Source organism: Streptomyces sp. NPDC126497, from assembly GCF_040302425.1.
Lineage (GTDB): Bacteria > Actinomycetota > Actinomycetes > Streptomycetales > Streptomycetaceae > Streptomyces.
This window is the reverse complement of record NZ_JBEORT010000008.1, coordinates 1-55,755: the sequence shown is the minus strand read 5'-3', so window position 1 is coordinate 55,755 and position 55,755 is coordinate 1. Positions and strand designations below refer to the sequence as shown.

Genomic DNA, 55,755 nt, shown 5'->3' with positions numbered 1-55,755 from the left:
GGGAAGAGGGCGGAGAGCCGGTCGACCGGCGCGGGCGCGTGATGCGCGTAGTCGAGCAGTTGGGCAAGCGCGGCCCTTACATGGGTTCGCTCGACGCGGCTCTTGGCCTCGATCAGTTCGCGGCCATCGGGACCATCGAGGTACAGATCGCAGATTCCGGCGGCCGTAGCGAAACGCTTGGCCCGCGCTTCTGTCAGCGAGGCACAGTAGGCGTGCACCAATTCCGCTTCGATTCGGTCGAACAGGAGTCGGCGTGCGGACTGCTCCACCGTGACGGTGCGCGTGTGCTGCTGTTCCACCTGCATCATGCGCACCTTGCCGGGCGGGATTGCACCGGCCTGTTCGAGTGCGGTACGCGTGGTGATGAGCAGTCCGTCGATGCCGGCTGCAGCCTGTTCGCCCGATAGCACCAGCTGACCGGGATATTTGAAGGCGGGCTTGTAACCGAGCAACGCGTTCAGCACGGCGTAAGGCAGTTCAGTCGTCTGGAACTCGCGCAGGCTGTACACCGTGTGCCAGCTCTCGCCACCTTGACCGGGTGGCCACAGCACGTCCGCGAATTCGCGGTTGCGGAAGATCGCTCCGACCTCGCCGATGGCCCGGACATGGTTCTTGCCGGTAAAGAGCACCACGTCCCCGGTGGTGACGGCCGCCATCTTGCTGTCGTGCCCTGGTCTGGCACCCCAGAAGCGGGAGCGTCCTTCCGGGTGGAGGATCAGGAGCTGCCTGCGCTGATCCTCGGTCAAGTAACGGTTGTACCGCTCGTCGGCGAAGGGAACAGTCCGGTCGAGCGTGTCCCTCCAGTGCTGCCGGGACTCCGCACTTCCGTAGGACGGTGATATCAGCAGACGGGGCTCAGACGGCTCCGTCCGTGCGCGGCGTTCGGGCTCGAACTCGTAGCCCGGGGAGGGCGACTCCACGTCGCCGGGGTCGTCGTGTGCCGGCATCGCCTGATGGGCGTTCTCACGAGTGACATCAGCAAGCCCCATTACCTGATCATATGATCACTCTTCGAGTCACGGAAAGGCAGCCGGATCACTCGCCGGAAACCCCTACGAGCGGGCGGCCGATGTTCCGAACATCCCGACGGCCCTCGTGTCGACAGTTGCGAGTGCGCCTTGCCGCCGGCGACCTGGCCGAGTCAGGGCCGGGGAACGACCGTTCCGAGGAACTGATCCCACGCCGTGAGCTCGAACGTCAGCATCACTCCGTCTTTCTCCTTGGAGTCACGTACGTGCACGGCTCCGGGGACGTGCGCAACCTCCACGCAACTGTCACCCTCGGACCCGCTGTAGCTACTCTTGAACCAGTCCAGCTCACTGACGGTGCTCATAGCGCTCCTCGCATCCTCTGCAACAACTCCACCGAGTCCGCCGGGGACAGGGCCTGCGAGCGCATCTTGGCATAGCGCATCTGCATCACACTCACAGCTTCTCGGTCGGAGACGAGCTGCCCGGTCTTCTGCCCTTCCGCGTACCCGAGCCACTGCCGCTCCGGGGTCTCCAGAAGCTGCATCGGCCCGTCCGTGCCCGCATGGTGAGGCTGCCGTAGCGGCATGACCTGCAGCTCCACGTTCCACGGCTCCGTGCAGGTGAGGAGATGACCGAGCAGGTCATGGGTGACCTGCTCGCCGCCCGTGTGCCGCAGCAACACCGACTCCTCGACGATGAAGCTGAACGCGATCGGCGGCTCTCGGCACAGCAGGTCCTGCCGCGCCCGCCGCGCCGCGATCCGCTGCTCCAACTGCTCCTGGGTGGGCGGAGGCGGCACATTGAGCATCACCGCCCGCGTGTACGCCTCGGTCTGGAGCAGCCCGGGCACCACCCGGCACTCGTACGTACACAGGCTGACCGCCACCTCCTCCAACTGCGCCCACTCCCGGAACCAGACCGCCAGGCCACGCTGCCGCCCGACGTGCCGGGCCATGGCCCGCAGCACCCCGAACGCCTCCAGCTCGTCCTCCACCCGCTCGACGAAAGCGACGGTCGGCATCCGCCGCCCCTGCTCGACCGAGGCGACCGAGGCGTGCGAGTAGTTGAGCCGCTCGGCGAGCTGCTCCTGGGTGAGCAGGGCGCGTTCCCGGAACGTTTTCAGGGCCGCGCCGAACGCTCTGAGACTGTCGGACGGCTCGAGTGCGCTGCTGTTCGCCATGGACGACGACCCCCTTGTCACGCTGGTGGCACACCTTGCAGCCGTACAACGACCGGGCGACCGGGCGGGGTCACGGGCAAGGCCCGGCCACGGCCCGTACAGGCCGGCGTGTACGGGCCGCGGAGCCCACCGGACGCGCCCGCCTGGGGCAGTCTGCACGGGACCGGTTCTGGTGGTGGCCGCGCCTCACACGCTGAACAATTACGTCGTCCAGAAGTCCAGCGGGCAGCCCGAACAATGGCTTGAGACGCTGGACGCCAAGGCGTGGGCCACACCGCTGGCCTGTCTGGCCGTCGCCATGGTCGTCGACGCACGCCAGTTGCACCGCGGCAAACGCACCATGCCGGATGTGCTCCTGCCCTCCGAACGGGTCGACGGCGACAGCGTGGGCGCGCTGCTGCGCTACGCCGCCTGGAGGGTCCCGTGGAGTCTGCTCATCACCCTGCGCTATCTGCGGCTGCGCCGCTCCCTGATGTACACCACCGCTGTGACACCCTCGGACGACGCCACAGTGCGACTACGCGAGGCAGCGGTCGGCATCACCTCCCGAATGGGTGCCTCCGACCCCCTGAAGCCCGGCAGAGGGACACACTTCGCGCCTGGTTGAAGCAGGCCCGTCCGTGCGACGCCCGTCGCATATGGCTGTTCCTCACACCCTTCGTCCTCAGTCTGCCGGCGTTGCTGTTCCTCGGTGTCGGCTCCTTCGCCGCGACATCCGGTCTCCAGGAGTTCTTCAGCACCGGCGCGGGACCGAAGATCCTGATGGGCTTCGGTGTCGCCGCCCTCCTCTGGATCGCCTGGCAGTCGTCCGTCCTGCTACCCGCTCGGCGGGCAGTCCCGGCCCAGTCTCCGGGCGAGCCGCTCACCGTCCACCGCTTCCGGCTCGCCACCGCGCTCGGGTCGGGCACAACGGGCGTCTTCTTCCTCCATCGCGGGCTCGGCAGCACGGGTCACGTCCCGCGTCGTGGTGCAGGGGATCAAGAGCTGCACGTTCCGGTACGACGTCCTTGGTGATCTCCGCGGACGCGGCAGTCCACGGGGTGCCGTGCCGAGGCGAGTCGAACGCCCGGGTCCGGCAGGACTCTCGTCCCGACCTGCGGATTCCGGCCCCGTGATCGGCTGCACCACCTGGCGGGACGCCATCCATGGAGGTCTTCGCGTCCTTGGCCGCTCACGCTGTCGCGGTGGACACTTCCTTGTCCGCTTCAGAATTCGAGGCCCTGCCCCTCAGCGCCGTGGCCGACGCGGCGACCGGCAGGCAGGACTTCGAACTACTCGCCGGGCTCCCGGACACGTTCGCCGACGACCGCGACGACGTCGCGGTCAAGGTTTTCCGCTTGTACGTCCATAAGGGCGGCCGGACCAGTCTCCAGCTCTTTCGGTTGGGCACCGAAGTGCGCCACACGCCGACCGCCCTCGCCGCCCGCGAGTCGGTGCCCTCCCCCACGTTCGGAGACATCTTCGGCCGGGCGGACGAGGCCCACCCGCCTCTGTGAGCACACCGGCTCCGATGGCCGCCGGCGACACAGCCTGACGGATGACCTACCACGCAGACTGCCGCCGACAGCCAGCGTGATCACAGCAGCCGGCCGAATGCCTGGTCGGCGTCGGCCACCGCTTCGGGGTGGACGTCGTGGGCGGTGCGGCCGTCGGCGATCTTCCGCCAGTTGGTCCGGGCGAGCACCCGTTGGACCGCGAGTACCTGGGCGGCCAGCAGGCGTGCCCGGATGCCTTCGCCCAGGGCCTCCGCCAGTGCCTCCTCGTCCTCGAGCTGGTACCGCGTGAGCCGTCCTGCCAGGCTTGGTGTGGTGAACACCAGCCGATGGAACGCCACCACCTCGGGATGATCGTTGAGTCCGGTGACGGGGTCGTACCGATCGAGGCCGGCCCGGAAGTGCCGGTGCAGCGCCGTCACCGGCTCGATGCCGGACTTACGGTCGCGTACGACCCGCGCCGCCTCGCCCTGGTGGTCCGCGAACCGGTACAGCACCAGGTCTTCCTTGGTGGGGAAGTACCGGAAGAGAGTCGGCTTGGAGACCTCGGCCGCCGCGGCGATGTCGTTGACCGAGACGCGGTCGAAGCCGCGCTCCAGGAACAGCGAGACGGCCGCGTCACCGATGGCGTCGCGCGTCCGCTCCTTCTTACGGGCCCGCAGTCCCGTCGACTCGCTCATCCGACCACCGTAACATTCGTTACCGAGTTGCTTTTTTAACCAAGTAACGTTTCCATGGATGGCATGGCTCAGACAGACATTCCTCCCGTGCTCGTCACCGGGGCGACGGGCCGGGTCGGCCGCGTCGTCATCGACCAGCTCCTCGACGCGGGCGTACCGGTCCGTGCCCTCACCCGTCGCTCCGAGGCGGCGGCGGCCCTGCCGGCGAAGGTCGAGGTCTTCACCGGCGACCTCGCTGTGCCCGAGTCGCTCGACCCGGCGTTGAGGGGCGCCGGTGCGGTCTTCCTCGTCTGGACCGCCCCGCCTCAGACCGCGGAGGCAGTCGTCGAGCGGCTGGCAGCCCACGTGCGGCGGGTCGTCTTCCTCTCCTCCCCTCATCGGACGCCGCACCCCTTCTTCCAGCAGCCCAATCCCATGGCGGTGCTGCACGCCGACATCGAGCGGCTCATCGCGGCCACCGGACTCGAGTCGACGATCATCCGGCCGGGGATGTTCGCGTCGAACTCGCTGGCCTGGTGGGCGCCCGCGATCCGGGCCGGTGAAGTCGTCCGGTGGCCTTACGGTGCTGCCGAGTCGGCACCGGTCGACGACCGCGACATCGCAGCCGTCGCGGCGCAGACGCTCTATCAGGGCGGATACGTCGGAAGCGACTACGTCCTCACGGGTCCCGAATCGCTGACCCAAGCCGCGCAGGTGGACGTCATCGGTGACGCCCTGGGGCGCCGGATCGCATTCGAGGAGGTGACTCCGGACGAGTTCCGAAGTCTGTGGGAGGGTACGGTGCCCAGCTCGGCCGTCGACATGCTGCTCGCCGCGTGGAGTGCGGCGGCCGGACAGCCCGCGTACGTCACCACCACGGTGGCCGACGTCCTCGGGAGGGCGCCGCGAACGTTCTATCAGTGGGCCGTTGACCACGCCATTGCGTTCACAGAGGGTTCCTGACGTGTTCCCCGGTCTGAGGGGTCCAGGGATTCCGGCCCGGGTCTCCGCATCCGTGTCGAGCCGGTGACCGAGAAGGTCGCCCAGGAGGCCGTCGGCCTCCTCGAGGAAGCCGGCCTCCACGGCCACCAGTGCGCCGTCGACGCGTCACCGCCCGCCGCGGGACGGCCCGGCCGGTCGGACGGGCCGCCGTTTCCGCGGGAGCCCTGTGATCCGGCCGGGCGCGTCGCCCGTTCCCCGTCCCTCAGTGCGGGGCGGGGACCTGCGCGGTGCGCCGTACGCCGACGGCGGCGAGCACGGCGCCCACCACGCACAGCACGCCGGTGACGAGCACGGCACCGTGGACCCCGTTCATGAAGGCCTGGCCGCTGCCCTCGACGACCGCGGCCCTCAGATCGGCGGGCATGTCACCGGAGACCGGGGAGACGCCCATCGCCACCGCGTCCTTGGCCTCCGCCAGGCCCTGCGCCACGGGGGCGGGCACTCCACCGGCGGTCAGTTCGCCCTCAAGCGTCGAGCCGACACGGCTGCTGATCAGCGAGACGAGGACGGAGGTGCCGAGCGCGCCGCCGATCTGCAGCGAGGTGGCCTGCAGACCGCCGGCGACACCGGCGTCCTTGACGGGGGCGTTGCCGACGATGGCGTCGGAGGAGGCCGCCATCACCATGCCGACGCCCAGGCCGAGGGCGATGAACGGCGGCCACAGCGCGCCGTAGGAGGAGTGCGCGTCCCAGGTGAGCATCCAGAAGGACGCGGCGGCCTGGAGGACCATGCCCAGCGGCATCGACAGCCGCGCGCCGAAGCGTTCGGTGAGCGCGGCGCCGATCGGCGAGGCGACGACGGAGGCGAGGCTGAGCGGCAGGGTGCGCACGCCGGCCTCCACGGGGGTGAAGCCGCGGACGTTCTGCAGGTACAGCATCACGAAGAAGATCACGCCGAGCAGGACGAAGAAGTTGACGGCGGTGATGATCGTGCCGATCGTCAGCGCGGGGCTGCGGAACATGCGCATGGGGAGCAGCGGGTGCTCGACGCGCGTCTCGTACCAGCCGAAGGCCAGCAGGATCACGAGGCCCGCGGCGACGGTGCCCAGGGTGCCGGCGGAGGTCCAGCCCCAGGCCTCGCCCTTGACCACGCCGAAGACGACCGCGAGCAGTCCGAGCGCCAGCAGGACGACACCGGGGATGTCGAAGCGGTGGTGACCGGTGGGGTTCTTGCTCTGCGGCAGGACGAGCGCGCTGAACACGAGCGCGACGACGCCGATGGGGGCGTTGATGTAGAAGACCGACTCCCAGTCGACGTGTTCGACGAGCAGGCCGCCGACGATGGGGCCGAGCGCGGTCGACACGGAGGACACCATCGCCCAGATGCCCACGGCCATGCCGAACTTCTTCGGCGGGAAGACCGCCCGCAGCATTCCCAGGGTGTTGGGCATGAGCAGGGCTCCGAAGAAGCCCTGCAGGGCGCGGAAGGCGATGACGCCCTCGATCGAGCCGGCCAGGCCGATCGCCACGGAGGCCGCCGTGAATCCGGCGACACCGATCAGGTAGTACGTGCGCCGGCCGAAGCGGTCGCCCAGCTTGCCGCCGAGGATCAACGCGGCGGCCAGGGCGAGGAGGTAGGAGTTGGTGACCCACTGCAGATCGGCGGTGGACGCGTCGAGGTCACGTCCGATCTCGGGGTTGGCGATGGACACGACGCTGCCGTCGAGCCCGACCATGAACAGGCCGAAGGCGACGGCGATCAGGGTCAGCCACGGATTGCTCCGGCGACCGCGCCGGTCGCCCTCGGGGGCGTCGGCGGACAGGGGTGAGTGATCCACGGCGGTGGAGGACATGAAGGTGATTCCCGGGTGTTGAGAACAGGGGGCGGCGCCCGCCGGGCCGAATCGGCCGGGCGGGTTCCGCGGCGTTGCCGTCAGTGGGCGGGGTGGAGACGCCGCGCGAGGTTGCTCAGAGCGGAGAGGGCCGATCCGATGGCGTCGAGATCCCCGTCGGTGAGGGTGTGCAGCGCCTCGGTGACGTAACCGTGCCTGAGGTCGTCCACCCGGGCCAGGTCCTGCCGCGCCCGTACCGTGAGGTGCAGGTGCGCCACCCGCTTGTCGTGGGCGTCCTGCCGGCGTTCCAGCAGTCCCTGCCGGGTCATCTGGGAGACCAGGGCGCTGACGTTGTTCGGCTTCATCAGCATCACGTCGGCGGCCTCGCGCACGGCGATGCCGTCCCGCTCCGCGACGAGCCGCAGCAGCGCCAGCTGCCCCTCGGGGGGCTTGGGCATCGCGACGTCCTGGGCGAGGCGTCGGTCCACCGCCCGGTTCAGCGTCGGCAGGATCGCCGTCAGCTCACGGGCCACGCGGCTGAGGTCCTGGTCGGACGGGTGGGAACCGGGCATCCCCCCACCTTACTATGTCTCCATACCTATGAACACATGTCTTTCTGCCGGGTGGTCCTAACCGACCCGCTGCATCGCCTTCCGGTGCCGCTCCGTCATCGTGGCCCCGGACTCGCGGCGGGCCATCCTGCGCAGGACGGACGGGGCGAGGAGCAGCCCGGCGACCGCCCAGGCGCCCAGCACGCCCACCGTCTCCAGGTACCGCCAGGACTCACCGACCTCGGCGGCGACCGCCCCGGCCGGCAGCAGCGCGGCCCGCAGACCGAGGCCGAGCCAGTACACGGGGAAGACCTGCCCCACGATCTGCAGCCACCCGGGCAGCTCCGACAGCGGGGAGTAGATCCCGGAGATCACGATCAGCCCCATCACCGGGAGCATCAGCAGCCCGACGGTGCGCGGGTTGTCGACGAGCGAGCCGATGACGGCGCCCACGGGCAGGGTCGCCAGGAGGCCCAGCGGCACCACCCACACCAGGGTCAGCAGCGCTCCGCCGCCCTGCCGGGCCACCCCGTCCACCAGGAACACGCCGACGACGAGGGGGAGCGCCATGGAGACGAGGACCGTGCCCGACACCATGACGACCTTGCCGACCAGGTGGCCGACCATGCCGTGCGGCACGGCCTTGGCCCGCAGCAGCGTGCCGTCCTCGCGCTCGGCCGCGAGGAGCTGCGCCGTGGTCATCACCCCGGTGAACGCGAGCGTCATGCCCACCATGCTCGGCAGCATGAACGCGCCGGCCGAGATGCCCGCGCCCTCCAGCCGCTCGTCCCCCGCCAGGAACAGCGGCACCATGAGCAGGACCGTCCAGAGCACGTACCCGAACACGTCCTGGCCGGAGGTGAAGGTCTGCCGCAGTTCCGTCCGGCCGCGTCGCACCCCCACCGCCGCCGCGTGCCACACCGGACTCATCGCAGTCCCTCCCCGAAGGCGTGTGCCGCCCGCTCGCCGGGGGCGCTCCCCGCCTCCAGCTCCCGCACCATCGTCAGATAGGTGTCCTCCAGGCTCGCCCGGCGCACCTCGAGATCGCCGATCGCCTCGCCGTGCTCCTCGAACAGCAGGCGGACGAACCGGGTGGGTTCGGCCGTCGACTGCTCGAAGGGCCGCCCGTCCCGGGTCCAGCGCACGGTGGCCTCGGCCGACGCCCGCCGGGACAGCTCCTCGGCCGGGCCGTCGGCCACGATCCGGCCGCCGGCCAGGATGAGGATCCGGTCGGCGAGCTTCTCCGCCTCGGCGAGGTCGTGCGTGGTCAGCAGGACGGTGGTGTTCTCGTCCGCGAGCCCGCGCACCAGGCCGTGGAACTCGTTCCTGGCCTCCGGGTCCAGACCGGCCGTCGGCTCGTCCAGGAACAACAGTTCGGGCCTGCCCACGATGCCGACGGCCACGTCGAGACGCCTGCGCTGCCCGCCCGACAGGGTTCCGACCCTCTTGTCCGCCTGTCCGGTCAGTCCCACCGCGGCGATGAGCTCGTCGACGTCCCAGGGCCGCCGGGCCAGGGCGGTGGAGTACGGGACGTAGTACGCGCCGAGGTGGGACAGCAGCTCCCGCACCCGCCACTTGCCGTGGTCGCGCCAGGACTGCAGGACGACGCCCAGGCGTGCGCGCCACCGCTCGTCCCCGCGTGCCGGATCGGCGCCGAGGACGGTCACGTCGCCGGCCGACCGCATCCGGAAGCCCTCCAGGACCTCGATCGTGGTCGTCTTGCCCGCCCCGTTCGGGCCGAGCAGCACCAGGACCTCGCCCCGCCGGGCCGTGAAGTCCACGCCCCGCAGCACCTCTTGGCTGCGGTAGCGCATCCGCAGACCCCGTACGTCGATGACCGTGTCGCTCTCCGGCGGCGGGCCGTCCCCCGCGCCGGACACGACGTGCGCAGGCGCCACCGGTGTCCCCCGTCCCTCTCGTGGTCCGTCCTCCGGGATCCGGGGTCGAAGCGCGCCGGCAACAGCCCTTCGAGCCCTCCCGGACGAACACATTACCGAACGGTTCGGCCGGCACGGCCGGGCGCCGACCCTCGGGGAGGGGGCCCGGGTGCGGCCGCCGCGCTCCGGCCGGCGTCCCCGCGGGCGGCCCGGGAAGCGTCCGCGTGGCGGTCCCGCACGCGGTGCGCGCCGGGTGCGCGTGCGGCAGCCGCCCTCCGGCTCCCCTTCCCGGCGGGCGGCCCACCGGTCCTTCACGCGCCGCGGGGGCGGGCCGGAGGGACTTCACCGCTTCCGGTCCCCCAGGGCCGCGGCGACGGTCAGCGCGGTGCCGGCGAGGAGCGGCAGCAGCATCGCGGCGAACAGCCACCCGGGCACGTCCGGGTCGGGCGCGGAACGCCACAGGATGCCGCAGCCCATGAGCAGGGAGACGCCGATGCACGTGTTGAGCAGCAGCAGGGCCCGAGCGGTCCGGCGTGCCGAGGCACGGCTGCCGGGCCTGTTGAGCACGGACGGGGCCGGCCCGGCGGCGAACGACGGCCGGTCCGTGCCCGGCAGTTCGTCGCGCGGCGTCATGCGCAGGGCCAGCTCGGCGCTGCCGGTCATCAGCACCGTCAGGCCCGCGTACACGAAGACCAGGACGAACGCGCTGCCGATCGACCGGTCCGTCCAGGCGTCCACTCCGTCGACACCGATGTGCTTCGGTATCCGCTCCGGCAGGTGGGAGTAGCGGAGCGCGCCCCAGACGCCCATGGCGGCGAGGAGGGCGACGTTGGGGAGCAACCAGAGCCGGACGGCGGGGGAAAGCACCATGCCGTCGATCATCCGACGGAACGCGGGCGCATCGGAAGCGTTCGCACGCATCCGCGTCGCGCGGACCCGCCGCCCGTGGACGGCCCCGCCTCGCGCCCGGCCGGGCAGCGGCCTGACCTCTCGTCAGTGCCCTGTGGGAGCGCTCCCGGATCCGAAGACCCCGCCCGGAGTCATCCGTGCGGCAGGGGGCACACGTCATGCCGGAACCGGAGGCCCTCTCGCCGGACCGTGCGGGAGACGACGGGGCACGCCGGGAACCGGCCCGGCAGATCTCGAAGCCGCGGTGTTTGAAAGCGGGCCGACGGTAAAGACGATGCACTAACAGAAACTTTATACGACGAGGTAGGAGACCTGTCATGGGAATCATCGCTTGGATCCTCATCGGCCTGCTCGCGGGCTTCATCGCCAAGGCCCTGATGCCGGGCAAGGACCCCGGCGGCGTCGTCATCACCATGCTCATCGGCATCGCGGGCGGCCTCCTCGGCGGCTGGCTCGGCAAGGTGATCTTCGGTGTCGACTCCATCGACGGCTTCTTCGACCTGTCCACCTGGATCGCCGCCATCGTCGGCTCCGTCATCCTGCTCGCCCTCTACCGCATGGTCACCGGCAACCGCCACTCCCACCGCCACGCCTGATCCGGCGTCCGCACCGCACGGAACGGCCCCTCGTCGCACGCGACGAGGGGCCGTTCCCCTTCCGCGGCGCCCGCCCCACCGAACCGGCCGGTCCGGCGTCGTCTCGCCCGTCCCTTCGGACGTCCGGGCCGCGGCGGTGAGCCGTCCTCGGCCAAGTCCTCCCCCGGTCGTCGCCCGCACCGTCGAACCGGTCGGCGGCCGTGCGCGGGGCCCTCCCCCGCGGACGCGCGGCCGAAGCGGAACTGACAGGGTGAACGCATGCACCTGTACGAAGAACGTCTCGGTGTGCCGAGGACGTGGTACGGGCTTGCCGTCCTGCCGGGTGTGATGGCCGCCCTGGTCCTGCTGCCCTTCGGGCCCGTGGTCGCCGTCGGCGCGCTCGCCACGGTGGTGGTCCCGACCGCGCTGGGGCTGTACGCCTACGGCGCCTCCCGCATCACGGTGACGGACGGTCACCTCACGGCGGGCTCGAGGCGCCTCCCCCTCGCCTCGCTCGGCCTGGCGGAGATCCTGGACGCCGAGGAGGCGTTCCTCTGGCGCACCCGACGGGCCGACGTGCGGGCCGTGATGCTGCTGCGCAGCTACGTCCCGACGGCTCCGCGCATCGAGACCGACCACCCGGACTGCCCGGCGCCCTGCCTCTGCCTCTCCACCCGCCGGCCGACCACCCTCCTGGCGGTGCCGGCCTTCGCCCGCCGCTGACCGACGCCGACCGCCGGGCGGCCGCTCCCGTCCGGACGAGGGCGGCCGCCGGCCCCACCGGCCCCGTGCCCGGCCCCGAGCCGGTCGTCGGGAACGAGGACCGGTACGGCCGGGACCCGAGGGGACGGAGCGGCCCGGGGTACCCGTCCGTCGACACGAACCGGAGTGACCGGTCCTTCACCGGTCTGCCCGGCGCGGTCCTGCCCGGCGCCGGGTCACGTCCGACCGGGTGCGCAGGCGCGGGGCCGGCCCGACGGCGGCCGGCCCGGCCCGGCCGAGGAGCGGATCACCGGCTGCGGCCTGTCCGCCCGCGCCCACCGGTGCTGTCAGGCCGCCCGCCGTGTCCGTTGCCCGTGGCCGCGGATGATCTCCGCGTACCGGTGGCCGGAGCCCTTGACGGTGCGGGCCTGGGTGGCGTAGTCGACGTGGACGAGGCCGAAGCGCTTGTCGTAGCCGTAGGCCCACTCGAAGTTGTCCAGCAGGGACCAGGCGAAGTAGCCGGCCAGCGGGGCGCCCTTGCGGGCCGCGGACGCGCAGGCGGCCAGGTGCCGGGTGAGGTAGTCCTGGCGCTCCGGGTCGTCGATGGTGCCGTCGGGGCGGACGACGTCCGGGAAGGCGGAGCCGTTCTCGGTGACGTAGAGCCTGCGGGCGCCGTACTCGTTCGTCAGGCGCAGCAGCAGGGTCTCGATGCCGCTCGCGTCGATCTCCCAGTCCATGCCGGTGCGCGGCACGCCGTCCCGGCGCACGAACGCGGCGCGGGGCGCCGGGCCGCCGGGGTCGTCGGCCACCACCTGCGGGAAGTAGTAGTTCAGGCCGAGCCAGTCGAGCGGGGCCGCGATGGTCTCCAGGTCGCCCTGCTTCTCCGGGAGTTCGACGCCGTAGACCTCGCGCATGTCCTCCGGGAAGCCGCGGCCGTGCACCGGGTCGAGCCACCAGCGGTTGGTGTGGCCGTCCATGCGGACGGCGGCGGCCCGGTCCTCGGGGCGGTCGCTCGCGGCGTGGACGGTGGAGAGGTTGTTGACGATGCCGACCTGGGCGTCGGGGGCCGCGGCGCGGATCGCGCGGGCGGCCAGGCCGTGGCCGAGCAGGAGGTGGTAGGAGGCGCGGACCGCTGCCGTCAGGTCCGTCCAGCCCGGGGCCATCGTGCCCTCCAGGTGGCCGATCCAGGCCGAGCAGAGGGGCTCGTTGAGGGTCGCCCAGTGGGTGACGCGGTCGCCGAGGCGTTCGGCGACGGCGGAGGCGTACGCGGCGAGGTGCTCGGCGGTGTCGCGCTCGGGCCAGCCGCCGCGGTCCTGGAGGGTCTGCGGCAGGTCCCAGTGGTAGAGGGTGACCGACGGGGTGATGCCGGCCTCGAGCAGGCCGTCGACCAGTCGGTCGTAGAAGGCCAGGCCCTCGGCGTTCACCGGGCCGTCGCCGCCCGGCACCACGCGCGGCCAGGCGACGGACAGCCGGTAGGCGTTGGTGCCGAGGCGGCGCATCAGGCCGATGTCCTCGCGCCAGCGGTGGTAGTGGTCGCAGGCGACGTCACCGTGGTCGCCGCCCGCGATCGTGCCGGGGGTGTGCGAGAAGGTGTCCCAGATCGACGGGGAACGGCCGTCCTCCGCCACGGCCCCCTCGATCTGGTACGCCGAGGTGGCCGTGCCCCACAGGAAGTCGTCGGGGAGGGCGGCGTAGTCGATGGTCACGGAAGTCCTTTCGGGATCGGGGAAGCCGACGGTCACTTGACGGCTCCCGCCGTCAGGCCGGCGACGAGGTAGCGCTGCAGCAGCAGGAAGCCGGCGACCACGGGCACGCTCACCACGAGCGAGGCGGCCATGATCTGGTTCCAGTACACGTCGTTGAGGGTGGAGTAGCCCTGGAGGCCGACGGCGAGGGTGCGGGTGGTGTCGTTGGTCATCACGGACGCGAAGAGGACCTCGCCCCAGGCGGTCATGAAGGCGTAGACGGCGACCGCGACGATGCCGGGGACGGCCGCCGGGACGACGACCCGGAACAGCGCGCCGAGCGGGCCGCAGCCGTCCACCGTCGCCGCCTCGTCCAGGTCGCGCGGGACCGAGTCGAAGTAGCCGATCAGCATCCAGATGGAGAAGGGCAGGGAGAAGGTCAGGTACGTGAGGATCAGGCCGCCGCGCGAGCCGAACAGGGCGATGCCGGTGGCGTTGCCGATGTTGACGTAGATGAGGAACAGCGGGAGGAGGAAGAGGATGCCGGGGAACATCTGCGTCGACAGCACGGTCACCGTGAAGACGCGCTTGCCGCGGAAGGAGTAGCGGCTGACGGCGTACGCGGAGAACACCGCGATCACCACCGAGCAGACGGTCGCCGCGCCCGCCACGATCAGCGAGTTCACGAAGTAGCGGCCGAGCGGGACCGTGGACCAGATGTCGATGTACGGGCGGATCGTCAGCTCGGTCGGCAGCCAGCGGAACTCGCCGGTGACGTCGGCCAGCGGCTTCAGCGAGCTGGAGACCATCACGTGGACCGGGAGCAGCACGAAGCCGGTGAGCAGGGTCAGGAAGACCCGCCGGGACCAGAGGAACGAGCGGGGCGGGGCCATCGGGGACCGGGGCAGGCTCATGGGGCGGTCCTCCGTCCGCGTGAGGTGAGGGCGAGGTGGACGCCCGTGACGGCGAGCAGGAAGAGCAGGAGCAGGACCGACATCGCGGCGCCTGTGCCGAAGTTCCAGGTGACGAAGGACGCCTGGTAGATGTGGACGGAGATGAGGTCCGCGGCCTCGGGAGCGGTCTTGCCGAACATGACGTACGGGGTGTTGAAGTCGTTGAACGTCCACAGGAACAGGACCAGGACCAGGACCTGGTTGACGGGGCGGAGCGACGGCAGGGTGATGCGGCGGATCTGCTGGAGCATGCCGGCGCCGTCGAGGGCGGCGGCCTCGTACAGCTCGCGCGGGATGTTCTGCAGGCCGGCCATCACGATGAGGAAGGCGAACGGCCAGCCCTTCCACACCGAGACGATCAGCAGCGCGACGAAGCTGTTGTCGCCGATCAGCCAGAACGACGGCTCGTCGGTGAGGCCGAGCTGGTCGTGCAGGACGTGGTTCACCAGGCCGTTGTCGTGCTGGAACATGAACACCCAGGTGATGACGGCCGCGTAGACCGGCAGGGCGTACGGCACCAGGAACAGGGCGCGCAGCAGGCCTCGGCCGCGGAAGGCGTCCTGCATGAAGACCGCGGCGGCCGTGCCGATCAGCCAGCACAGGCCGACGGACAGCAGGGTGAAGGCGACGGTGACGAGGAACGAGTGGAGCAGGGCCTTGCCGACGGGGGCGTCGAAGTCCACCGACACCGCGTAGTTGTCGAGGCCGGCCCAGGGGGCGGCGCCCCAGTCGCGGAGGGAGAACTGGGTGAGTTCCTTGAGGCTCATCACGGTGCCGATGACCATCGGCACCAGGTGGACGAGGAGTTCGAGGAGCAGCGCGGGCAGCAGGAGCAGGTAGGGCAGTCCGATGCGGCGGATCCGCCCGGTGCGGCGGCGGGGGCCGCGCGCCGCACCGGGGGAGCCCTTGCGCACGGCGGCCTCGGCCGCGGGAGCGGTGGCGGTCATGGCGGTGTCGGGTCTCACTTCTCGGGCATCTGCTGCTGCGCCTTGGCGAGCGCGGCCTTCACCGAGCCGGTGGTCACCTCGCGTCCGGCGGCGGCGTCGGCGAACAGTTCCTTGACGGCCGTGCCGACGGCGGTCTCGAACTGCGACTCGTCGGGCACCTGCGGCAGGGCGACGGCGCTCTTGGCGAGGGTGTCCTTCAGTACGGCGTTGGCGGGGGTGCTGAAGGCGGGGTCCTCCTGGGCGGCCTTGACCGGCGGGATGGAGCTGTACGCCGTGTTGAGGATCTTCTGCTCGGCGTCGCTGGTCATGAACTTCACGAACTCCACGGCGCCGTCGAGGTTGTCGGTGTTCCTGAAGACGGCGAGGTTGATGCCGGCGACCATGGAGTTGACCTGCTTGCCGGATCCGGGTGTGCCGGACCGCACCGGTACGGGGGCGATGCCGTAGGCGTCCTCGCTCATGCCCTGGGACGTGAGGTTGGCGGAGGCGGACTGCCACAGCAGCATGCCGGTCTTTCCCTTGGCGAAGTCGCTGACCGACTGGTTCTGGGCGTACTCGGCGTTGCCCGGGGCGATGATCCCGTCCTTCGCCATGAGGTCGACGTACTGCTTGACCGCGGCGACCGCTCCGTCATTGGTGAAATCGGCCCTGCCGTCGGCGGTGAAGAAGTCGGCGCCGTGCTGCTGGGCGAAGACGAAGGCGTGGTGGACGTTCTCGGAGGGGTTCGAGCCCTCCACTCCCATCCCCCAGGTGCCGTCCCCGGACAGCTTCTTGCCGGCGTCGACCAGCTCGTCCCAGGTGGCGGGTGGGGCGTCGATGCCGGCGTCGGCGAACATCCGCTTGTTGTAGTAGAGGGCGTAGGCCATGGAGTACAGGGGGACGGCGGCCGGGTCCTGGCCCTCGGCGCCGGTGGAGCCGAGCGCGGAGTCGACGAAGCGGTCCTTGCCGCCGATCCTGTCGAACTGCTCGTCGTCCCACGGCAGGAGGCCGCCGGTCGCCTGGAGCGAGGCGGACCAGGTGTTGCCGATGTTGAGCACGTCCGGGCCCTGGCCGGAGGTGGTGGCGGTCAGGATCCGGTTGAGCAGGTCGGACCAGGGCACCACCTCCAGCTTCACCTTGATGCCGGTCTCCCTCTCGAACTTGTCGAGCTCGGGCTGGAGGACCTTCTTGTCGGCCTCGATGCCGGCGCCCTGGTTGGAGGCCCAGTAGGTGAGCTCCTTCGGCGAGTCGTCGGACCCGCCGCCGGTGCCCGATCCGCCTCCGCAGGCCGAGGCGGCGAGCGCGAGAGACAGGATGACGGCGCCGGTGGCCGCGGCTCGGATTCTGCGCATGGCTCCTGATGTCCCTTTCCGGGTGCGTGGGGCGGTGCCTCGGTGCGGAGAAAGCGCCTCACGGCTTAATTTAGGACGTGAGTTAAACCGCCGCGAGGCGGGACGTCAAGGGTTCGGACGGACTCACCCGACTCTTGCCGCACCCCTTGACTCATCCGTTCCGTGGATGAACCATTCAGCGGCGAGAGAGCGCTCCCAGCACCCCACGCCGTTCACTTCCCGAACCAGGAGAGCCGCCCCATGACGTCCGACTCCCCGTCGTCCACCCGGCCACCGGCCATCGGTCGCCGCACCGTGCTCGGCGCCGCGGCCGCCGCACCGGCCCTGGCCGCACTGCCCTCGGCGGCCTCCGCCGCGCCGGCCGCGAAGCGCGGGAAACCGCACCGGCTGAAGGGCGGGGGCGATCTCGGCCCCAACGTGATCGTCTTCGACCCGTCCACGCCGGGCATCCAGGCCAGGCTCGACGAGGTGTTCGCCCGGCAGGAGTCGGCCCAGTTCGGCACCGGCCGCTACCAACTGCTGTTCAAGCCGGGCACGTACCACGGGCTCAACGCGCAGATCGGCTTCTACACCTCCGTCTCCGGGCTCGGCCTCTCCCCCGACGACACCACCATCAACGGTGACGTGACGGTCGACGCCGGCTGGTTCGACGGCAACGCCACGCAGAACTTCTGGCGTTCGGCGGAGAACCTGGCGCTCGTCCCGGTCAGCGGCACCAACCGGTGGGCGGTCGCACAGGCGGCGCCGTTCCGCCGGATGCACGTGCGCGGCGGGCTCGACCTCGCCCCGTCCGGCTACGGCTGGGCGAGCGGCGGCTACATCGCCGACAGCCGTGTCGACGGCACGGTCGGACCGTACTCGCAGCAGCAGTGGTACACCCGGGACAGCTCGGTCGGCGGCTGGACCAACGCCGTCTGGAACATGGTGTTCTCCGGTGTCGAGGGCGCCCCCGCGCAGAGCTTCCCGGACCCGCCGTACACCACGCTCGCCACGACGCCGCTCTCCCGCGAGAAGCCCTTCCTGTACCTCGACGGCGACCGCTACCGCGTCTTCCTGCCGGCCCTGCGGAGGAACGCGCGGGGCGTCACCTGGGGCAGCGGCACCCCGCGCGGCACCTCCCTGCCGCTGGAGCGCTTCTACGTCGCCAGGCCGGGCGACTCGGCGGCCACCCTCAACCGGGCGCTCGACCAGGGCCTCCACCTGCTGCTCACACCGGGCGTCTACCACGTCGACCAGCCGGTCCGGGTGAACCGCGCGGGCACGGTCGTCCTCGGCCTCGGCTACGCCACCCTGATCCCCGACAACGGCGTCACCGCCCTGAAGGTCGCCGACGTCGACGGCGTACGCCTCGCGGGCTTCCTGATCGACGCCGGTCCGGTCAACTCCCCCACCCTGCTGGAGGTCGGCCCGGACCGGGCGCGCCGGGACCACTCCGCGGACCCCATCACCGTGCAGGACGTCTTCATCCGCATCGGCGGTGCGGGGCCCGGCAGGGCGACCACCAGCATGGTGATCAACGCCCGGAACACCATCGTCGACCACACCTGGGTGTGGCGCGCCGACCACGGCGAGGGCGTCGGCTGGGAGACCAACCGCTGCGACTACGGCGTCGTCGTCAACGGCCACGACGTGCTCGCCACCGGCCTGTTCGTCGAGCACTTCAACAAGTACGACGTGCAGTGGAACGGCGAGCGCGGCCGCACGGTCTTCTTCCAGAACGAGAAGGCGTACGACGCCCCCGACCAGGCCGCGATCCAGAACGGCCCGATCAAGGGCTACGCGGCCTACAAGGTCGGCGACCGGGTCACCACCCACGAGGGCTGGGGCATGGGCAGCTACTGCTACTACAACGTGAACCCGGACATCGTCCAGCACCACGGCTTCGCCGCCCCGGTCCGTCCCGGCGTGCGCTTCCACAACCTGCTGGTGGTGTCGCTGAGCGGGCACGGCCAGTACGAGTGCGTCATCAACGACACCGGGGCCCCGACCTCGGGCAGCGACACCGTGCCGTCCAAGGTGGTGTCCTACCCCTGACCCTCCGCACGGGCGCGCCCCTGACCGACGCCGGCGGTCGGGGGCGTGCCCGTACGGCGGCGGTGGCGGCCCCTTCCCGGCTCCGGCCGTGGAAGGGGCCGCCGTTCACGCCCCACCGCTCACCGGGCGGGCGCGGCGGCCGGTGCGGGGGCGTAGCCGGTGGGCCGGGTGGTGAAGGTGCCGCGGCCCTGGGTGCGGCTGCGCAACCGCGTGGCATAGCCGAACAGTTCGGCCAGCGGCACGGTGGCGGTGACGACCGTCGCGCCGGCCCGGGCGACCGAGCCGGTCACCCGGCCGCGCCGCGCGGCCAGATCGCCGAGCACCCCGCCCACCGCGTCCTCGGGCACGGTGACCGTGACCTCGACGACCGGCTCCAGCAGGACCATCGTGCAGGCCCGCAGGGCGCCGCGCAGCCCGAACCGGCCGGCGGTGCGGAAGGCGGTGTCCGAGGAGTCCTTCACATGGGTCGACCCGTCGGTGAGCGTGACCCGCAGCCCGGTCACCGGGTGAGCGCCCAACGGCCCCTCGGCCAGGGCGTCCCGGCAGCCGGCCTCGACCGCGCGGACGTACTCCTGCGGCACGCGCCCGCCGACGACCGCCGAGCGGAACTCGAAGCCGGACTCCGGGGAGTCCAGCGGTTCGACGTCGAGGACGACGTGGGCGAACTGGCCCGCCCCGCCGTCCTGTTTGACGTGCCGGTACACGAACCCGGACACCCCGCGCCCGACGGTCTCCCGGTGACCGACCCGGGGACGCCCCACGGTGACGCCCAGCCCGTGCTCCCGCCGGATCTTCTCCACCGCGACCTCCAGGTGCAGTTCGCCCCTGCCGGAGAGCACCGTCTGGCCGGTCTCCGGGTCGGTGCGCACGACCAGCGAGGGGTCCTCCTCGGCGAGCCGCGCCAGTGCCGACGCCAGACGTCCGGTGTCCGTGCCCTTCAGCGCCTCGACGGCCACGGAGACGACGGGCTCGGCGACCCCCGGGGGCTCCAGGACGAGCGGGGCGTCCGGCGCGCACAGCGTGGAGCCGGCGCGGGCGGACTTGAGCCCGGCCACGGCGACGATGTCCCCGGCGACGGCCCGCTCCAGCGGGATGTGCCGGTCGGCCCGCACGCGCAGGATGCGGCCGATGCGCTCGGAACGGCGCGCGGTGGCGTCCCACACCGTGTCTCCCTTCTCGATCGCTCCCGCGTACAGGCGCAGGTAGGTCAGCCGCCCGGTGGCGGTGGCGTTCACCTTGAACGCGAGGGCGGCCAGCGGTGCCGCCGGATCGGCGGGCCGCCGCTGTTCGGTGCCGTCGCCCTCGCGCGCACCGCGCACCGGCGGCACGTCGAGGGGCGACGGAAGGTAGGCGAGCACGGCGTCCAGCAGGGGCTCGACGCCGCGGTTGCGGTAGGCGGAGCCGCACAGCACGACGACGGCGTCGCCGCTCCGGGTCAGGTCCCGCAGGGCGGCGGCGAGCGTGCCGGTGCCGAGCGCGCCGGTGGCGCAGAACTCCTCCAGCGCGCCCGGGTGCAGTTCGGCGACGGCCTCCTCCAGCAACCGGCGCCGTCGGCGCGCCTCCTCCCGCAGGCCGTCCGGCACCGGCGCCGGCGCGCGGGCCTCGCCCTCGTCGGTCCAGGTCAGGGCCCGCATGCGCAGCAGGTCGACGACACCGGTGAAGGCGTCCTCCGCGCCGATCGGAAGCTGCACCGCCAGGGGCGCGGGGTGCAGCCGCTCCCGGACGGAGGCGACGGCGGCGTCCAGGTCGGCGCCGGCCCGGTCCATCTTGTTGACGAACGCGAGGCGCGGCACACCGTGCCGGTCCGCCTGCCGCCACACCGACTCGCTCTGCGGTTCCACGCCGGCGACCGCGTCGAACACGGCGACCGCCCCGTCGAGGACGCGCAGCGCGCGCTCCACCTCGTCGGCGAAGTCGACGTGGCCCGGGGTGTCGATGAGGTTGATCCGGTGACCGTCCCAGGTACAGCTGACGGCGGCGGCGAAGATGGTGATGCCCCGGTCGCGTTCCTGCGGGTCGAAGTCGGTGACGGTGGTGCCGTCGTGCACCTCGCCGCGCTTGTGCGTGGTGCCGGTGGCGAACAGGATCCGCTCGGTGACGGTGGTCTTGCCCGCGTCGACGTGGGCGAGGACGCCCAGGTTGCGGACGGTGGCGAGGGGGTTGGCCTTCATCGGGTCGCGCATGGCCGGTGGCCTTTCGGGTGTTCCGGGAAAGGGCGGCGCGATTCCCCCGACGCACGGCGTCGGACGCCCCGGTGCGCGGAGCGTCGGCGTTCGGACGGTCAGACGTGCGTCAGGGGCATCCGGTACCGGCCGCGCAGCGGGTACCGGAGGGGCCGGGACACCAGGATCACCACGGACCGGCGGGACCGGGAACGGGGAGCGGCGGCAGCGGCGCGATCACACACGGCCCGTCTCCCCCCACTGGTCATGGATGCGCGGCCCGGCGGCGGGCGGCGTCTGTGCGATGAGTGTAGGGAGGGAGGGGAGGGCCGGGCCACGGAATATCCGCGTCTCACATTCCGGTACGCCATTTCTGGCCAGTGAGATGTCTGAGATCGTTGCATGACCCACACGGTTCGCGCGGCCTCCCGCGAGGGAGGACGCGTGGCGCCGTGCGGGCCACCGGCGTACGCCGCCGGTGACCGTTCCTCCCCGGAAAGACCGTGAAATGCCCGCACCCACCACCAGTCCGGCCCCGGCTCCCGTCAACTCTCGGTCCCGGGTCCTCATCGCGAGCCTCATCGGCACGACGATCGAGTTCTACGACTTCTACATCTACGCGACCGCCGCCGTCCTGGTCTTCCCCAAGCTCTTCTTCCCGAGCAGCGACCCGACGACGGCGCTGCTGTCGTCCTTCGCGGTGTTCGGCGCCGCGATGGTCGCCCGCCCGATCGGCGCCGTGGTCTTCGGACACCTCGGCGACCGGCTCGGCCGCAAGGGCACGCTGGTGGCGTCGCTCCTCACCATGGGCGTCGCCACCTTCCTCATCGGCGTGCTGCCCACCTACGCGCAGGCCGGCTGGATCGCCACCGCGCTGCTGGTGCTGATGCGGCTCGCGCAGGGCTTCGCGCTCGGCGGCGAGTGGAGCGGCGCGGCCCTGGTCGCCACCGAGAACGCCCCGAAGGGCAAGCGCGCCCTCTACGGCACGTTCCCGCAGCTGGGCGCCCCGCTCGGCTTCATCATCGGCAACGGGCTCTTCCTGATCATCGGCGCGCTGCTGCCGTCCGCGGCGGGCGCCGACCCGTCCCAGCCCTCGGACGCCTTCCTGAGCTGGGGCTGGCGCATCCCGTTCCTGTTCTCCGCGGTGATGGTCGCGATCGGCCTGTGGGTGCGCATGCGCCTGGTGGAGGCGCCGGTCTTCTCCCGGACCCGCGAGGCCGGGCTGGTGCGCAAGCTGCCGCTGGCCACCGTCCTGCGCGGTCACTGGAAGCAGCTGGTCCTCGGCACCTTCTTCATGCTGGCGACGTACGTGCTCTTCTACCTGATGACCACGTTCTCGCTGAGCTACGGCCGGACGCCCGAGGACGACGCCGTGCCGGGCCTGGGGTACGGCTACACCACCTTCGTCCTGATGATGATCTTCGGGGTGCTGTTCTTCGCCGTGTTCACCCTGGTCTCGGGACCGCTCGCGGACCGGTACGGCCGGCGCGCCACGCTGATCGCGGTCACCACCGGGATCCTGGTCTTCGGACTGGTGTGGGTGCCGCTGATCGGCATGGGCACGCTGGGCGTGGTGCTGTGGCTGGTGCTCGGCTTCACGCTGATGGGCATGACGTTCGGCCCGATGGGCGCGCTGCTGCCGGAGCTCTTCCCGACGAGCGTGCGCTACACGGGCTCCGGGATCTCCTACAACGTCAGCTCGATCCTCGGCGCGGCCGTCGCCCCGTTCATAGCGGTCGCCCTGTGGGAGGCCGGCGACGGCTCGCCGTGGCTGGTCGGCGTCTACCTCTCCGCGATGGCGCTGCTGACCCTGGTCGCGCTGCTGCTCGGCAAGGAGACGAAGGACGTCGGCCTCGACGAGGGCGAGACCCCCGACGCCGCCGGCCTCGACGAGGCGCCCGTCGCCACCACGGCCCCCTGAGCCGTCCGGCGGGCCCGCCATGGCCCTCCGAGTCCGGTCCCCGGGCACGGAGGGCCGCGGTGCGTCCGGGCCCGGCCGGCAGCCCTCTCCCGAAGGCCGGGCCGGGCACTCCTGGCGAGGAATGGCCGTGTGGACGTCGCCGCGGCCTGCTAACGTCCGGGGCATGAAGCGCGCTGCTGTGACGACGACGCCGGAGAGTGTCCCGGCGCGCTGACAGATGTCTCAGTCCGAAGCCCCGGGGCGAGTGCCCCGGGGCTTCGCCCTGCGGTCGCTCACCCCACGTCCGTGAGGAGACCGCCATGAACGACCACCGCAGGCTCGGCCGTGAACTGGGCCTGTTCGACACCGATCCGCTGCTCGGCGCCGGCCTGCCGTACTGGCTGCCCGACGGCGCGGCCGTGAGGCACGCCCTGGAGGAGTACATCCGCGCCGCCGAACGGCGGGCGGGCTACCAGCACGTGTACTCACCGGTCCTCGGCAAGCGGGAGCTGTACGAGATCTCGGGGCACTGGGCGCACTACGGCGACGACATGTTCCCCCCGATGGACCTCGGCGGGGAGCAGGTCGTCCTGCGGCCGAGCCTGTGTCCCCATCACGCGGTGATCTACCGCTCCCGCTCCCACAGCTACCGCGAACTGCCGCTGCGCATGGCCGAGCTCGGCGGCATGTACCGCTCCGAGCTGTCGGGCGTGCTCGGCGGACTGACCCGGGTGCGGGCCATCCAGCTCAACGACGCGCACATCTTCTGCACCCTGGACCAGGTCGCCGGGGAGGCGCGGGCGGCGCTGGAGATGATCCGCCGGGCGTACGGGGCGCTCGGCATCACCCCGGCCCGCTACCGGCTCTCCCTCCCCGGCCCCGGCGGCAAGTACGTCGCCGCACCGGAGAAGTGGCGGCGGTCCACCGCCCTGCTGACCGACGCCCTCGACCGCTCCGGCCTGCCCTACGAGGCGGCCGAGGGGGAGGCCGCGTTCTACGGCCCCAAGATCGACGTCCAGGTCACCGACGGCGCCGGCCGGGAGTCCACCCTGTCCACCGTCCAGGTCGACTTCCACCAGCCCGAGCGGTTCGGCCTGCACTACGTCGGCGCGGACGGCGCCAGGCACCGCCCGGTCATGGTCCACCGCAGCGTCATCGGCAGTGTGGAACGCGCCGTCGCCCATCTCGTCGAACGGCACGGCGGCGCCTTCCCCGCCTGGCTCGCCCCCACCCAGCTGGTCGTCCTCCCGGTCTCCGACGCCGAACTGCCGAACGCCGCGGCCCTCGCCCGACGCTGCGACCGTCTCGGGCTGCGCGCCCGGATCGCGGGACCGGACCGCGGCAGCCTGGGCGCCCGTGTCCGAGAGGCCCGCCTGGTTCCCTACCAAGCCGTCATCGGCGCCGAGGAGGCCGCCGACGATCACGTCTCACTGCGCCTGCGTGACGGACGCCGGCTCGCCCCGCAGCCGGCCGGTGACGCGCTCACCCGCATCAGCGCCCTCGTCGGAGCCCACAGCACCGACCTGTGGACCGACGCCGCCCCCTAGCGGACACGGCGACCGGCGCCGCCGTCGCCCGGGGAGGGGGAAGGCCCCGCCGGCGGCCGCTCCCGGCGGAGCGGTGTCAGCGGACCGCGCGCCAGGCCGCCTCGTCGAAGTCGGCGGGCAGGCCGCCCCCGGCGAGGTCCCAGGCCCACAGGCCGACGAACGCGCCGGTGAAGCCGAGGGCCCGGATCCGCCCGTCCTCGAATTCCTCGGCGTGCTCGTCGGACAGGACGGTGGCGTCGAGGGGCGGTCCGACGGGGCGCCAGCCGTCGCCGGTGTCGTAGCGGAAACGCAGGACGGCCCCCCGCAGGTCGAGGCCGAGACGCAGGCGGCGGATGTCGCCGAGGGGCACCCCGCCCGCCTCGTCCACGCTCAGCGCGCCGCGGTCGCAGCCCGCCGCCCGCAGCACCGCCCGCCCCTCGTCGTCCGCGGTGACGTGCAGGAAGTACCAGTTGCGCGTGTTGTAGTACGCGGTGATCCCGGCCAGGTGCTGGAAGGACCGCGGCCGGTACTCGACCGTCGCCTCGAAGGCGCCGTCCGCGGACGTCACCCGGCGGCCCACCAGACTGGGACCGGTCAGGCTCCGCGGGGAGCGGCCGCCGTGCAGCCGCAGGTGTGACGGGCGGGCCGTGAGGGAGACCCAGTCGGGAGTCGCGGGGCGCCGCAGCGTGGACCACTGCGGTCCGAGCACCGGCCGGTCGAAGCCGTCCACCTCGTCGGCCCCGGTCCGCGTCGCCTCGTCGCCGTCGGCGGACCGGCCGGGGGCGGGAACCTCCAGGGCGGGCAGACCGGTGGGGACCCGCGGCCATCCGTCGTCGGTCCAGGTGACGGGTGCCAGCGCGGTCTCACGACCGAGCACGCACGGCCCCCGGCGGCCCTTGGGCCGGGCGACGAGGTACGCCAGGTACCACTCGCCCTTCCCGGTGTCGACGAGACTGCCGTGCCCCGCCTTCTGCAGCGGCAGGTCCGGACGGTGCCGGGCGGTGATCAGCGCTCCGTGCGGGTCGCGTTCGTACGGACCGGTCAGCGCCCGGGAGCGGGCGACGGTGACCTGGTGGTCGTAGCCCGTGCCGCCGTCCGCGGTCAGCAGGTAGTACCAGCCGTCGCGCCGGTAGAGGTTGGGGCCCTCGATCCAGCCGGCCTGCGGCGGCAGCACGATGCGCACCGGGTCCCCGACCAGGCGGCGCGCGGACCGGTCGTACCGGGTCGCCTCCAGACCGGCCGAACCGCCGTGCCCCGGACGCCAGTCGTGCACCAGGTTCAGCAGCAGGCTCTCGGGGCCGTCGTGGAAGAGGGACGCGTCGAAGCCCCGCGCGTGCAGCGGCACGGGATCGGACCAGGGGCCGTGGATCGACGGCGCCGTGGTGAGGAGGTTGGGGCAGTCGGTGAAGCCTCCCGCGTAGGTGGAGACGTTGCTGTGGACCAGGTGGAACAGCCCGTCCGCGTAGGAGAGGTTCGGCGCCCACACGCCGCCGGAGTCCGGGCAGCCGGTGAGGTCGAGAAGGCGCGTGGTGTCCAGGGCGCCGCCCAGCGATCGCCAGTTCACAAGATCGCGGGAGTGGTGCAGCCGTACACCGGGACACCACTCGAACGTCGATGTCGCCAGGTAGAAGTCGTCACCCACACGCAGCAGGGACGGATCCGGGTGCGAACCCGGAAGGACCGGATTCCGGATGACCTGTGTGGTTTGCTGCCGCATGCGCCTCGTGTGCCTCTCGATCCCTGGATGACCGCACGGTGAAAGCAGGGACCGTAATGTCGAACACGCTTGCGTGCAACACGGCGTGAAAAGCGTCCCCACGGCGCCCGGGAGGGAATCTCCACCACCCCGACCGGCTGCCCGTCTCCGGTGACCTCGCCGTCCGGGTCGACTCGTCCGACGAGTACGGCCTCGCTGCCCTCGTCGCCGCTCCGGACAGCGGTTCGTGAGCGCCGTGGTCCACCGGCGGCACCACCGGAGCGGCCCTCCCGGTGCTCCCCGCCGCCGCGACCCGGCCGTCCGCCCGCCTCCCGACCTGTCCGTGGCACTGACGGGCTCACGTCGGTCACGACAACGGCACGGTGGCGCGATCCGGCCCGCCTACCGCGTCCTGGTAAGACCCGGCTGGGCAAACAGGTCCCTTTCCCGAAGCGCGGCCGGCGGACGCGCAGGAGGTGTACGAGCGGCTGCGGCCCCTCCTGCCGCCGCCCGATGAGAAGGTCTTGGCAGAGGAGGCGGAACTCGTCGGCGTCCCCGGCACGGCCTTCCGCCGCTTCCTGGTGTTCCAGCCGTAAACCTTGACCGTGGTTGCCTCGATCGGGGACGGCAGCGGCTTGGCTGATCGCAGTCTGCGGTCCGTGAGCAGGTGGACCGGGATCGGTCGAACAGGCACCATGCCTCGGTGAGCATCATCGTCAAGTTCTTCGTGGCCCCGAGTCACGAAGCTGCGGCTGCGGTCGTGGACGGCGGCCCCGAGAGGACTTTCGAGTCGCTGGAGTACGGCAACTTCGACGCCGAAGAGGCGCTGATCGAGTGGGAGAGCATCTTCAGCGGTCGGAGCTTTGAAGAACTCGTGGCCGCTGACGAGCCCGAAGCCGTCGCCGAGCCCGACGACGGAGAAGGCCCCATGGTCTTCGCCGTTCCCAGAGCCCTTCAGGACGCACTCGCCGCTGCCGACCGGTCCCGGCTTGCCGAAGTCGGCCGGTTGTGGATCCAGGAGCGGGCGGCGGACGGCGAGGCGTTTGACCAGGAGATCGCGACCAGGATCCTGAGCGATCTCGCCGGGCTGGCTCGCGACATCGGCGGGCGGGACCACCGCCTGTACTGCTGGACGGCGTAGAGGTGACGGGACCGGCGGCATGAAGAAGGGCACCCGCACCGTATCGCCCCGGGGACTGCCGGTAGCGGGGGCTGGCCCCACCCCTGATCAACCGGACAGCCGGATGGCCGGGGGAACGCCGTGTCGGCGACGGTTGGGCTGTCCCGAGCAAGTCGCCTACGGAGAAGGCAAGATCGTGCGCATTGTCACGGCCACCGCCGTCGCGCTGGTCCTCGCCGGCCAAGCCGCGCCGGCCGTCGGCGCCCAGCAGCCGACCACCGACGGAATCTGGCGCATGGACGGCTACGGCACCGTACTGTCCATCCGGAACGGAATTTTCCAGGAGTACCAGACAACCGCCCTCAGCTGCCTCGAGGGCGATTCCGCGCAGCGGACCGGTCCCGGCACCTACACCACGCCCGACGGCGTCGTCCTGACCGTGCGCGCCCGAGGAGACCGCGACCACGCCTTCCTGCGCGCGGACGCCTCCGTCGGAAGCCGGAATCTCCGGCGCATCCCGGCGCTGCCCGACACCTGCGCACGCCCGACGGCCGAGGACCCCCGCACGACCTTCGACGTCTTCTGGCAGACCTTCGAGGAGAACTACCCCTTCTTCGCCTCCAAAGGCGTCGACTGGCACGAGGTCCGTGACCAGTACCGCCCCCGGGTGCACGCCGGGACGACGAGGGATGAGCTCCACGCCGTCTTCGGCGAGATGGTCGAGCCGCTCCACGACGCCCATGTCGCCGTCCAGGACGGCGACCGCGTCTTCGCCCAGGTCCGACCCGGCACCGTCGTGCCCACAGGGCAACTGGACGCCGACATCAAGAAGTTCATCGTGGAGCGCGACCTCAAGGACGCCCGGAACCTCCAGGGCTTCGCCCACGGGCGGATCACCTACGCCGACCTCCCCGGCGGGCAAGGCTATCTGCGGATCTCCGGCTTCGGCGGGTACGCCGGCGAGGAGACCTCCCACGCCGCCCAGCTCGCCGAGCTCGACAGGGCACTGGACACGGTCCTCGGCCAGGAGCGCCCCCGGCGCCCGAGGGGTCTGATCATCGACCTGCGCGTCAATGGCGGCGGATCCGACGCCCTGGGAATCCACATCGCCCGGCGTCTCACCGACACCCCCTACCTCGCCTACTCCAAGCGGGCTCGCAACGACCCCGCCGACCCCACCCGGCACACCCGCCCCCAGCCCGTGTACGTCACGCCCTCCCAGGGCCCCCGCCACACCGGACCGGTCGCCGTGCTGACCGGTGGCTCGACCTTCAGCGCCGGGGAGACCTTCGCCCAGGCCCTCATGGAACGACCCGGCAGGACGGTCCGGATCGGGCAGCCGACGCAGGGCGTCTTCTCGGACGTCATGTCACGCAGGCTCCCCAACGGCATGTCGGCCTGGCTGCCGAACGAGGAGTTCCTGACCCGGTCGGGCAGGACCTTCGACGGCACCGGAATTCCGCCTCACCTCACCGAACCGGTCTTCACCAAGGAGGAGTTCGACAAGAGGAGGGACTCGGCCTTCGACAGGGCTGTGAACGTCCTGCGGAACCACGGCGGCACCACGAACTGACGCTGATGCTGCGCACCGCGCCCGGACGGCCCGGGCAATACGGTCCGGCCGAAGAACTGCTGGCCCGGGGAAGCCGTGTGGTGCCGGCCGACGTGGATCGGCGCGCCCGTTGTCAGAGGCTGCTGGCAGCATCACCGCCATGAACGCCACCTTCACCACCCCACCGCGGCCGGTCGACGTGACCGCGCTCTTCCCTCAACTGGCCCCGCTGGCGCGCACGGCGACCCGGCTGCACCCGCGCCCCGGGTCCCCGACCGTGCACGACAGTTCCGTCGGCGGACCGTTGCTGTGGCCCGCCGGCGAGCCGTGGCCGTACTGCGACGAGCCGCACGACAGGCACGCGACGCGGACGGTCCACTCCCCGGACGACATCCGGCTCCTCCGCCGCGTCCGTGCCGCGGCGGCCGAGCGGCTGCGCCTCGACCCCGAGGCACCCGAGCGGACCCCCGAGGAACTGGCGATCTGGGAGCGGATCGGGGTGGGCCGCCCGTGGTTCGACGGCCCGATCCCCCTCCTGCCCGTCGCCCAGCTCTACGCCCGCGACGTCCCCTTCCCCCGCCCGGCCGACGCGGACCTCCTCCAGGTCCTGTGGTGCCCCTTCGACCACGCGGAACACCCCCACCCCCGGACCGCGCTCTTCTGGCGCTCCGCCGCCACCGTCACCGACGTCCTCGACGCACCGCCCGAGCCGCCGGTCGTCCAGGACGGCTCCTACCTCCCGGAGCCGTGCCTGCTCTCCCCGGAGCAGGTCACCGACTTCCCCCACCCCGAGGAACTGGACGAGGAGCTCCGGGCCCAGCTGGAGGACGCGAGCCGCTGGGGGACGATCGACCCCGCGCAGTACGGCATGGACGATCTGGGCGAGCTCTACCTGGGCGGCCTCTCCACCGCCCCCGGCTGGAAGACCGGCGGCTGGACCAGCTGGGGCGACATCGACCCCGTCGACCGCCCCTGCCCCGAGTGCGGCACCGAGGCGGTCCCGCTCCTCACCATCGCCTCCTCGGAATGGGACGGCATCGGCGCGTCCTGGATCGCCGAGGAGGAACCGGCGAACCCGGCCCCGCCTCCCCTGGGCGCCCGGAACGGCAACTTCACCCTGATCGACATCGTCGGCGGCTACCACCTCCAGCTCCACGCCTGCCCGGCCGACCCCTCCCACCCCCACATCGAACTGGTCCAGTGAGCCCTTTCGGGGAATCCACTGCTCGGCCAGCCGCTCCGGCGCGATCCCGGCCATGTACTCCGCGGGCAGCCTGGAGGAGATCACCTTGTTGGTACGGCCCGTCACAAAGGCGAGGTTGGCCAGGCTCTTCCACTCTTCCTCGGGGAACGTCGACTGGACGCGCGCCTGAGGAAAGACTCGGTGCGCGAGCCGCGCGCGGTCTGCGGTGTCCCGGTACGACCCGCGTTCGGCCGGCGTACCTGCGGGCCTTCGGGCACGCCGAGTGCCTGGTACAGGGCCCCGAGGTGGTCGCGGGCGGCGAGGGCGTGCCGGACGGTGCGGCAGAGCCGTTCGCTCCGTTACTCCGACCGCTCCGGCCAACGCCTGCCCCACTCCTTGACCACCCGGTCGCCGACGGCGAGCGACCGATACGTCCGGCCGTTCACCTCGATGCTGAGCTCCCGCCCCTCGTCGGTGCGGATGTGCATCATGTAGTGACCCGTCGGGCCGTAGGTACCGGTCGAACTGCTCACCCCCCGGCCGGTGACCTCCCCGGTGTAGGCGTCCTTGCTCTCGCCCAACCCGTGCGCGGCGATCATCGCCAGGACCATGGCGAGCGGGCCGAAGGAGAGGAGCAGGACCATGGTGTTCGACATGTGCGACCCCCCGCATCGACGACGGCACAGGCCATCCACGGCAGCGTACCGGTCTTGTGGGCACCATCCCAGAAGGCATATCCAGAGCGTCGGCAGGGTGACGCCTACCGGGCACCTGACGACGAGGAGCGCCCAAGGGGATCCCGATCCTGGGAGGCATCGTCGGAGGCGCCGTGGACGCGGGAGCGACCGCGATCATCGGACGGGCCACGGACAAGGCCATGCGCGACGGCACCCTGCGGGCCGAGGAACCGGAGTGACGAAGAAGCGGACCGGGTGGACGAGGTGGGCCGCACGGGTTGCGGAATCTCCCGCACCGTCAGCGTGGTCCTCGTCTCGCTGACGGTCGGTAAGGGGGCGAAGAACGTCCCGCCCGGCGAAGGCGAAGTGCCGCCCGTCGCGGCCGGGCGGCGCGAGGCCCACCGGCAGCGGGACAACCCGTTGCGGGCCATCGTCCTCGCCGGCGAGATCCTCGCCCTGTACGACCGACCACCGATCACCGGCATCACGGTGCTGGAGGGAGCGGCCTGTACCGGAGACCGAAACCCGTTCCCGGACTCCTGACGGGCCCGGGGCGGCGGGGACGACCCGGGGGACCTACAGGATCTCGAGGGCGCCCGGCGGGACCGGGCCCTCGCCCGCGTAGGAGTCGCCGCGTGGTGCGGACGGGGCGTCGTCCTCCGCGACGGTCAGGGTGGGCCAGGGGGCGGCCAGGGTCGCGTCGTCCAGGGTGAGGCCGAGGTGGTCGAGGACGAGGGCGACCACGGGGGCGATTCCGGAGCCCTCGTGCTCGGCCAGGGCTTCCCGGGCCCTGTCCCACCAAGGGCCGGAGTGTTCGGGCCGGGGTTGTTCCGGGCCGGGTTCGAAGTTCTCCAGGCACCGGCCGTCGCGCCAGTGCTGGAAGACGGCGAGGCCCTCGGTGGACAGGACGCCGTAGGTCTCGGTGCCGCGGGACAGCGCGGCGAGGACCTCGGGCCACGAGCCGATGACGCCGTCCTCCTCGACGCAGAACGTCCAGTCGCCGAGCCTTCCGGCCCGCAGGAGCGACACCGCCCCGGCGGCGAACCAACCCGTGGGCAGGTCGGACGCGGCGTCCGCGTCGAGCAGGCGGGAACGGGCCGGGTCGGCGCCGTAACGGGTGAACACCTCGGCCGGGTCCAGGCCCCGGGTGAAGGTGACGCACATCTGGTCGCCCGCCCAGTCGAGCGCGTCCATTGCCATGTTCTGCCCCGTCCCCTCCACCGGCTCCGCCCACCGGATCGTGTCTGCCGGGCCCCGGCCTGTCAAACGAACGGCGCCGTCCCGCAGCCCCTGCTTCCCGGCGGGCCGGCCGCCCGCCGTGCCCGTCCCCGGTCGGCCTCCCGTACGCGGGCGGCGGTCCGCTCGGCGAGCTCGCGGACGCCGTTGGCGGCGTTGTCCGAGAGCTCGCCGAGTACGGCGTCGGCGGCGGTGAGGAGGGCTCGGGCCTCCTCGGGGCGGCCGGCGTCGGCCAGGGCGAGGGTGAGCCGGTAGTGCTCCTCGGCGATGAAGCAGCCGAGGTTGACCCGCCGCCAGTGGCGCAGCAAGTCGTCGCCGGGGGTGGCCAGGGCGTCGCGCACGGCGGCCAGGCTGTCCACCGCCTGCGGCAGCCGGCCCGCCTCCCGCTCCAGGCGGGCGAGGGTGTGCCGGGCCGAGGCCCGGTCCCACGCCGTCTCCTGGAGGGCGGCGTACAGACGCTGGGCGCGCAGCGCCTGGGGAAGGTCGCCGAGTTCCTCGAAGTCCCGGGCGAGCCCGCTCAGCGGAGCCGTGGCCAGGGTGTGGGGGGCATCGGGGCGGCGAAGTCTGCTCTGGTCCATGACGATGTCGTCGAGTTCGCGGATGAGTGTCACCCGTGCGAGGTCCGTCATCCCCTGGTCCCGCGCCAGGTCGGTCCAGGTGGAGACCGGCTCGTCCGACGGGTCGGTCCCGAACATCGACTCGTCGAGCTCCCGCGCCCACTGTCGCAACTCGTCCGCGCTCGCCCCCGGTTCCGGCATACCGCCCAGGCCGCACGCCGTGTCGAAGTCCGTCTCCCGGACCTCGTGCAGCAGCGGCAGGTCCCCGGTGTCCCCGTGCAGCCCCACCAGCACGGCCGCGAGCCGCAGTTCGTCCGTCATCGAGGACCGTGTCTCGTGCCGCAGCAGGTGCCGCAGCAGCTCCAGGTCGCCCTCGGCGCGGTCGAACTGCGCCGCCCGCAGGGTGATCCGGCGCCGGACCGGGTCCTCGGCGACTTCGCGCCATGCCGTGCGGTCGCCCTCGCGCAGGCGGGCGAGATCGGCGCGGCCCGCCGCGAGCACGGGCTCCCACAGCGGTGGACCGTCCGGGCCCAGCCGGTCGTAGGCGCACCCCTCGTCCGCGTCGAGCAGCACGAAGTCCGGCTCGGTGCGCAGCAGGGCGGCACGCAGTCTGCCCACCAGCTCGACCGGGGAGCGTTCCGGGAAGCCCAGCGCCGCACGGAGTTCGGCCCGTTCCTCGTCGATTCCGCAGTACTCGCGGATCTCGTCCTCGGTCTCCGCGACGTACGCCAGGATCCTCTCCTCGCCGTCGTCCGGCGACAGACGTGTGCAGCCGCGCCAGCCGGGCAGGCCGATCACCAGCTCCAGGGCCTCGTCGACGCTGGAGCCGATGATCCCCGCGGCGCCCTCCGAGTCGGCGTAGAGCACCGAGCCGTCCCCGCACACGAAGTACGTGCCGCCGGTGTCGTCCCCGGCCACCGTCTCCAGCGGCCCGCCCGAGGCGAGGCGGACCTCCTCGACATGGCCGTGGGCGGCCCGGTCCAGGTCGAAGTCGAAGGGGAAGGCGGCCAGTGCGGCCAGGCGGCGGTCCTGCCGCAGCAGCCGTAGCGCGTGATCGGTCATGTCACGGAAAGTAACACCGCACGAGGCCGGCGCCGCCTTCACGGCGATCGCATCCATGCCGGCCGGCGGATCTCGGGCCGAGTGCCGTCCGGACGGGGAACGGAAGCGGGCGCACCGCGGCCTGCGACCGTGCCGCCCCGGTCCACGACGTGGTTCACGAGCTGCGCACCCGGCGGGGATGGTCCGATGCCCCATCGTGATCAGCGGGCGCACAACCGCGTGTGGGTGCCGGCTGTCTTCAAGGCGGCCGGAGGGATGAGCCTCCGGCGCCTTTCCGTGCAGATTGGGGATCAGGTGGGGAAGCAGGTCTGGAGAGTCGTCGTGGCCGGTGGTGCCGCGGCGGCGTTCACGGCCGTGGCCGCGGTGCCGGCCGGGGCGGCCGAGGGTGGGGTCTCGTTCTCCCGTGTCCAGGTGAACGGCGGCAAGCCGATCGTGATCGGGGTGTCGGGGGAGGTCGCGGTGCCCGCCTCCTTCCGGATGACGACCACGCACAAGTGGAAGTGGCCGGCGGTGTTCCTGTACCGCAAGGGGGCCGACCGGCTGTGGCACGCCATCGAGACGAGCGACTGCGTCAAGGTGAAGTCGGGCGTCTGCGACTTCAACGAGACGATGTACTTCGACCCGAGCGTGTGGGACATGCACAACAGCGAGGCCGGGGCCTGGAAGGTCGGGGCCGAGGTGTACTTCAAGGGCGACGGTGGGGACGTCGACGACAAGGGTCTGACGGTCCACGTCAAGCGCAACTCCCGCCTCACCGTCAACGCCTCGCCCGAACCCGTGGCCAAGGGCAAGACCATCACCGTGACCGGAAAGGTCACCCGGGCCAACTGGGAGACCAGGAAGTACGGCTCCTACGGAGGCCGCCTGGTGAGGCTGCAGTTCAAGCCCGCCGGCACCACCTCCTACACCACGGTGAAGAAGGTGTACTCGAACGGCTCGGGCAACCTCAAGACGACCGTGAAGGCCTCCAAGACGGGTACGTGGCGCTGGCTGTACAACGGAAACACCACCACCGGACCGTCGAAGTCGTCCGGGGACCACGTCGTGGTGAAGTGATGTCCGCCGTGCCGGCAAGCCGGTGGGGGACGCGCCGGCGGTAACGGCCGCGACGGCCCGGGCGTCGGGTCCGCCACGACCGGGCGGACCCGACGCCTTGCGTCCTGGCCGGCCGGACGGGCTCGGCGCGCCGGGAAGCCGGGGAGCACATGACGTCCGCCATGGAACCCGACTCGCCGGCGACCGCGCTCAATTCATCGGCTGCTTGCCCTTGTGCCATGACGGCCCGGCCTCCGAAGCCTTCTCCGCTCCCTGCTCCGCCGGGACGGCTCCGCGCCTCCCACGACGACCGGGAAGCAAGGGGTGGAGCAACTGCGCGATGCGGCAGCCGAAGGGCGAATCGCCCTCGATGAGCTGGATTCGTGCCTGGAGCAGGCGCTGGAGTCCAAGCCCTACGCCGGGTCGGCCGTCCTGACGGCCGACCCGGCCAGGCCGAGTTCCGCCGAGGACCTGCCGCCGCCGGTGCTCAAGGGCGGCATGTACGGCGCGTCTCGAGGCCCCGGACGCCGGGAGGTTCCCGGGCACGTGATCGCTCACGGAGGCTTGGGGGGGGGTGAAGGTCGACTTCACCCGGGTCGGGTGCCGCCTCACGAAGATGGCGGTCGAGGCGTACGGGGAGACAGCCGGCGTCACCCTTGCCATCCCCGAGGGCTGGGCTGCGGACACCAGCGGCATGGTTCCCGGCGTCGGCGGCCTGAAGGACAAGACCACCCCCGATCGGCTGCCGGGAACACCGCTGATCCGGCTCACCGGGTCCGGCGGCGTGCCGGGAGTGGTCATCCGTCGTCCCAATCGCTGGGAACGGCGCAAGCCGGACAGCAACCCGGCGCGGCCAGTGGCAGCGAACTCGCGGCCTGGATCCGCGGCCACTGACGCATCGAGAACCAGTTGCACCACGTCCGCGACCGCACCTTCCATGTCGTCGCGGTCGGGCCGCGCGCGGGCAACGACGTCCACGACGAGATCGGGCGCCGCCTGGGCATGTCTCGTCGGCCGCTGAGTGCCCGCCCGCACGCAGCCCGCTCCCGCTCTCCGCAGTCGGCGGCCAGGGGGCCGGTGCCGAGGCCGGGACCGCTGCCTTCCGCCATGCCGGGCCTGCCCCGGCCCGAGCACGACCCTTTGAACCACCGCATCCGCCGACTCCACGGAGACAGGGCCCGACTCAAGGCCAGGTGAGTCGGAGGTTGCTGGCCCGAACTCCGCTGACTCGGCCCGTAACGTGCGGACATCGGTCAGACGGTCCTTGCCCGGCGCCACCGCAGGCACCACGTTCGGCAGGATCCTGCCCGGACGGGCCTGCTTCTCTACCCCTCCTCCTCGACAGCATGGGTGTGCCGGGTGACGGGGACGTCGACGGCTTGCCTCATGGTGGGTGGCGGGGGTGGTCCAGGCCGGGCGGGGACGCCTCGCACGCCCTTGGGAGGCCGTGGTGCTTGCTGGGGAGTTCGAGGGGCGGGGGTGAGGTCGCTGTCATCGAGCCGCAGGGTGAGCAGCGGCCCGTCGAGGATGCCCGTGTCGAGTACGGCCCCGGTGTGGCGCGCTGTCGCTTCCAGTACCGGGACGAGGCCGGGGAACTCTTCGCCCGATGCGTCGAGCCGCCCCTGCACCGCATCCCACCAGGGATGTGGAGGACGCGGTTTGGTGCCGGCGGCGCCCGGCTCGAACCGCTCGGCACACTGTCCGTCCCGCCAGTACGCGAAGCCGTTCATGCCGTCCCCGCCTCGCAGTACGCTGAAGGTCTCCGTGTCGCGGGACAGCGCGGACAACGGGCCGGACATGCACCCCATGACCCCGTGGTCCTCAAAGCAGAACGACCAGTCACCCGCCCGCCCTGCCCGCAGTACCGAACCCTCCGGCAGGTCGCCACCGGCCAGCTGGGCGGCCTGCTGCCGGGTGAGGAGCCGAGCGGTGCGGGCGTCGGCTCCGTAGCGGGCGAGCACTTCCTCAGGAGTGATGCCACAGGTGATGGTCACGCACCACATCACGGCGCGCGGATCCCCGGCCCATGCCCATGGCCCGGTGGTGGAGTTCTTCACTGGTGCCCCTCGGGGTTTGCCGGGCGGGGCCCCGGACATCATGTTCGGGGCCCCGGCGTAGTGCTGCTGTCTCCTCTGTCACTCGATGACGGAGACGTTGTACTTCTCGATGTCGGGGATGCGCGCGCTCTTCACGAGCGCACCGTACTTGCCGCCGGCAGACGAATTGGCCTCCCCGGAGACATGAGCACGCACGCACGGCTCTTCATAGGTGAACGGCTTGTCAGTCCGAGCCGGATGGATCCACCACTCCCCGTCCTCGTACCGCGGGATGATGTCGGCGCACAGAGCGCCGTCGGTCCCTCCCTCAAGGGAGCCGGCGAAGGGGAACTCGTCACATGTGTCCCCCGGAACTTCATCGTACATATGCACGAACGAGTCGCTGCTTCCCTCCTCGCAGGTCCGCTTCCGGTTGGCTGTGTTGAGGCCGTCCGCCCGAGTCAGCGGGGCCCAGTCGCGCAGGCGGCCCTGAGCGAAGCTGTAAGCCGCCGAAGCCGCAGCGTGCTTCGGATCGGACAGCGAGTATGCGAGGCCGGCGCGAATGTCGGAGAAGACGCAGCCGGGTGTGGTGAGCTCGGCGTCGCAGCGAAGATCGGCCTGGTACGGGAGCTCCCAACCGACGTTCGGCTTGGTGGGGGTGGTGCCCGTCGCGGTGATGTACATGTGGCATTTGGTGCGGATGTTGTCCCGCATCCCGGAAGCCGGATTGCTGGTGCAGGTGACCGATCCGGATGCCTCTGCGCCCTGGACGAGGGTTTTCGTCCCAGTCCAGGGGCGGGTGTTGGTCGGGGAACAACTCGACTCGCTAGGGCCTCTCGTTTGGATCAGGTCGGCCGCGACCGACGGTGCGTCGTGGCCGACCCGAGCGGGGCTTGGTGCGTGCAGATGCAAGGCGGAGGAGGGCGCCAACGCGGAGCGTTGGCAACTGACGACAACGCGGCAGATGCGCGTGCCAAGCCCCGCGACGCCGACATGATCCAAACGAAAGGCCCTAGGCCGCTTGGCCCGCCGGGTGGAAGTTGATGCGTTCACTGATGATGGGGAAGCCGGCCTTGGCGAAGTTCGCGGCCATGGGGAAGTTGCCCTGGTCCGTCGCTCCGCTGACGAACTCCGCGCCCTGTTCGACGAGGAAGTGGGTGCATTCCGCGAGGAGGTCGTAGGCGTAGCCGTGACCGCGCTGTTCCGGGACGACTCCGATGAAGCCGATGGTCGGTCCGGAGGGGTTGTGGGCCGGGATGTGGATGCCGGCCAGGTCACCCTCTGGCGTGTGCGCGATCTGCCACCACGCCCGTGGGGAGGGGCACCAGTGGAAGAAGTCGAGTTCCTCCTGGGCGGCCTGGTCGAGGCCGCCCTCCTCGATGGCCCTGAGCGCGTGGGCGTCCAGGGTGGCGGAGTGGATGCGGCGCAACGCGTCGAAGAACACGGTGTCGTCGGGTTCGGCGCTGAAGCGCAGGCGTCCGGGCCGCTCGGGCAGACCTCGCTCCGGGGTCCAGCGGTACAGGAAGCGTTCCACCAGGAGTTCGTATCCGGCGGCTCGTGCGGCGGCGAAGCGCGCCTCGGCGGCGGATCGCAGGTCGGGCTTGTCCCGCCAGCCGCCGGGCAGGTTGATCTCGAGTTCGACCTGCCAGGGAGCGGAGCGCAGGAGCTCGGCCCCGGCCTCCTCCTCGCCCTCGGCCACGTCGAACCAGTTGATGTTGACGGGCTCCGAGTCATCGGGGCCGCCCCACCACGCGCCGCGTGCGACGACCTCGCCGTCGCGCAGGGCGACGCGCTTCCAGTCGGGGCGGAACCGGGTACGCCGATGGCCTTCACGGGCGCCCAGGGGGTCGGAGAGTGCGTCGAAGAGATGCGCGTCGCTCGCGGAGAGCGCGCGGATGACCGCGTCGGTCATGGATTCCTCCGGGATACAGGCTGCTTGGAGCGCTCCCGGTCAGAATTCACGAACCACGCCGGGACAGCGGAAAAGGGAGCGCTGGAAAGGTGTGAACCGCACGGCACTCGCCTCCTTCCATCCGTCTCAGGGCGTGGAGCCACACACTAAGTGATCCACCGCGGGCCCGTCCACGGATTTCCTACGCCCTGACCCGCGATTGATGTGGTCAAGCGTTCCCTGTGCTGAGTCTGCAAGTGGACCTGCTCCTTGGGCTCGGGCATCCACGGGAGGCAGGAGGGATCCGGTCCTGGCTCGCAGCGAACGGTTTCCGTCCCGACTCGTGAGAACGGATCGGTTCGCGGCCGCGAACCGGGGCCTACGCGACCCCGGAATCCGTCCGCCCGGGATCCCGGAACGCCGTTGGGCGGACGACGTCGCGGGAGAGGATGCCCCTCATGACGGTTGAAGGCCCCTCCATCGACCCCACCAGGCCCAGCATCGCCCGCGTCTACGACTACCTGCTCGGCGGCAAGGACAACTACGCCGTCGACCGGGAGGTCGGCGACGTGTTCTTCCGGGACCTCCCCGGCTCGGTGGCCGTCGCCTTCGCCAACCGCGCGGCCCTGACCCGGGCGATCGCGCAGATCGTGACGACCACCGGCGTGCGGCAGTTCATCGACCTGGGCAGTGGTCTGCCGACCGCCGACAACGTCCACCAGGTCGCGCAGCGGCACGCCCCGGAGTCCCGGATCGTGTACGTCGACAACGACCCCCAGGTGCTGGTCCACGGCTGTGCGCTGCTGGAGCAGAACGACCGGACCCGGGTCGTCCGGGCCGACGTACGCGACCCCGAAGGCATCCGCACCCACCCGGACACCCTGGAACTGATCGACTTCGACCGCCCCGTCGCCGTCGTCCTCAGCGCCGTCCTCCACCACGTCAACGACGCGGAGGACCCGGCCGGCATCGTCCGCCACTGGCGCGACCACGTGCCCTCCGGGAGCCACTTCTTCGTCAGCCACTTCCGCTCCGGCGACAACCCGGAGACCGCGGAGGCCGAACGGGTCCTCCAACAAACCTTCGGCCGCGGCCGGTGGCGCACCGACCAGGAGATCGCCGCCCTGCTGGACGGCCTGGAGATCCTCGACCCCGGCATCGTCCCCGCACCCCTGTGGCGTCCCGACACGGCCGCCGACCCGTGGAGCGCCGACGGCGCGCAACGGGAACTCACCGTCTGGGAACGCCTCATCGTCGCCGGGCTCGCCCGGAAGGCGTAGCGGCCCGACGAGGGGCGACGTCCGGCCGCACCACGCGCCCCGGCGCACCGGAGCCCCGCTCCACCCGACCGTGCGCCGGCTTCCTGGACGACACCGGCGGCGGGAAGGCCGCCGCCCCGCGTGCGGGCCACGGCTCGAGGAGTAGGACGATGGTCCCTCTCCCTCCCCGGGGGACTGGTGGCGATGATTCAACGATGATCGGTCTTCACCAGTTGGCTGCCTTCTGCTCGATGTCCCTGCTGCTGTCCGCGATCCCGGGGCCGAGCGTGCTGTTCGTCGTCGGCCGGGCCCTGGCGCACGGGCGCCGGGCGGCGCTGGCCTCCGTGCTGGGCAACGCGCTCGGCGGCTACGCCCTCGTCGTCGCCGTGGCGTTCGGGGTGGGGAACGTGGTGGCGAGGTCGGCCCTCGCCTTCGGCGTGATCAAGATCGCCGGGGCCGCGTACCTGGTCTTCCTCGGTGTCCAGGCGCTCCGGCACAGCCGCACGCCTGCCCCGGAACCCGGCGCCGCGCGGGCCGTCGCCCGCGGAACGCTCCGGCAGACGTGGGAGGGGTTCACCGTCGGGGTGACGAACCCCAAGAGCATCGTCTTCCTGACGGCCGTGCTCCCGCAGTTCGTCGACCGGGACGCGGGTCACGTCGTCGGGCAGATCCTGCTCCTGGGACTGGCCGGGGCACTGCTCCAGCTGGCGTCCGACAGCGTCTGGGGACTGGCGGCCTCCGCCGCGCGGTCCTGGTTCGGCCGTTCCCCGCGCCGGATGTCGCTCGTGGGCGGTGCCGGCGGCATGGCCATGATCGGGCTCGGCGTAACGGTCGCCGCCACCGGCCGGGCGGACCAGGGGTGTTGACCACGAGCGTCGTGGACAGGGGCAGGAGCGCCCTCCGCCGCCGCGATCGTGGTCGGGGGATTCCGTGCCGACGCCGGTGCGGGACCGGTCGCCGCGTGAAAGGGGTGGGCGGGGCCCGGGCCGCCGGACACTGCGGACCGTCCGCACACGATGCTGAGCCGGCCTTGCTTCTCAGGCATACGATGTTGCCCATGACGCAAGAAGACGGAGATCTGGACAGCCTCGTGCGCAAACGCATCCGCGCCCTGCGGGTGGCGCAGGGCTGGTCCCTGGAGGAGCTGGCCTCCCGCGCCCACCTCAGTCAGTCCTCGCTGAGCCGCATCGAGAACGGCCGCCGCCGCCTCGCGCTGGACCAGCTGGTCACCCTCGCCCGCGCCCTGGGCACCACACTCGATCAGCTCGTGGAGACCGCCACCGAGGACGTCGTCACCAGCCCGACGATCGACGGCGCCCACGGCCGGATGCGCTGGACCGTCAAGGCCGACCCCGGGATGAGCGTGGTGCGCCAGCGCATGACCGAACCGCCCCCCGAGAACCCGGCGCGGATGCGCGCCCACCCGGGGCGCGAATGGCTCGTCGTCCTGTCCGGCACGGCGATCCTCGTGCTCGGTCACCGCCGCTTCCGCCTCGAGACCCATCAGGCCGCCGAGTTCCCCACGATGATGCCGCACGCGATCGGCGCCGACGGCGGACCCTGCGAGATCCTGGGCATCTTCGACCGCGAAGCCCGCCGCGGCCACCAGAGCGACAGCGGCGACGTCACCCGGGACGCTCCCGGGTGACGGTGGAACCACGCGACGGCCCTCCCCGGCGGTGGCCCCTTGCGCGTCGGGCAACGCCCCCGCCCCTCGTCTTGCGCAAACCGGGACGCCTCGTGCCGCGGGCGCATACCCGTCCTAGCGTGAAGGGCATGAGCCACACCCACACCCACACTCCCCGCCACGGCGCTCCGCACGGTCACCACCACGCGTGCGCGGCGGACGACCAGGCGGAGATCCTCGACCTGGACGCCGAGGTCCTCGCCGAGCACACCGCCTCCCTCACCGCATGGCTGCCGCTGCGGACCGCCCCGCACCACATCGTGGACCTGGGCTGCGGCACGGGCGCGGGCACCTTCGCCCTCCTCGACCGCTTCCCCGACGCGCACGTCACCGCCGTCGACGCCTCCGCCGAACACCTGGGGCGTCTGCGCGTCAAGGCGCGCACCCTCGGCGTCGAGGAACGCGTGCGCACCGTGCGGGCCGACCTCGACGACGACGCCTGGCCCGGCCTCGGCTCACCGGACCTGGTCTGGGCGTCGGCCTCGATGCACCACCTGACCCGTCCCGACCGCGCACTGCGCGCCGTTCACGGTGCGCTCGCGCCCGGCGGCCTGTTCGCCGTCGTCGAACTGGCCGGTCACCCCCGCTTCCTGCCCGAGAACGCCCCCGAGGACCGGCCCGGTCTGGAAGAGCGCGTCCACGCCGCGGCCGACCGCCGCCAAGCCGCGCACCTGCCCCACCGCGGCGCCGACTGGGGCCCGATGCTGACCGCCGCCGGATTCACCGTCGAGGGGCAGCGCACCGTCGCCGTGCGCCTCGAGGGCTCGCGCGGTGGAGCGGTCGGCCGCTACGCCACCGGTGTCCTGCGGCGCGTCCGCGGCGCCGTCGCGGACGCGCTCCCCCCCGAGGACCTCACCGCGCTCGACCGGCTCCTCGACACCGGCGGCCCGCACAGCATCCTGCGTCGCGAGGACCTGACGGTACGCACCGAGCGCACCGTCTGGGCCGCCCGCCGCACCTGACCCCGGACGGTTCCGCCCGCCGGAGCGGGCCCGCCAGCGAGTTCAAGGCGGCCCAGTGCTTCTTCCTCGACCCCGTCCCGACGGAAGTCCGGGGGGCAAGAGGGACAGCCGCGTCCTCACGGACCAGCGTGCCCGGACACTTCCTCAGCCCTGAGGATTCCCCGATTCCGTTGAGGACGCGGGCGGCGTCCGCCCCCGCGGCGGACCGTCGAGACGGCCTGTCGGTGAGGGAACGCGCGGGGTGGGAGCGCCCCCTGAGGGCCGGCGTCCGCGCGTCGGCCGGTGCACGCCTGCACCCCGTCGAAGCGGGGTGGCGGGGCGCGGTACCCCGGCGCCTTTCCCCCGGTGTCGCCGAAAAGGCATCAAGACGTCACGGAAGTGCCTACTCTCGTCTCTGAGTTGCTCAGTCGTGTGATCGGCAAAAAAAAGGGGGGAGGGCGCGATGGATCCCATCGTGGTGTCGGCGGGGTCGGCCTTGGTCGCCGCGATGGCCACGGACGGCTGGGAGCGGGCCCGAGCGGCCCTGGTCTCGCTGTGGCAGCGCGTGCGCCCGGAGCAGGCGGGCACCGTCGGGGCGGAACTCGCCACCGTCCGCGCCCGGCTCCTCATCGCCCGGAACGCGGGGGACACCGACACCGAGGAGGCTCTGGCGGGCACCTGGCGGCTGCGGCTTCAGGAATTGCTGTCCGAGGACCCCGCCCTGGCCGACGAGCTGCGGCGACTGCTCGCCGAGGACCTGGCACCCGCGATGGCGGCGCACACGCGGGCCGACGGCGCGTCGACCGTGATCAATGCGAACGCCTCCGGGAATTCCCGGATGTTTGTGGCAGGACGCGACCAGCGCATCACAGGTTGAGCACGCCGGCGCCCGCCGTCGCGGAACCGTTCCGACCGGATGGACACGAGAAGCGATCCACCGCTTCGGCGCGGACGCCGGCCGGGATGACGTCCCCTGCTCGACGCACGCCCCGCTCCGTCCACCGTCGGAACGGCCCGCCCGGGAAGAGGAGCCGAGGTGTCGCATCCGCACGTGCCGAAGGAGACGCCGGACGACGGGCGTCCGCCGTCGTCGCACCGGCGCACCGGCGGCGCCGCTCCGCCCCCGGCCCCTTCCTCCGCGTCCGCGGGCGGTGAGGGCTCCCGAGTGTTCATCACGGCCGCGTCCAGCGGCTTCGGCCGCACCTACGTCGCCGCCGGGGACATGACGGTCCACGACGCGCCGGCCCCGTACCGTCTCACGACGTGGTCGGCCGAGCCGCCCGCCGTGCCGCCCGGACACGCCCGTGCCCGCCCCGGTCTGCTGCTGGGCCCGGGCCACGCGGTGGTGCCCTTCACCGGCCGTGGGACGGAACTGGAGAGCCTCCGCCGGTGGCGCGACGACGACTCCGGTCCCGGGCCGGCGGTCCGACTGGTGCACGGTCCCGGTGGGCAGGGCAAGTCCCGGCTGGCCGCGCAGGCCGCACGGCTGTGGTCGGCCGACGGATGGTCCGTGCTGGCCGCCCGTCACCGCCGGGACCTCTCCGCGTCGGCCGTCGGCGCCGAACCGGTGGCGGGCGCCCGCGGAACCCTGGTGGTGGTCGACTACGCCGAGCGGTGGGACCTGCCCGACCTGGTGACCCTGCTGAAGGACCTCCACGTACCCGGTGTCCTCGTCCGGGTGCTCCTGCTCTCCCGGTCGGCCGGCCAGTGGTGGGAGGTCCTCCGGTACCGGATCGACCGCGACCTGGGAGTGCTCGCGGACGCCCGGGAGCTCGGACCGCTCGCACCGCACCCGGTCCACCGGGCACACCTCTTCGAAGCGGCGCGCGCCGGTTTCGCCGAGCGGCTCGGTGTGCCGGACCCGGAAGCGGTGCCGCCGCCCGCGGCCCTCCTGCGGCACGAGGAGTACGGCTTGGTGCTCAGCGTGCACATGGCCGCGCTCACCGCCGTCCTCGCCCACCTCGACGGGACCGCGGCCCCCACGGAGCCCGCGGAGGTCTCCTCCTTCCTCCTCGCCCGCGAGCGCGACCACTGGCAGGAGCTGCACCGCGGGCTCGACCGCCTGTTCCCCACCGGCCCCGACACCATGGCCCGTGCCGTCTACACCGCGACGCTCACCGGTCCGCTCTCCCACCGCGCCGGCCTGCGGGCCCTGCGGAAGATCGGCGTGCACTCCGCCGCACCCGACCAGGTCCTCACCGACCACGGGCTCTGCTATCCCCCGACGGTGATCGGTACCGTCCTCGAACCGCTGCGTCCGGACCGCCTCGGTGAGGACTTCCTCGCGCTCTCCACCCCCGGACACACGTCCGCGTACCCGGCCGATCCGTGGGCGGACGAGGCGGTGGCGGAACTGCTGTCCGGTACCCCGCAGGACTCCGCCCTCGCCTGGGTCCCCCCGGCCCTGACCACCCTGATCGAGACCGCGCGCCGTTGGCCCCACATGGCCGAGCGACTGTGCCGGGTGCTCCGTGCGCATCCCTGGCTCGCCGTACGGGGCGGCAACGGCGTGCTCATCGCGCTGGCCGGACTCGACTTCCTCGACAGCGCCCTGCTGGAAGCGATCGGCGCCCACCTCCCCGTCGGCCCCAGCCTCGAGCTCGACGTCGGTGTAGCCGCGTTCGCCCAGCGCCTGACCGAGGACCGGCTGGCCCGCACCGACGACGCCGCGACCCGCGCACGGCTACGGACCGAACTGGGCGCCCGGCTGTCCTCGGCGGACCTCCATCGCCAGGCGGTGGTCGAATACCGGGAAGCCCTCGCGATCCACCGTCGACTCGACCCCGCCGACTACTCGCTCGACCAGGCCGAGGGGCTGTCGATCGCCCTCGGCGGTCTCGGCAACTCCCAGGCCGCGCTGGGCCGGTACGAGGAGGCGTTGACGAACACCACGTCGGCGGTCGAGGCCTACCGTGCGCTGGCCTCGGCTCTTCCCGCCACGCACGGGCCGGTGCTGGCGAGGGTCCTGGTCAACCAGGGCGGCCAGCTGTGGGAGGTGGGGCGGCGGCAGGAAGCGGTGAAGGCCACCGAGGAGGCCGTCGAGGTCTGCCGACCGCGGGACGACGAGCTGGTCACCCACGAGGCCGAGGCGGCCCGCGGCGCCGCGTTGGGCAATCTGGGCATGATGCTCCTGCAGACGGGCGAACCGGAGCGGGCACTCGCCGCCACCGCCGAGTCGGTGGCGATCCACCGACGACTCGTCGAGACCGATCCGGCCTCCCACCGGCCGGGACTGGCGGAGAGCCTGCATAGATACGCGGCGGTCCGCGAGGCGCTCCGGGCCGACACCGACCACGCGGCCGGCGCCGCGGCCGAGGCCACTGAGCTGTACACCGACCTGGCCGGTGTGCGACGGGACCGCTTCGCCGAAGCCCTCCACTCCAGCCGACGGCTCGAGGAACAGCTCGACGACACCTCGGCCCCGGCCGAACTGCGACGGGCCGCCCTCCGGCACGGAGTCCGCCACATCTCGGTGCCCCCCCGAGGGCGCACACGCCCTGGCGGCCGCCCTCCTGGTCCGTCGGGCGGACCGGTGCCTCACCGAGGAACGGTTCCCGGAGGGCCGTGACCTGCTCACCCAGGCCGTCGAGCAGTACCGGGTCCTCGCCGGGAAGGATCCGGAGTCGTACGGGCACGAGCTGGCGAACGCGCTGCACCTGGTCTCGCTCGCCGAAGCCAAGCTGGGAGAGTTCGGCCCGGCCCTGGCGCACAACGCGGAGGCGACCCGGCTCGTACGAACGCTCGGGCGGGCCGACCCGGCCGCCGCCCCCGCCCTGGCCGCCGTCCTCCTGGCGCAGGCGAGCATCCGCGTCACGGCGGGCACGGAACTCCCCCTGGCGTTCGAGCCCGCCCAGGAGGCGATCCGGCTCTACGAGGGGCTCGCGGAGCGGGCACCGGCCACGTTCGGACAGGAACTCGCCCTCGCTTATCTCCTCCTCGTCGACCTCCTGCACGGCACCGGCGACCACGCGAGGGCCGACGAGGTCTCCCGTGCCCTCGACGCGGCCCTCCAGGGCGAGCCGCCGGGCGGGCGCCCGCCCGGCACCTGACGCCCGGCCACCGCCCCGCACCTGTACGGATCGCGGCCGTGCGGGGACGCCGGTGCCCACGACAAAGACACGGACCGTGTCCGCCCTGCCGGTCGGCACCGCTTTCCCCACGCCGCGCGCCGGGGAGACCTTCTTCGACGGCCGGTACGCGCGCGAGGCGTTCCCCCAGGTCCCGAAAGGGCTCCGGCAGAACCTGCGGTTGCCGCTGGTGTGCGGCACCGCCGAACAAGGTTCTCGATGACCCGCGGCAGGACCGCACCCGGCGCTTCCTGCGGCGGATCGTGGAGGCGGACCGCCCGTGAGGGGCCGCGGCGGGTCCGGGAAGCGGGGCGGTGCCGTACTCCGGCACGGATCCAGGCTCTCACCGAGTTCCGCAACCGCATCGCGCTGCGCGAACCGGCCCCTGTCAATGTCAGTGGTGGTGTCTACTGTGCGCGCATGGACGAGAACCCACGGAATTCGATGAGGAACGTGGGCTCCCCCGCGGGGTCGGGAGCCGATGCGGAGCCGAAGGGGGTCGCGCTGTATCACGACATGCGGGTGGAAGAGGACTTCACCAAGTGCGCGACCCGCATCTTCTCCATCCTCAAGAAGGCCGCGGCAACCAGTCCCGGCGCTCCGCGCCACCTCTACCTCGATGTCCAGGGACACCGCAATTCCGCCGGCGGCTACGACGCCGATGCCTTGGAGATCATCCAGGACTTCCTGCTGGGATTCCTCATCCCGTATCTAACGGAGATCAGTACACCGCTCTACCGGGCGAGGAACCCCGAGCCACAGCGGGAGGACGTCCCCGATGTCCTGAACATACGCGACCCCGACCGCGCAAACGCCTACGACCACCGCGAGCTGCGTGTACGCAACCGGGACGGCCGACCCGACCAGCGCCGGTCCAGACCTCCGGTCCGAGCCATTGCCGACTACCTCGGTCTCGATGAGCCGATCTGCCTGATCTGCTGGCAGGCACCGGTGGAGAGAGCCCACGTAGTTCCGGAGTCCCTCGGCGGTTCCAACGATGTGCGGAACTTCGCCCTCCTCTGTCCGCGTCACCACCGTGAGGCGCCCGATGTCGCGGACGCTGAAGCGTTCTGGTCCTGGGTCGACTACGCCTGCGAACGCGACGGGCATATGAAGTGGGAGGGTGTACCACCGGAGATGCTGGCGAAGGCGGAACTCGTCGGCCTCCACATCGAGACGTCCGGACCCGTGCGGAAGAGCCTGCGCCATTTCGACCGAGTCCGGGACGAACTCGTGCGTCACTACGGCTGGTGCCCGGAGGACTTCGCCGGCGGCTACCACTGGGGGGCACTGATGGATGAGTTCCACACCGTGATGGAGGCGGCGACCAGTACTCACTTCAACGTCGCCAAGAAGGCGTCCACCGAGGCATGGGCCTTCGAAGTGGCTCGCAGACGCCTGAGCGACGGGGCCGCTGAGCGTGAGGTCGGCGATGACCCGCCGGCGGTGTCGAGCCATCCGTCGGTCGAACTGTCGGAACGGACGGTGCGCAAGTCGCCGAGCCATGGTGACGCGCGGAGTCTGGTCGATGCCGCGCGGCGGGCCGAGATCGCGATCGAGGCGGCGGCACTCGTGCGCGACATCATCGCTTCCACGGGGGTTTCCAGTGCCGCGGAGGTGCTGCGGGGCATCAAGGAGGAGGTCGCGGACCGCACGGCACAGTTCGAGAGGCTGGCTGATGAGGTGACGGGGCATGCGGTCTGTCGGTACTGTGGTCACGCGATAGCCCGGATCGGGGACGCTCCCTGGCGCCATAGTGCTGCGGCGCCCATGTCCCGTGGCTGCCGGGCCGCCAGCTTCGACCGGGACGGCACCTGGGACGACTCCCTCGACCGGGCGTGGAAGGCGACTCCGCCGAAGACGTATCGGTGAGCTGTCCGTGGATGTCGTGACCCCGAGGAGTCCCCAAGCCTTCTCGTCGGCGGGGCCGACTTCACCGCCGTTCAGCAGATCCGCCCCCGCCGAGAGCCGAGACCGGGTCGGACACACCTGCTGACCAAGCTGCTGTGCTGCGACGTCTGCGGGCGCCGCATGGGCCCCCACTGGGTCCGTCGGCACTCCGGTCACGCCGCCACGGCCACACCAGCGCCACCCGCCCCCATCCGGCACGTACACCGAACGCCTCCATACGCGAAGACCAGGCGCTTCCCCACCCCGCCCTGCACCTGCGCCTCATCAGCCACATCAACACGCCCGGCTGCGGTCCCGGCCACCGGTCCGGCGTCGCCTCCTCCCACGATCGAGCAGGCCATCGCCCACCTCCGCGACCAGGAGATCACCCCGGTCCACGACTCCGCGCCCAGGACCCCGGCCGCGGACGCACCCCGAGCAGGAAGGATCAGCATCGACTGACGAGCCACGGGGCCGGCGGACATCGGAGGAAGGAGGAGACCGGGGAGAAGGACCGAACGCGGAACACCCGCCCCGGCCGGAAGCCGATGCGGGTGCCGATCGTCCCTGCCCGGAAAACGGGCCACGTGGGGCGCTTGTGTGTCCGAGGGGGGACTTGAACCCCCACGCCCGATAAAGGGCACTAGCACCTCAAGCTAGCGCGTCTGCCATTCCGCCACCCGGACTAGGTGTCTGCCGCCTCGGCGGGGTGTTCCCCCGTGGCGACATGGACAACCATACCAAGGTTTCGCAGCGCCTTTCACCTGCGTTTTCCGTGCCTCCGGGCGGTGGTGGGCGGGGTGCACGGTGCGTGTCCGGGCGGTCACGTGCACCGGGACGGGAGCCCGCGCGGCGGCGGCCCTTCCCGCGGGTGGCGCGGGGAGGGCCGGCGCCGTTCGGCCGGCCGGCCCGGCGGGTCGGCCGGCCGGGCGGGCGGTCAGCGGCGCCGCTTGCGCAGGGCCGCCAGGTTGTCGTAGCTGATCTTGGCCTCGCGCAGCGACTGCGCGGGGTCGGTGGCGCTCGGGGAGTTGTCGTCCTCGACCATCGGGTTGTGGTAGTTCCGCTGCCCGACGCGGGAGAAGAACGTCGTGTAGTCGATGACGCCCGTGCCGAAGGGCACCATGTCGTAGCCCATGCCGTTGGTGGTGCTGACGACGCCGTCCTTGGCGTGGAACAGCGGGTAGCGCTTGTTGTGGCGGGCGACCAGGCCGGCCGGGTCGAAGACGTTCTTCCTGGTCGAGCCGTCGTGGGCGGTGTACGTGTGGAACTTGTACTGGGCGACGTGCGCCCAGAAGATGTCCATCTCCAGCCAGACGAGCCTCGGGTCCGTGACCTTGAGGAAGTACTCCAGCTTGCGGATGCCGGAGCTGCGGGTGGGGCGGCCCTGGTCGTCCAGCGGGCCGCCGTCGAGCAGGAAGCCGTAGGCGCTGTCGTGGTTGTGGGTGTAGAGCTTGACGCCCTCGCGGCGGGCGATCTCGCCCAGGGCGTTCCACTTGTCGGCGGCCACGTCCCAGTCGGCGCGGTAGGGGCTGCCGGTGGGGTCGCCACCGGTGCCCATGTGGTCCATGCCGAGGATGTTGGCGATCTCCAGGTGCTTCTTGAAGGTGTCCTTGTCCGCCGTGGTCAGCGGCCAGGAGGACGGGATGAAGCCGTGGTTGCCCCGGGCGCGCAGACCGTAGTCGTCGAGCCAGCGGCGCAGCAGCCTGGCGCCCGCCACGGATTCCAGGCTGGCGCCGCCGGGGGCGTTGGCGTGCTGGTTGTAGCCGGCGAACTCCACCTGGCGGTAGCCGTGGCGGGCCAGCTGCTTGAACACCTCGCGGAAGCCGGAGGGCAGGTCACTCGCGAGCGGGTCGCGGGCGGTGGCGTCGCGGACGGTGTAGAGGATGATGCCGCGCTTGTGCGGCGGGACGAGCACCTGCCCGCGCCCGTGTCCGTGGTCGTGGTCGTGGCCCCCGCCCCGGCCGTGGGCCAGGGCGGGGGCGGCGCCGAGGACGGGGGCCGCGACGGCTCCGGCCGCCACGGCCGTGCAGGTGCTGAGGAAGCGGCGCCGGTCCACGCCGAGGGCGCGGCGCAGTCCCTCGTCCGGGGCGTCGGCGGCGGTGGCCTCGGTGCGGGAGGGGTCGGAGTACGGGGTCACGAGTGGCCTGCCTTCTCGGTCGTGGCCGGCTCCGGTGCCGCCGGGACCGGCCGTTGTCAGTGCCGTGTGTTTCACTCTCGGTAGTCGGATCTCGGGTGCCGTGCCGGGTGGTGCGTCAGCCGAGTCCGGCGAGCCGGAGCAGGAGTTGTTTGACGTCGGTGGCCGCGACGCGGTCGCCGAGGGCGTGGGGGGTGGAGCAGATGAGGAGCGGACCGTCGTCGTCGCTCGCGGGGAGGCGGCCGTGGCTGCCGCGAATAGGTGAGGGGTCCAGGGGCACGACCGCCATGCGGTAGCGCATGCCGAGCTTCTTGCGCGCCAGTGCGGTGGCCGCCTTGACCTTGACGTAGGGGTCGAGGGGATCCATGAAGAGCTCGACCGGGTCGTAGCCGGGTTTGCGGTGGATCTCGACGAGCTGCGCGAAGTCGGGCGCGCGGTCGTCGTCGAGCCAGTAGTAGTACGTGAACCAGGCGTCGGGTTCGGCGACGGCGACCAGCTCGCCGGCGCGCGGGTGGTCGAGGTGGTGGGTCTTCTTGCCCTCGTCGTCGAGGAGCTGCTCGATGCCGGGCAGTCCGTCGAGGGCGGCGCGGGTGGCGTCGAGGTCCTCGGGGCGGCGCACGTAGACGTGGGCGAGCTGGTGGTCGGCGACGGCGAAGGCGCGGGAGGCCATCGGGTCGAGGTATTCCATGCCGTCCTGGGTGTGGACCTCGAGGAGGCCGGCGCGGCGCAGGGCGCGGTTGATGTCCACGGGCCGGTTCACGCGGGTGATGCCGTACTCGGACAGGGCGACGACGGTACGGCCCTCGGCGCGGGCGTCGTCGAGGAGCGGGGCCAGGGCGGCGTCGAGGTCGGCGGCCGCCTGCAGGGAGCGCGGGTCGTCGGGGCCGAAGCGCTGCAGGTCGTAGTCGAGGTGAGGGAGGTAGCACAGGGTCAGGTCGGGGTGGCGGGTGCGCATGATGTGGCGGGTGGCGTCGATGATCCACTGGCTGGAGACCAGGTCGGCGCCGGGGCCCCAGAAGTGGAACAGGGGGAAGGTGCCGAATTTCTCGGTGAGTTCGTCGTGCAGGGCGGGCGGGCGGGTGTAGCAGTCGGGTTCCTTGCGGCCGTCGGCGTAGTAGACGGGGCGGGGGGTGACGGTGATGTCGGTGTCGGCGCCCATGGCGTACCACCAGCAGATGTTGGCGACGGTGTAGCCGGGGTGGGCGCGGCGGGCGGCGTCCCAGAGCTTGTCGCCGGCGACGAGGCCGTTGTGCTGCCGCCACAGCAGGACGTCGCCGAGTTCGCGGAAGTACCAGCCGTTGCCGACGATGCCGTGCTCCGAGGGCGTGGTGCCGGTGAGGAAGGTGGACTGGGCGGCGCAGGTGACGGCGGGCAGGACGGTGCCGAGCGGGGCGCGGGAGCCGGACCGGCCGAGCGCCTTGAGGTGGGGCATGTGGTCGAGGAGACGGGGGGTGAGGCCCACGACGTCGAGGACGAGCAGGGGGGTGGGGTCGGTCATGGCAGTTCCTTCAGGCCGAGGTCCGTCAGGAGGTCGCGGGCCAGGGTGAGTTCGGCGGCGATGCCGTCGGCGAGCTGGGTGCGGCCGCGGGGGCGCAGCTCGGGCGGGAGGGCCTGCCAGGTGTAGGTCTCGACCTCCAGGTGGCGGGTGAGGGGGTGCGGGCCGCCGACGAGCCGGGTCAGGGCGGACTTCAGGACGGGCAGCGTGGAGGTGAGGGGCGCGGTGGGGGCCGCGTGCAGGGGGACGTGGAAGTGGGCGCGCCAGGGCGCCGTGTCGGGCAGGGCGCCACCGGCCAGGGCCTCGTCGAGGTCGTCGGTGCCGCGCAGGCCGGCGGGGGTGGAGGTGCGGGTCTGGTGCAGGAAGCGGGGTTCGGCGAAGGCGGCCAGGGCCTCGCGGACCTCGGGGAGGTGGGGCTGTTCGGCGTGCAGGGCGGCGGAGAGCTGGGACTTGACCACGGGCACGCCGGCCCGGGTGAGGTCGTCCAGGGCGGTGTGCGGGTCTTCGAAGGAGGTGGCGAGGTGACAGGTGTCGACGCAGACGCCGACGCGGTCGTGGGCGATCGCGGTGAGCGGGGCGATGGCGTCGCGGGTGGTCTCGACGACGCAGCCGGGTTCCGGTTCCAGGGCGACGCGGATGGAGCGTCCGGTCAGTTCCTGGAGGGCGTCGAGGCGTTCGGCGAGGGTGCGCAGGGCGGCGTGGGCCGTTTCCGCCCGCTGTTCGTCGTGGGCGGTGCGCCAGGCCAGGGGCAGGGTGGAGATGCTGCCGTCGGTGACGTCGTCGGGGAGGAGTCCGGCGAGGACGCGGGCCAGGGAGGTGGTGTGCTCCAGGCGCTCGGGGTCGGCCCAGTCGGGTCTGTAGACGCGGTACTTGACCTCCTCGGCGCCGAAGCCCTCGTAGGGGAAGCCGTTGAGGGTGACGACCTCCAGGCCGCGCCGGTCGAGTGCGCAGCGCAGTCCGCGCAGGGCGGCGGGGTCGGTGACGAGGGCGTGCGCGGCGTCCTTGGCGAGCCACAGGCCGATGCCGAGCCTGTCGCGGCCGAGGCGGCGGCGGACCGGTTCGCAGTGGTCGCGGAGCTGGGTGAGGACACCGTCCAGGGTTTCGGCGGGGTGCACGTTGGTGCAGTAGGCGAGGTGGACGGTGGAGCCGTCGGGGTGGCGGAAGCGCATGGCTCACGCCTCCGTGGCGGGGGCGCCGGCCGGCTGTGGCTCGTCTCTCGGTGCGCCGCGCAGGATGGAGTTGCCCTCGTGGGTGGCGTCGGTGGCGTCGACGTCGAGGTTCAGGCGGCCGCTGAGTCCGTAGAAGGCGACGGGGTTGCGCCACAGCACCCGGTCGACGTCGTCCTCGGTGAAGCCCTCGGCGAGCATCAGGTCGGCGACCTTGCGGGTCTTGAGGGGGTCGCTCCTCCCCCAGTCGGCGGCGGAGTTCACCAGGACCCGCTCGGGGCCGTGGGCGCGCAGGATCGCGACCATCCGTTCCTCGTCCATCTTGGTGTCCGGGTAGACGGAGAAGCCGAGCCAGGCGCCGCTGTCCTTGGCCTCCTTGACGGTGGTCTCGTTGAGGTGGTCGACCAGGACCCGGTCGACGGGGAGCGCGGACTCCTCGACGACGTCCAGGGTGCGGCGCAGTCCCGCGAGCTTGTCGCGGTGCGGGGTGTGCACCAGGGCGGGCAGGCCGTGGTCGGCGGCGAGCTGGAGCTGGGCGGCGAGGGCGGTGTCCTCGGCGGGGGTCATGGAGTCGTAGCCGATCTCGCCGACGGCCACCACGTTGTCCTTGACGAGATAGCGGGGCAGCGCGTCGAGGACGGGCGTGCAGCGGGGGTCGTTGGCCTCCTTGGGGTTCAGGGCGAGGGTGCAGTGGTGGGCGATGCCGTACTGGGCGGCGCGGAAGGGTTCCCAGCCGAGGAGGGCGTCGAAGTAGTCAAGGAAGGAGGCCGGGGAGGTGCGGGGCTGGCCGAGCCAGAAGGAGGGTTCGACGACGGCGCGGACGCCCGCGGCGTACATGGCCTCGTAGTCGTCGGTGGTGCGCGACGTCATGTGGATGTGGGGGTCGAAGATGCGCATCAGGACTCCTTGCCGTGGGGGTCGTCCGTGCCGTGCGGCGGGGTGGCGGGGGCGGACCCGGTCAGGGCCAGGGCGCGGTGCAGGTCCTCGGGGACGGGGCGGCCCGCGGCGGCGCGTTCCGCGGCGTAGTCGCGGAGCATGCGGGCGAGTTCGCCGTCGCCCCGGGCGCGTCGGTCCAGGTCCGCCACGTGGTCGAGGGCGACGCCGGTGAACAGGCACTTCAGGACCGCGTGCCGCCAGGCGTGGGCGTCGAGGTGCCGGGCGGCGTAGGGGCCGAGGGCGGCGGCGACCAGCCGGGTGTCGTTGGTGCGCAGGGCGTCCTGGACGAGCGGGAGGGCGTCGGGGCCGTCGGGCAGGAGGTGCGGCAGGGCGTGCAGGACGGCGCGGCGTTCGTCGGCGGTGCCCTGGAAGTAGACCCGGGTCAGGGTGTCGGCGTCGGCGCGGGCCGCGTGCAGGACGAGGACGCGGGCGGCGTCGGCGTGGGCGGGGCCGCAGCGGCGGCCGGCCTCGGCCAGGCGCAGCTCCCACACGGAGATGGGCCCGTGGGTGCCGGGGTGGGCGGCGGCCTCGTCCAGGGCCTGGTCGAGCCAGGCGCGGGCGGCTCCGCCCAGCCGCTCGTCGAGGCGGCGGCGCAGTTCGGCGGGCGGGGTGAGGGCGGGGGTGGTGCCGTCACCGGGGGTCGCCGGTCCGCCGGTGGTGTCCGCCTCCGGGGTGGCCGGTGCGGCGTGCGGGCGGGTCATGGGGTTCTGCTCCCTTCGGGGGTGGCGGAGGGATCGCCGTGCGGTGGGGCGGAGGGGGCGGCGGTCGCCGCGCGCCCGGCGGCGCGGCGCAGGAACGGGAGGGAGTGGGCGGCGAAGTGGGGGCCCGCGTGGGAGTGGCGGGGCAGTTCGACGACGGTCAGGCCCTGGTAGCCGGTGGTGGCGAGGGCTGCGAGGAGGGGCGGGAAGTCGATCTCGCCGTCGCCGAAGGGGAGGTGTTCGTGGACGCCCCGGCGCATGTCCTCGATCTGGACGTGGCGCAGCCAGGGGGCGGCGTCGCGTACGCAGTCGGCGGGCGGGAGGGGTTCGAGGCACTGGCAGTGGCCGAGGTCCAGGGTGAGGCCGAGGGGCTCGGGGTCGCCGAGCGTGCGGCGCAGGTGGTGGAAGTCGGCGAGGGTGGCGAGGAGGTGGCCGGGTTCGGGCTCGACGGCGAGGGGGACGCCGGCGGCGGTGGCGGCGTCCAGGACGGGGGTGAGGGTCTCGGCGAGGCGTTTCCAGGCGGTGTCCTCGTCGGTGCCGTCGGGGACGGTGCCGCTGAAGCAGTGCACGGCGTGCGCGCCGAGGTCGGCGGCGACGCGGACCGCCCGCAGGAGGAGGTCGACGCGGCGGGCGCGGTCGTCCGGGTCGGGGTCGAGCAGCGAGGGGCCGTGCTTGCGGCGGGGGTCGAGCACGTAGCGGGCGCCGGTCTCCACGGTCACGCCGAGCCCGAGCCGCTCCAGCCGGTGCGCCACCCGGCGGGTGCGGGCGACGAGGTCGGGGGCGAGCGGGTCGAGGTGCATGTGGTCGAGGGTCAGGCCGACCCCGTCGTAGCCGAGGTCGGCCAGGAGGGCGAGGGCGTCGTCGAGGCGGAGGTCGGCGAGGCCGTTGGTGCCGTAGCCGAAGCGGAGGGGGGTGCGGGTGCCCTGGTCCGGGTTCCGGCTCACGTGATGCTCACCTTCCTCATGGCGGCCCTCCTCGCGAACATCCGGCCGGCCGGGGCCAGGGCCGCGATCAGGAGGGGGGTGACGGTCGCGCCGGAGCGGGCGGCGAGTGCGGCCTGGAGCGGGACGGTGGCGCGGATGCCGCCGCCGACGGCGCGCTGGGTGAGCGGGGCCGGGCCGCTTCTTCAGGCTGAACTTCAGTGTCAGCTTGCGCTCCTGGCGCGAACCGGTCCTCAATTCCGGCCCGCCCCGTCGCGCACCCCCGCGC

At 72.1% G+C, this 55,755-nt stretch carries 50 protein-coding genes, 1 tRNA gene and 2 pseudogenes (1 of these 53 only partly in view); 24 read left to right on the top strand and 29 right to left on the bottom strand.

Going from position 1 to position 55,755, the window contains the following annotated elements; genetic code table 11:
- From ABTY20_RS06960 to ABTY20_RS06950, 3 genes are all read right to left on the bottom strand, one after another.
- Window positions 1-989, bottom strand: the 5' portion of a protein-coding gene (locus ABTY20_RS06960; protein ID WP_351995924.1) for a hypothetical protein. The gene continues 169 nt to the left of window position 1, outside the view; the window shows 989 of its 1,158 coding nt (coding positions 1-989); the start codon lies at window positions 987-989; its stop codon lies off the left edge, out of view.
- Between the two features lie 152 nt (window positions 990-1,141).
- Complete coding sequence (locus tag ABTY20_RS06955; RefSeq protein WP_351995923.1) at window positions 1,142-1,333, bottom strand: DUF397 domain-containing protein; 192 nt, start codon at window positions 1,331-1,333, stop codon at window positions 1,142-1,144.
- Window positions 1,330-2,151, bottom strand: coding sequence for a helix-turn-helix domain-containing protein (locus ABTY20_RS06950; protein WP_351995922.1), 822 nt, complete (start codon window positions 2,149-2,151; stop codon window positions 1,330-1,332). The genes ABTY20_RS06955 and ABTY20_RS06950 overlap by 4 nt, the downstream gene beginning before the upstream one ends.
- Before the next feature lie 172 nt (window positions 2,152-2,323).
- Here ABTY20_RS06950 and ABTY20_RS06945 point away from each other — a divergent pair, with 172 nt between their 5' ends.
- From ABTY20_RS06945 to ABTY20_RS06935, 3 genes are all read left to right on the top strand, one after another.
- A complete protein-coding gene (locus ABTY20_RS06945; RefSeq protein ID WP_351995921.1) occupies window positions 2,324-2,758 on the top strand; it encodes a hypothetical protein in 435 nt (144 codons plus the stop codon).
- The gene (locus ABTY20_RS06940; protein WP_351995920.1) at window positions 2,755-3,165 is read left to right on the top strand and encodes a hypothetical protein; all 411 of its coding nucleotides are present in this window, start codon (window positions 2,755-2,757) and stop codon (window positions 3,163-3,165) included. The genes ABTY20_RS06945 and ABTY20_RS06940 overlap by 4 nt, the downstream gene beginning before the upstream one ends.
- A gap of 131 nt (window positions 3,166-3,296) precedes the next feature.
- Complete coding sequence (locus ABTY20_RS06935; RefSeq protein ID WP_351995919.1) at window positions 3,297-3,647, top strand: hypothetical protein; 351 nt, start codon at window positions 3,297-3,299, stop codon at window positions 3,645-3,647.
- 80 nt (window positions 3,648-3,727) lie between these two features.
- Here ABTY20_RS06935 and ABTY20_RS06930 read toward each other — a convergent pair whose 3' ends face one another.
- Window positions 3,728-4,324, bottom strand: coding sequence for a TetR/AcrR family transcriptional regulator (locus ABTY20_RS06930; RefSeq protein WP_351995918.1), 597 nt, complete (start codon window positions 4,322-4,324; stop codon window positions 3,728-3,730).
- Between the two features lie 63 nt (window positions 4,325-4,387).
- Between ABTY20_RS06930 and ABTY20_RS06925 the strand changes: the two genes are divergently transcribed.
- Window positions 4,388-5,266: an NAD(P)H-binding protein gene (locus ABTY20_RS06925; protein ID WP_351995917.1), complete on the top strand. Its 879-nt coding sequence runs from the start codon at window positions 4,388-4,390 to the stop codon at window positions 5,264-5,266.
- Window positions 5,267-5,507: 241 nt separating this feature from the next.
- Here the strand turns inward: ABTY20_RS06925 and ABTY20_RS06920 are convergent, their stop codons facing one another.
- The 5 genes from ABTY20_RS06920 to ABTY20_RS06900 all read right to left on the bottom strand — a co-directional run bounded on the left by ABTY20_RS06920 (window position 5,508) and on the right by ABTY20_RS06900 (window position 10,374).
- Window positions 5,508-7,097 carry an MFS transporter gene (locus ABTY20_RS06920; RefSeq protein WP_351995916.1) on the bottom strand — a complete coding sequence of 530 codons (1,590 nt, stop codon included), beginning with the start codon at window positions 7,095-7,097 and terminating at the stop codon, window positions 5,508-5,510.
- Between the two features lie 80 nt (window positions 7,098-7,177).
- Window positions 7,178-7,648, bottom strand: coding sequence for a MarR family winged helix-turn-helix transcriptional regulator (locus tag ABTY20_RS06915; protein WP_351995915.1), 471 nt, complete (start codon window positions 7,646-7,648; stop codon window positions 7,178-7,180).
- 57 nt (window positions 7,649-7,705) lie between these two features.
- A complete protein-coding gene (locus ABTY20_RS06910; RefSeq protein ID WP_351995914.1) occupies window positions 7,706-8,557 on the bottom strand; it encodes an ABC transporter permease in 852 nt (283 codons plus the stop codon).
- Complete coding sequence (locus ABTY20_RS06905) at window positions 8,554-9,441, bottom strand: ABC transporter ATP-binding protein (protein ID WP_351995978.1); 888 nt, start codon at window positions 9,439-9,441, stop codon at window positions 8,554-8,556. Before ABTY20_RS06905 ends, ABTY20_RS06910 begins: the two co-directional genes overlap by 4 nt.
- A gap of 405 nt (window positions 9,442-9,846) precedes the next feature.
- Complete coding sequence (locus tag ABTY20_RS06900) at window positions 9,847-10,374, bottom strand: DUF1648 domain-containing protein (RefSeq protein ID WP_351995913.1); 528 nt, start codon at window positions 10,372-10,374, stop codon at window positions 9,847-9,849.
- Window positions 10,375-10,730: 356 nt separating this feature from the next.
- Between ABTY20_RS06900 and ABTY20_RS06895 the strand changes: the two genes are divergently transcribed.
- Entirely contained in the window at window positions 10,731-11,009 is a 279-nt protein-coding gene (locus tag ABTY20_RS06895; protein WP_351995912.1) for a GlsB/YeaQ/YmgE family stress response membrane protein, read from the top strand.
- A 258-nt stretch (window positions 11,010-11,267) separates the two neighbouring features.
- On the top strand, window positions 11,268-11,711 hold the full coding sequence (locus ABTY20_RS06890) for a DUF3093 domain-containing protein (protein WP_351995911.1): 444 nt from the start codon (window positions 11,268-11,270) through the stop codon (window positions 11,709-11,711).
- A 326-nt stretch (window positions 11,712-12,037) separates the two neighbouring features.
- On the opposite strand, the gene ABTY20_RS06885 is transcribed toward ABTY20_RS06890, so the two are convergent.
- Genes ABTY20_RS06885 through ABTY20_RS06870 form a run of 4 tightly spaced genes read right to left on the bottom strand, consistent with a single transcriptional unit; the run spans window position 12,038 to window position 16,606 of the window.
- Window positions 12,038-13,396 (bottom strand): GH1 family beta-glucosidase, encoded by a 1,359-nt coding sequence (locus tag ABTY20_RS06885; RefSeq protein WP_351995910.1) that lies wholly within the window; start codon window positions 13,394-13,396, stop codon window positions 12,038-12,040.
- Window positions 13,397-13,428: 32 nt separating this feature from the next.
- A complete protein-coding gene (locus ABTY20_RS06880) occupies window positions 13,429-14,268 on the bottom strand; it encodes a carbohydrate ABC transporter permease (protein ID WP_351995977.1) in 840 nt (279 codons plus the stop codon).
- Window positions 14,269-14,285: 17 nt separating this feature from the next.
- Window positions 14,286-15,275 (bottom strand): carbohydrate ABC transporter permease, encoded by a 990-nt coding sequence (locus ABTY20_RS06875; RefSeq protein ID WP_351995976.1) that lies wholly within the window; start codon window positions 15,273-15,275, stop codon window positions 14,286-14,288.
- 14 nt (window positions 15,276-15,289) lie between these two features.
- Complete coding sequence (locus tag ABTY20_RS06870) at window positions 15,290-16,606, bottom strand: ABC transporter substrate-binding protein (protein WP_351995909.1); 1,317 nt, start codon at window positions 16,604-16,606, stop codon at window positions 15,290-15,292.
- Between the two features lie 240 nt (window positions 16,607-16,846).
- Here ABTY20_RS06870 and ABTY20_RS06865 point away from each other — a divergent pair, with 240 nt between their 5' ends.
- A complete protein-coding gene (locus ABTY20_RS06865) occupies window positions 16,847-18,640 on the top strand; it encodes a pectate lyase-like domain-containing protein (protein ID WP_351995908.1) in 1,794 nt (597 codons plus the stop codon).
- A gap of 119 nt (window positions 18,641-18,759) precedes the next feature.
- Here ABTY20_RS06865 and fusA read toward each other — a convergent pair whose 3' ends face one another.
- Complete coding sequence (gene fusA / locus ABTY20_RS06860) at window positions 18,760-20,811, bottom strand: elongation factor G (protein ID WP_351995975.1); 2,052 nt, start codon at window positions 20,809-20,811, stop codon at window positions 18,760-18,762.
- 499 nt (window positions 20,812-21,310) lie between these two features.
- Here fusA and ABTY20_RS06855 point away from each other — a divergent pair, with 499 nt between their 5' ends.
- Together ABTY20_RS06855 and thrS are read left to right on the top strand one after the other, a co-directional pair.
- Entirely contained in the window at window positions 21,311-22,723 is a 1,413-nt protein-coding gene (locus ABTY20_RS06855; protein WP_351995907.1) for an MFS transporter, read from the top strand.
- A 299-nt stretch (window positions 22,724-23,022) separates the two neighbouring features.
- A complete protein-coding gene (thrS, locus tag ABTY20_RS06850; RefSeq protein WP_502991756.1) occupies window positions 23,023-24,249 on the top strand; it encodes a threonine--tRNA ligase in 1,227 nt (408 codons plus the stop codon).
- A gap of 76 nt (window positions 24,250-24,325) precedes the next feature.
- Here thrS and ABTY20_RS06845 read toward each other — a convergent pair whose 3' ends face one another.
- The gene (locus ABTY20_RS06845; protein WP_351995905.1) at window positions 24,326-25,945 is read right to left on the bottom strand and encodes a glycoside hydrolase family 43 protein; all 1,620 of its coding nucleotides are present in this window, start codon (window positions 25,943-25,945) and stop codon (window positions 24,326-24,328) included.
- Between the two features lie 682 nt (window positions 25,946-26,627).
- Here ABTY20_RS06845 and ABTY20_RS06840 point away from each other — a divergent pair.
- From ABTY20_RS06840 to ABTY20_RS06830, 3 genes are all read left to right on the top strand, one after another.
- Window positions 26,628-27,065: a hypothetical protein gene (locus ABTY20_RS06840; RefSeq protein ID WP_351995904.1), complete on the top strand. Its 438-nt coding sequence runs from the start codon at window positions 26,628-26,630 to the stop codon at window positions 27,063-27,065.
- Window positions 27,066-27,240: 175 nt separating this feature from the next.
- Entirely contained in the window at window positions 27,241-28,617 is a 1,377-nt protein-coding gene (locus tag ABTY20_RS06835) for a S41 family peptidase (protein WP_351995903.1), read from the top strand.
- 139 nt (window positions 28,618-28,756) lie between these two features.
- Window positions 28,757-29,800 (top strand): hypothetical protein, encoded by a 1,044-nt coding sequence (locus tag ABTY20_RS06830; RefSeq protein ID WP_351995902.1) that lies wholly within the window; start codon window positions 28,757-28,759, stop codon window positions 29,798-29,800.
- A 338-nt stretch (window positions 29,801-30,138) separates the two neighbouring features.
- Here the strand turns inward: ABTY20_RS06830 and ABTY20_RS06825 are convergent, their stop codons facing one another.
- Complete coding sequence (locus ABTY20_RS06825; protein WP_351995901.1) at window positions 30,139-30,435, bottom strand: DUF7489 domain-containing protein; 297 nt, start codon at window positions 30,433-30,435, stop codon at window positions 30,139-30,141.
- Between the two features lie 276 nt (window positions 30,436-30,711).
- Here ABTY20_RS06825 and ABTY20_RS06820 point away from each other — a divergent pair, with 276 nt between their 5' ends.
- Window positions 30,712-30,999, top strand: coding sequence for a hypothetical protein (locus tag ABTY20_RS06820; RefSeq protein ID WP_351995900.1), 288 nt, complete (start codon window positions 30,712-30,714; stop codon window positions 30,997-30,999).
- A 33-nt stretch (window positions 31,000-31,032) separates the two neighbouring features.
- Here the strand turns inward: ABTY20_RS06820 and ABTY20_RS06815 are convergent, their stop codons facing one another.
- Window positions 31,033-31,656, bottom strand: a complete 624-nt coding sequence (locus ABTY20_RS06815) for a DUF6461 domain-containing protein (protein ID WP_351995899.1) — start codon at window positions 31,654-31,656, stop codon at window positions 31,033-31,035.
- Between the two features lie 62 nt (window positions 31,657-31,718).
- Window positions 31,719-33,311, bottom strand: a complete 1,593-nt coding sequence (locus ABTY20_RS06810) for a hypothetical protein (protein WP_351995898.1) — start codon at window positions 33,309-33,311, stop codon at window positions 31,719-31,721.
- 294 nt (window positions 33,312-33,605) lie between these two features.
- On the opposite strand from ABTY20_RS06810, the gene ABTY20_RS06805 reads away from it, so the two are divergent.
- The 3 genes and pseudogenes from ABTY20_RS06805 to ABTY20_RS06795 all read left to right on the top strand — a co-directional run.
- Window positions 33,606-34,367 carry a hypothetical protein gene (locus ABTY20_RS06805; protein ID WP_351995974.1) on the top strand — a complete coding sequence of 254 codons (762 nt, stop codon included), beginning with the start codon at window positions 33,606-33,608 and terminating at the stop codon, window positions 34,365-34,367.
- A gap of 553 nt (window positions 34,368-34,920) precedes the next feature.
- Window positions 34,921-35,367, top strand: a complete 447-nt coding sequence (locus tag ABTY20_RS06800) for a hypothetical protein (RefSeq protein ID WP_351995980.1) — start codon at window positions 34,921-34,923, stop codon at window positions 35,365-35,367.
- A pseudogene (locus ABTY20_RS06795) lies at window positions 35,274-35,543 on the top strand (hypothetical protein); the annotation flags it as partial. The gene ABTY20_RS06800 and the pseudogene ABTY20_RS06795, both read left to right, overlap by 94 nt.
- A 128-nt stretch (window positions 35,544-35,671) precedes the next feature.
- On the opposite strand, the gene ABTY20_RS06790 reads toward ABTY20_RS06795, so the two are convergent.
- The 3 genes from ABTY20_RS06790 to ABTY20_RS06780 form a co-directional block, all read right to left on the bottom strand.
- Window positions 35,672-36,349 (bottom strand): DUF6461 domain-containing protein, encoded by a 678-nt coding sequence (locus ABTY20_RS06790; RefSeq protein ID WP_351995973.1) that lies wholly within the window; start codon window positions 36,347-36,349, stop codon window positions 35,672-35,674.
- 132 nt (window positions 36,350-36,481) lie between these two features.
- Window positions 36,482-37,066, bottom strand: coding sequence for a NucA/NucB deoxyribonuclease domain-containing protein (locus ABTY20_RS06785; RefSeq protein WP_351995897.1), 585 nt, complete (start codon window positions 37,064-37,066; stop codon window positions 36,482-36,484).
- Window positions 37,067-37,394: 328 nt separating this feature from the next.
- A complete protein-coding gene (locus ABTY20_RS06780) occupies window positions 37,395-38,294 on the bottom strand; it encodes a GNAT family N-acetyltransferase (RefSeq protein ID WP_351995896.1) in 900 nt (299 codons plus the stop codon).
- Window positions 38,295-38,722: 428 nt separating this feature from the next.
- On the opposite strand from ABTY20_RS06780, the gene ABTY20_RS06775 reads away from it, so the two are divergent.
- The 8 genes from ABTY20_RS06775 (at window position 38,723) to ABTY20_RS06740 (ending at window position 48,099) form a co-directional block, all read left to right on the top strand.
- Window positions 38,723-39,553 carry an SAM-dependent methyltransferase gene (locus ABTY20_RS06775; RefSeq protein WP_351995895.1) on the top strand — a complete coding sequence of 277 codons (831 nt, stop codon included), beginning with the start codon at window positions 38,723-38,725 and terminating at the stop codon, window positions 39,551-39,553.
- Between the two features lie 194 nt (window positions 39,554-39,747).
- Window positions 39,748-40,398 carry a LysE family translocator gene (locus ABTY20_RS06770; RefSeq protein ID WP_351995894.1) on the top strand — a complete coding sequence of 217 codons (651 nt, stop codon included), beginning with the start codon at window positions 39,748-39,750 and terminating at the stop codon, window positions 40,396-40,398.
- 182 nt (window positions 40,399-40,580) lie between these two features.
- On the top strand, window positions 40,581-41,180 hold the full coding sequence (locus tag ABTY20_RS06765) for a helix-turn-helix domain-containing protein (protein ID WP_351995893.1): 600 nt from the start codon (window positions 40,581-40,583) through the stop codon (window positions 41,178-41,180).
- 128 nt (window positions 41,181-41,308) lie between these two features.
- Window positions 41,309-42,181 carry a class I SAM-dependent methyltransferase gene (locus ABTY20_RS06760; protein ID WP_351995892.1) on the top strand — a complete coding sequence of 291 codons (873 nt, stop codon included), beginning with the start codon at window positions 41,309-41,311 and terminating at the stop codon, window positions 42,179-42,181.
- A gap of 442 nt (window positions 42,182-42,623) precedes the next feature.
- On the top strand, window positions 42,624-43,037 hold the full coding sequence (locus ABTY20_RS06755) for a hypothetical protein (RefSeq protein WP_351995891.1): 414 nt from the start codon (window positions 42,624-42,626) through the stop codon (window positions 43,035-43,037).
- A 159-nt stretch (window positions 43,038-43,196) separates the two neighbouring features.
- Window positions 43,197-45,728 carry a tetratricopeptide repeat protein gene (locus ABTY20_RS06750; protein ID WP_351995890.1) on the top strand — a complete coding sequence of 844 codons (2,532 nt, stop codon included), beginning with the start codon at window positions 43,197-43,199 and terminating at the stop codon, window positions 45,726-45,728.
- Window positions 45,729-46,285: 557 nt separating this feature from the next.
- Window positions 46,286-46,450 carry a hypothetical protein gene (locus ABTY20_RS06745; RefSeq protein WP_502991755.1) on the top strand — a complete coding sequence of 55 codons (165 nt, stop codon included), beginning with the start codon at window positions 46,286-46,288 and terminating at the stop codon, window positions 46,448-46,450.
- A 197-nt stretch (window positions 46,451-46,647) separates the two neighbouring features.
- On the top strand, window positions 46,648-48,099 hold the full coding sequence (locus tag ABTY20_RS06740) for an HNH endonuclease (protein ID WP_351995889.1): 1,452 nt from the start codon (window positions 46,648-46,650) through the stop codon (window positions 48,097-48,099).
- Between the two features lie 619 nt (window positions 48,100-48,718).
- Here the strand turns inward: ABTY20_RS06740 and ABTY20_RS06735 are convergent.
- The 8 genes and pseudogenes from ABTY20_RS06735 to ABTY20_RS06700 form a co-directional block, all read right to left on the bottom strand.
- Window positions 48,719-48,803 (bottom strand) — tRNA-Leu (locus tag ABTY20_RS06735).
- 251 nt (window positions 48,804-49,054) lie between these two features.
- The gene (locus ABTY20_RS06730; protein ID WP_351995888.1) at window positions 49,055-50,254 is read right to left on the bottom strand and encodes a sugar phosphate isomerase/epimerase family protein; all 1,200 of its coding nucleotides are present in this window, start codon (window positions 50,252-50,254) and stop codon (window positions 49,055-49,057) included.
- 115 nt (window positions 50,255-50,369) lie between these two features.
- Window positions 50,370-51,749, bottom strand: a complete 1,380-nt coding sequence (locus tag ABTY20_RS06725) for an alkaline phosphatase family protein (RefSeq protein WP_351995887.1) — start codon at window positions 51,747-51,749, stop codon at window positions 50,370-50,372.
- A complete protein-coding gene (eboE, locus tag ABTY20_RS06720) occupies window positions 51,746-52,915 on the bottom strand; it encodes a metabolite traffic protein EboE (RefSeq protein ID WP_351995886.1) in 1,170 nt (389 codons plus the stop codon). Before eboE ends, ABTY20_RS06725 begins: the two co-directional genes overlap by 4 nt.
- Before the next feature lie 3 nt (window positions 52,916-52,918).
- Complete coding sequence (locus ABTY20_RS06715; RefSeq protein WP_351995885.1) at window positions 52,919-53,809, bottom strand: TatD family hydrolase; 891 nt, start codon at window positions 53,807-53,809, stop codon at window positions 52,919-52,921.
- Window positions 53,809-54,549 (bottom strand): EboA domain-containing protein, encoded by a 741-nt coding sequence (locus ABTY20_RS06710; RefSeq protein WP_351995884.1) that lies wholly within the window; start codon window positions 54,547-54,549, stop codon window positions 53,809-53,811. The genes ABTY20_RS06715 and ABTY20_RS06710 overlap by 1 nt, the downstream gene beginning before the upstream one ends.
- A complete protein-coding gene (locus tag ABTY20_RS06705; protein WP_351995883.1) occupies window positions 54,546-55,490 on the bottom strand; it encodes a sugar phosphate isomerase/epimerase family protein in 945 nt (314 codons plus the stop codon). The genes ABTY20_RS06710 and ABTY20_RS06705 overlap by 4 nt, the downstream gene beginning before the upstream one ends.
- Window positions 55,487-55,657, bottom strand: a pseudogene (locus tag ABTY20_RS06700) (SCO3242 family prenyltransferase); the annotation flags it as partial. The pseudogene ABTY20_RS06700 and the gene ABTY20_RS06705, both read right to left, overlap by 4 nt.
- Between the last annotated feature and the right edge of the window lie 98 nt (window positions 55,658-55,755).

Excerpts from the sequence above, each read along its gene's own strand:
- ABTY20_RS06955 (WP_351995923.1), bottom strand. The coding sequence starts at position 1,333 with ATGAGCACCGTCAGTGAGCTGGACTGGTTCAAGAGTAGCTACAGCGGG.
- ABTY20_RS06950 (WP_351995922.1), bottom strand. The coding sequence starts at position 2,151 with ATGGCGAACAGCAGCGCACTCGAGCCGTCCGACAGTCTCAGAGCGTTC.
- ABTY20_RS06935 (WP_351995919.1), top strand. The coding sequence starts at position 3,297 with ATGGAGGTCTTCGCGTCCTTGGCCGCTCACGCTGTCGCGGTGGACACT.
- ABTY20_RS06930 (WP_351995918.1), bottom strand. The coding sequence starts at position 4,324 with ATGAGCGAGTCGACGGGACTGCGGGCCCGTAAGAAGGAGCGGACGCGC.
- ABTY20_RS06925 (WP_351995917.1), top strand. The coding sequence starts at position 4,388 with ATGGCTCAGACAGACATTCCTCCCGTGCTCGTCACCGGGGCGACGGGC.
- ABTY20_RS06920 (WP_351995916.1), bottom strand. The coding sequence starts at position 7,097 with ATGTCCTCCACCGCCGTGGATCACTCACCCCTGTCCGCCGACGCCCCC.
- ABTY20_RS06915 (WP_351995915.1), bottom strand. The coding sequence starts at position 7,648 with ATGCCCGGTTCCCACCCGTCCGACCAGGACCTCAGCCGCGTGGCCCGT.
- ABTY20_RS06910 (WP_351995914.1), bottom strand. The coding sequence starts at position 8,557 with ATGAGTCCGGTGTGGCACGCGGCGGCGGTGGGGGTGCGACGCGGCCGG.
- ABTY20_RS06905 (WP_351995978.1), bottom strand. The coding sequence starts at position 9,441 with ATGCGCTACCGCAGCCAAGAGGTGCTGCGGGGCGTGGACTTCACGGCC.
- ABTY20_RS06900 (WP_351995913.1), bottom strand. The coding sequence starts at position 10,374 with ATGGTGCTTTCCCCCGCCGTCCGGCTCTGGTTGCTCCCCAACGTCGCC.
- ABTY20_RS06895 (WP_351995912.1), top strand. The coding sequence starts at position 10,731 with ATGGGAATCATCGCTTGGATCCTCATCGGCCTGCTCGCGGGCTTCATC.
- ABTY20_RS06890 (WP_351995911.1), top strand. The coding sequence starts at position 11,268 with ATGCACCTGTACGAAGAACGTCTCGGTGTGCCGAGGACGTGGTACGGG.
- ABTY20_RS06880 (WP_351995977.1), bottom strand. The coding sequence starts at position 14,268 with ATGGCCCCGCCCCGCTCGTTCCTCTGGTCCCGGCGGGTCTTCCTGACC.
- ABTY20_RS06875 (WP_351995976.1), bottom strand. The coding sequence starts at position 15,275 with ATGACCGCCACCGCTCCCGCGGCCGAGGCCGCCGTGCGCAAGGGCTCC.
- ABTY20_RS06870 (WP_351995909.1), bottom strand. The coding sequence starts at position 16,606 with ATGCGCAGAATCCGAGCCGCGGCCACCGGCGCCGTCATCCTGTCTCTC.
- ABTY20_RS06865 (WP_351995908.1), top strand. The coding sequence starts at position 16,847 with ATGACGTCCGACTCCCCGTCGTCCACCCGGCCACCGGCCATCGGTCGC.
- fusA (WP_351995975.1), bottom strand. The coding sequence starts at position 20,811 with ATGAAGGCCAACCCCCTCGCCACCGTCCGCAACCTGGGCGTCCTCGCC.
- ABTY20_RS06855 (WP_351995907.1), top strand. The coding sequence starts at position 21,311 with ATGCCCGCACCCACCACCAGTCCGGCCCCGGCTCCCGTCAACTCTCGG.
- thrS (WP_502991756.1), top strand. The coding sequence starts at position 23,023 with ATGAACGACCACCGCAGGCTCGGCCGTGAACTGGGCCTGTTCGACACC.
- ABTY20_RS06845 (WP_351995905.1), bottom strand. The coding sequence starts at position 25,945 with ATGCGGCAGCAAACCACACAGGTCATCCGGAATCCGGTCCTTCCGGGT.
- ABTY20_RS06830 (WP_351995902.1), top strand. The coding sequence starts at position 28,757 with ATGAACGCCACCTTCACCACCCCACCGCGGCCGGTCGACGTGACCGCG.
- ABTY20_RS06825 (WP_351995901.1), bottom strand. The coding sequence starts at position 30,435 with ATGTCGAACACCATGGTCCTGCTCCTCTCCTTCGGCCCGCTCGCCATG.
- ABTY20_RS06815 (WP_351995899.1), bottom strand. The coding sequence starts at position 31,656 with ATGGCAATGGACGCGCTCGACTGGGCGGGCGACCAGATGTGCGTCACC.
- ABTY20_RS06810 (WP_351995898.1), bottom strand. The coding sequence starts at position 33,311 with ATGACCGATCACGCGCTACGGCTGCTGCGGCAGGACCGCCGCCTGGCC.
- ABTY20_RS06790 (WP_351995973.1), bottom strand. The coding sequence starts at position 36,349 with ATGTGGTGCGTGACCATCACCTGTGGCATCACTCCTGAGGAAGTGCTC.
- ABTY20_RS06785 (WP_351995897.1), bottom strand. The coding sequence starts at position 37,066 with ATGTACATCACCGCGACGGGCACCACCCCCACCAAGCCGAACGTCGGT.
- ABTY20_RS06780 (WP_351995896.1), bottom strand. The coding sequence starts at position 38,294 with ATGACCGACGCGGTCATCCGCGCGCTCTCCGCGAGCGACGCGCATCTC.
- ABTY20_RS06775 (WP_351995895.1), top strand. The coding sequence starts at position 38,723 with ATGCCCCTCATGACGGTTGAAGGCCCCTCCATCGACCCCACCAGGCCC.
- ABTY20_RS06770 (WP_351995894.1), top strand. The coding sequence starts at position 39,748 with ATGATCGGTCTTCACCAGTTGGCTGCCTTCTGCTCGATGTCCCTGCTG.
- ABTY20_RS06765 (WP_351995893.1), top strand. The coding sequence starts at position 40,581 with ATGTTGCCCATGACGCAAGAAGACGGAGATCTGGACAGCCTCGTGCGC.
- ABTY20_RS06760 (WP_351995892.1), top strand. The coding sequence starts at position 41,309 with ATGAGCCACACCCACACCCACACTCCCCGCCACGGCGCTCCGCACGGT.
- ABTY20_RS06755 (WP_351995891.1), top strand. The coding sequence starts at position 42,624 with ATGGATCCCATCGTGGTGTCGGCGGGGTCGGCCTTGGTCGCCGCGATG.
- ABTY20_RS06740 (WP_351995889.1), top strand. The coding sequence starts at position 46,648 with ATGGACGAGAACCCACGGAATTCGATGAGGAACGTGGGCTCCCCCGCG.
- ABTY20_RS06725 (WP_351995887.1), bottom strand. The coding sequence starts at position 51,749 with ATGACCGACCCCACCCCCCTGCTCGTCCTCGACGTCGTGGGCCTCACC.
- eboE (WP_351995886.1), bottom strand. The coding sequence starts at position 52,915 with ATGCGCTTCCGCCACCCCGACGGCTCCACCGTCCACCTCGCCTACTGC.
- ABTY20_RS06715 (WP_351995885.1), bottom strand. The coding sequence starts at position 53,809 with ATGCGCATCTTCGACCCCCACATCCACATGACGTCGCGCACCACCGAC.
- ABTY20_RS06710 (WP_351995884.1), bottom strand. The coding sequence starts at position 54,549 with ATGACCCGCCCGCACGCCGCACCGGCCACCCCGGAGGCGGACACCACC.